Source organism: Hydrogenophaga aromaticivorans, from assembly GCF_013387465.1.
In the GTDB taxonomy this organism is placed as follows: Bacteria; Pseudomonadota; Gammaproteobacteria; order Burkholderiales; family Burkholderiaceae_C; genus Hydrogenophaga; species Hydrogenophaga aromaticivorans.
The window spans coordinates 708838-765784 of record NZ_VYGV01000016.1 but is presented as its reverse complement, the minus strand read 5'-3'; the positions used below and the strand labels follow the sequence as shown (position 1 = coordinate 765784).

The window sequence follows — 56947 nt, the reverse complement described above, 5'->3', positions numbered from 1 at the left end:
TGTCGCCGGGGGCCGCGACCGGCTCCATGACCAAACGCGCACCGGCCGGCACGGCCAGCACGTCGCCGGGACCGAGGAACCGGTCGCCCTGCTCGTTCAGGGCGCCCTCGTAGGGGCCACCCAGGGTCACCCAGACCTGGCCGCAGAAGATGCGCAGCACGGCGGTTTTCTTCGGGCTCAGGCTCATGGCGTGGCCGGGGTGCAGTCGCCAGCTGCCGATGGCGGCGCAGCGGGCGGAAAGAGAAGCAGCGGGGTGTGACATACGGTTCTCCAGTGGCATCAACACGGGTGCCATCTTCCCGCCGCGACGTCCAGCCGTCCAATGAAATGGGGGTAAGCTATTGATTCCGTTATCGCATCAATCCAGAGGACCCGGCCATGTCGCTTCCCGCCAGCCATCCCCGCACCCGCCCGATCTCGGCCGGCCACCTGCGCGCCTTTGACGCCGTGGCGCGGCACCTGAACTTCCGCGCCGCCGCCGAGGAGCTTTCGCTCACGCAGAGTGCGGTCAGCCGGCAGATCCAGGCGCTGGAAGACGAGGTCGGCACCGCGCTCTTCCTGCGCCACACGCGCGCGGTGGAACTCACCAGCGCGGGCTCGCAACTGCTGCGCGCCGCGGGCATGGCGCTGGAGCGCATTGATGCGGCGGTGCGGCAGATCCGCCAGAGCGCCGGGCGCAAGAGCGTGGCCATCACCACCTGGGCGTCGTTCGCTTCGATGTGGCTGATCCCGCGGCTCGAGGCCTTCCAGCGCGAGCACCCGGACATCGACATCCGCATCGACGCGTCCGACGTGGCGGTGGACCTGAGCACCGCCGATGTGGACCTGGCGTTGCGCTACGCGGTGCCGCAGGCCATGCCGGCCGGTGCGATCCGCCTGTTTGGCGAGCAGCTCACGCCCGTGGCCAGCCCCTGGCTGTTGAAGGAACACCGCATCAAACGGCTGGAGGACCTGGCCCAGGTCACGCTGATCGAAGCCGGCGACGCGCACCGCACGCGCCATCTGGAATGGCTGACCTGGCAGCGCTGGCTGGACACCTTCGCCGGCGCCACAGCGCCCGCCGCGACCGGCAAGGGCCAGCCGGGAGGGCCGTCCCGCGCGGTCAAGAGCAAGCTCACACCGCAACGCTGGCTGTACTTCAACTACGCGCACCAGATCGTGCAGGCCGCGCTCACCGGCCAGGGCGTGGCGCTGGCGCGGCTGCCGCTGGTGGCCGAGAGCCTGGCCAGCGGCGACCTGGTGGAGCCGCTGCCGCAGATGCGCATGGACTCGCCCCTGGTCTACTGGCTGGTGGTGGCGCCGCGCAGCGTGGTGCGCCCGGAGGTGAAAGCCTTCTGCGACTGGCTGCAGGTGCAGGCCGCAGAAACGCGCCAGGCGATCGGCGACGTGCCGGACCCCGATACCGTGGACCATATAGATTGACCCCCCTGCGCCGCTGCGCGGCTTCCCCCCAGGGGGACCACGCCCTTGGACCGGCGGAGCCGGATCTTCGGCGTGTGCTGGTAGCGGCCCCCTCGCCTGCACCGTTTGTGGTGCCATGAGGCCCTCTCTCTTTCAGGCAGACTTCGTGCCTTTTTCTTCATCTTCATGAGCACGCCCTCCCAACACGCCGCCGGCAACCTGCGCAGCATCGTCAACATGCTGCTGGCGGTGATGTTTTTTGCGCTCATGGACGCGGTGCTCAAGACGCTGTCGGGCCACTACCCGCCGCTGCAGATCGCCTGCCTGCGCGGGGCGACCGCCCTGCCGCTGGTGCTGGCCTGGATCCAGTGGCGCCGCGGCTGGCACACGCTGCGTCAGCTGCGATGGTCGCTGCACATCCTGCGCGGCTGCCTCGGTATCACCATGCTGGCGCTGTTCACCCGCGGCGTGAGCGAACTGCCGCTGTCGGCCACCTACACGCTGTTCTTCATCGCGCCGATGCTGATCACCGCGCTGTCGGTGCCGGTGCTGAAGGAGCGCGTGCCCAAGGCGCACTGGTGGGCGATTGCCGCCGGCTTCGGCGGCGTGCTGGTCGCCCTGCGGCCCAGCGGTGAAGAGCTGCAGGCCGGCTTCGTGACCGTGGGGGGACTGGCCGTGCTCGCCGCCGCGCTGTGTTACGCCGTGGCGGCGGTGGCGGGCCGGCTGGTGAGCCGCACCGACAGCAGCGAAAGCATGATCCTCACCATGATGGTGTTCATGACCGTGGGCGGTGGCCTGCTCGCCGCGCCGCACTGGGTGCCGGTGTCGCTCGAACATGCCGGCCTGCTGCTGGCGCTGGCGGTCACCGGCTTCCTGGGCCAGCTGACCATCAACGAGGCCTTCCGCCACGGTCAGGCTTCGGCCGTGGCACCGTTCGAATACACCGCCCTGGCCTGGGGCGTGGGGCTGGACTGGCTGGTGTGGCAGACGCTGCCGGCCTCGCACACCTGGCTGGGCGCGGCCATCATCGTGGGCAGCGGCCTGTATCTGGTGCGGCGCGAAAAGCGCATCAGCGAAGTGCACGCCAACGCCGAGCACCCCTGATCACGAAAGGCCAGTGCGACTTCTCCGGAGCACGTGCCCTCATCCAGGGCACCCGTGAAGCGGGCTTCGCCCGGCCACAAGGTGTGTCCCCCTCGAAGCGCCGAAGGCGCGCCACTGAGGGGGCTGAGGACCGCGGCTCCCAAGCCTGCCTGCGCAGGCTTGGACGGGACGAAGAGGCATCGGCTCTGACGATGCCGCGGCCTGCAAGGCGGGCGTCAGCCGCGCAAGGGGTGAACCACACCCGTATCGGACAAGATGGCGTCCAGCGGCACGTCGTGGATCTCCGGCATCAGGTCGGGCACGTAGGCGAAGTCGTAACCCAGACCGACGGTAAAAGGTTTGGGCTGCAGGCTGGCGAGCGTGCGGTCGTAGAAACCACCGCCGTAGCCGAGCCGGTAACCGCCCGGACCAAAGCCCACACAGGGCACGAAGATCAGCGTGGGCACCACGATCTCGGTGTCTTTCGGCTTCGGAATGCCGTAGGCGTCTTCTTCCATCGGGCAGCCCGGGTACCAGGTGTAGAAGGTGAGCGTCTTGTCCACCTTGTTCACCACCGGCAGGCCGATGCGGCGGTGTTTCTGGGCGCCCTGCGCGTCCTCCTCCAGACCCGCTTCCTGCCAGCGGAACAGCGCGGGCAGCGGATCGAACTCACCCTTGATCGGCCAGTAGGCGCCGATGATGGCGTCGGGCCGCTCGATCAACCAGACGCGCATGACCCGCTGCAGCAGGTCGTTGCGCCAGGCGCGATCGGCCAGATTCTGCCGTTTGTCGATCAGGCGTTTTCGCCAGGCGGCTTTGCTGCCCTCCACAGGCTGGACAAGGTTTTCTGAGGCACTCGGAAGTTCTTTGTTGTCCATAATCGACGCATGAAACTGGGAAGCATGAAACAGGGTCTTGTGATCATTATGGCCGCGCTGCTGCTGCAGGGTGCGGCCTGGGCACAAGGCAGCGCCGATGCAACCCTGCTGGCCATGCGCGACGCCTTCCGGCGCAACAACACCAGCGAGCTCGACGCGCTGCTGCCGGAGGTCCGTGGTCATGCGCTGGAACCGCTGGCCCGCTACTGGACCATCCAGTCCCGTTTGGAGACCAGCGCTCCGCAAGACATCCGCAACGCCCTGGCGCAGATGGCCGGCACCTACTGGGAAGACCGCCTGCGCAACGACTGGCTGCTGCATCTCGGCAAAACCCGCGACTGGACGAACTTCGAAGCCGAGCTGCCGCACTACCGCATGAACGACGACCCGCAGGTCCAGTGTTATGCGCTCATGCTCGATGCCGCGGCCCGGCGCAGGCCCGCCGACGAAGCGGCGCGTCAGACCGCGTTGCGCTGGCATGCCCAGCCCGACGCCGACGACGGTTGCGCCATTGCGGCCCAGGCCTTTCTGAACAGCGGTCACCTCGCACCCGAAGTGGCCTGGCAGCGTGCCCGCCTGGCGCTCGACGCCAACAAGCCGCGCGCAGCGATCCAGGCGGTCGCCCTGCTCGATCCGGAGTGGGTGCCCATTCTGGAATCCATCATCCGGAACCCGGCCGCCTACCTCGACGACAAGTTCACCGCCATCCGGCCCCGCACCAAGGAACTGGTGACCCTCGCCGCGATCCGGCTGGCCGCCAACGATCCCGCCGCGGCCGCGGAGGCGATGCACCTCAAACGCTGGGTGGCCCAGCTCAACCAGGAGGAGCGCAGCTGGGCCTGGGGTGTGATCGGCCGCCGGGCGGCCCGGAAGCTGCAGCCCGAAGCGCTGGCGTATTTTGTCAACGGGCAAGACCAGCACATGCACGACGAGCACCTGGCCTGGAAAGCGCGCGCGGGCCTGCGCGCGGGCGCCTGGGGCCATGTGCGCGACGCCATCGCGGCCATGAGCGAGGCCCGGCGCCAGCAGCCGGTCTGGGTGTACTGGCGGGCCCGGGCGATCCTGGCGCTGCGCGAGCCCGACGCCATCGCCGCCACGGCGCAGGCGCGGGAACTGTTGGGCAGCATCGCCTCGACGCGCGGCTTTCACGAACAGCTGGCGCTCGAAGCGCTGGGCCGCTCCGTGGTGGTGCCGCCGCCCCCGGCGCCCGTGACCGAAACGGAGATGGCCGCCGCGATGCAAAACCCCGGCCTGCAGCGCGCGCTCACCGCCATGCGCCTGGGCCTGCGCAGCGAAGGCGTGCGCGAGTGGAACTACAGCGTGGGCCTGCACACGCCGGGCGGCATGGGCGAACGCGAGTTGCTGGCCGCGGCCCGCCTCGCCTGCCAGAACGGCGTCTGGGACCGCTGCATCAACACCAGCCTGCGCACCGCCCTGGCCGAAGACCATGTCCAGCGCTTTCCCATGCCGTTCCAGCGCGAGGTGGTGCAGCGGGCCAACAGCATCGGACTGGACCCGGCCTACGTCTACGGCCTGATCCGGCAGGAGAGCCGCTTCGTGACCGACGCGCGTTCCGGAGTCGGTGCCTCGGGCCTGATGCAGGTGATGCCCGCCACGGCGCGCTGGACCGCCCGCAAGATCGGCCTGACCGATTTCCGACCGCACCACATCACCGACCGCGACACCAACATCGCCATCGGAACGGCCTACCTGAAGTTTGCGCTCGATGACTTTGAAGGCTCGCTGCCCCTGGCCGCCGCGGCCTACAACGCCGGGCCCGGCCGCTCGCGCACCTGGCGCGAAGGCCCGGTGCTCGACGGCGACATCTGGACCGAAAACATCCCGTTCGACGAAACGCGCGACTACGTGCAGAAGGTGCTCGCCAACACCACGACCTACGCAGCGATCCTCACCGGTCAACCCCAATCGCTGCGCTCGCGCCTGGGGACCGTCGGTCCGCGCGCGACCGCCGCCCCTGTCAACACCGATCTGCCCTGAACCGACCGAGATCCCCCTTTTGAAAAACGCCCTCATCCTTGGAGGCACCGGCTTTGTCGGTCGTCACGTCTGCGAAAAACTGCAGCGCGAGGGCTGGCACATCACGGTGCCCACGCGGCGTGCGATCAACGCCAGCGCCGTCCAGCACCTGCCGGGCCTGACCGTGATCGAAGCGGATGTGCACGACGAGGCGGTACTGACACGCCTGCTGCCCGGCCACGACGTGGTGGTCAACCTCGTGGCCATCCTGCACGGCAGCGAAGCCGCCTTTGAACGCACCCACGTCGAGCTGCCCGCCAAGCTGGCCCGAGCCTGCGTGGCCAGCGGCGTGCGCCGCGTGGTGCATGTGAGCGCCCTGGGCGTGAGCGCGGAAAGCCCTTCGCGGTACCAGCGCAGCAAAGCCCGCGGCGAAGCCTTGCTGCGCGCCGCCGATCTCGACCTGAGCGTCCTGCGCCCGAGCGTGATCTTCGGTGCGGGCGACCGCTTCCTCAACCTGTTTGCGCAGTTGCAGGCGGTGTTTCCCGTGATGCCGCTGGCGGGCGCCCAAGCGCGCTTCCAGCCCGTGTGGGTGGAAGATGTGGCCAGCGCCGTGGTCGCCTGCGCAAAAGACAGCGGCCTGCCCCGCAGCAGCGTGGGCCAGACCTATGAATGCGCCGGGCCCGACGTGCTCACGCTGGCCGATCTGGTCCGCCTGGCGGGCCGTTTCGGCAGCCGCCAGCGCCCCATTCTCCCGCTGCCCATGGCGATCGGCCGGCTGCAGGCGCTGATGATGGAACTGGCCCCGGGCGAACCGCTGATGAGCCGCGACAACCTGGACGCCATGTCGGTCGACAACGTGGCCAGCGGCCAGTTCCCCGGCCTGGTGGACCTGGGCATCCGGCCCGCCGCCGTGGCGGCGGTGGCGCCCACCTACCTGGGCGGTCACAACAGCCGCAGCCGGCTGCTGGCCCTGCGTCGCCGCTGAGCGGCCACAACAAAAAAACCGCAAGGGTCTTGCAACCCTTGCGGTCGATCGACTGGCCTCTCAGACCAGGATCAGAACTTGGAGCCCTGTCAGAACTCGCCCTTGGAGGCGCGCTGCATCATTTCCCAGATGGTGTCGCGCACGGCCTGGGCTTCTTCCTTCAGCGGGGAAGGCAGCTTGCGGCCCATCTTGACCATCATGTCCATGTTCAGGGTGTAGAGCCAGAGGCTGCCGTCGTCGTGTTCGACCACACTGACGCGGCAAGGCAGGTAGGCCGACATGTGCGGGCTGAAGTCCACCATCTTGCGGGCGGTGGCCGGGCTGCAGTACGAATACACCGTCAGCAGCTTCTCTTTCTTGCCGGAACGGGCTTCCAGTTCCTTGGACAACGGCAGAACGCCCACATCGCGCATGTTGCGTTCCACGGCCACGATCTTCAGGATTTCCTCGACGTCTTTTGCGCTCACGCCGGCCTTGACTTTCGCTTCCCAGGTCGTGGCCACGGCAATGTCGCCTTCGGCTTCCACCCAGCGGTCCCACATGCGCGAAGCCTCGGAGCCGGCGCCGTCTTCGAGTTTCCCCAGGGTGGAGATGGTGCCGCAGCCGGTGGTGGCGAGCAGGGTGATGCCCATGGCCAGGGCGATGGAAAAACGCTTCCAGATTTGCATGTGAGGATCCTCTTGTGTTGATGGGTGCAGGGCTGGTGCTTGATATTTATCAACACACCACGGAACGAAAGTTAGCCGGACGGGTCCGTTTCGTCATCGGTGACTACCCTAGGGGGTAGGGTAATCAGGTGGATTACCACGGCATCAGGGATGACCAGCGGTCCCGGTGTGTGTTTTTTTGGCAAACTCTCACCAACACCACATTCCGAGGAAACACCATGGCAACCGCCAAATCGAAGCCTGCAACCAGCAGCACCCCCGCGCCCTCGTCCGCCTCGGTCTACCGGTCGGAGCACCAGCGTGACGTGATCAACCGCCTCAAACGCATCGAGGGCCAGGTGCGCGGCCTGATCGACATGGTGGAGAAGGGCCGCCCCTGTGAAGACGTGGCACAGCAGATGTCCGCTGCGCGCAAGGCCATGGACAAGGCCTTCTACCGCATGATGGCCTGCTCGGTCATGGAGGCGGTATCCGTCTCCGAATCCGAGGACGTCACCATGCGCGAGGTCGAGCGCTCGACCCGCATCCTGGAAAAATACGCCTGATTTGACCCACCCCCGCCGCGCTGCGCGCGACCCCCTCAAGGGGGCGATGCGAGTGGCCCGGCGAAGCCGGCTCCACCGCATCCTGGTTGGGGGCACTTCTCGCCGGTGGCTGCCGATGGTTCTCAAACTGAACCGATGCGTGCGAATCAATCCGGCGACCCTTTGGCATCAATCGGCGGCTGCCGGCCACTTACCATGAGGCCTCACACACGGAGATCTTCATGGCACTGCAGCTGTACATCGGCAACAAGAACTACTCGTCCTGGTCCATGCGCCCCTGGGTGCTGATGACGCAGGCGGGCATCCCGTTCGAGGAAATCATGGTCCGGTTCGACTCGTTCGAGTCCGACTCGGCCTTCAAAAAAGCCCTGCGCGGCCTCAACCCCGTGGGCAAGGTGCCCGTGCTGGTGGACGAGGGCTTCGCGGTCTGGGACACGCTGGCGATCGGCGAGTACCTGGCCGAGCGCTTCCCCGACAAACGACTCTGGCCCGTGGACGCCCGGGACCGTGCCCGCGCGCGCAGCGTCTGCGCCGAGATGCACAGCGGCTTTGGCGCGCTGCGCAGCCATTGCCCCATGAACATCGAGGCGGCGCTGACCGACACCGGCCGCCTGATCTGGCGCGACCAGGCGGCGGTGCGTGCCGACATGGCACGGCTGTGCGGCCTGTGGGGCGAGCTGCTGGCGGCCCAGCCCGAAAAAATGCCCGATGGCAGCGCGCCCCTGCTGTTCGGCCATTTCAGCATCGCCGACGCCTACTTCGCCCCGGTGTGCATGCGCATCAAGACCTATGGCCTGCCGCTGCCCGCCGACCTGCAGGCCTACGTGGAACGTGTGGCCGCCCTGCCCGGGGTGAAGGCCTGGATCGACGGTGCGCTGGCCGAACACGATTTCCTCGATTTCGAAGAACCCTACCGCCTGGGGCGCTGAGCGCTTCCCCCTAAACTTCGCCCATGGACATTTACCTCGTGGGCGGTGCGGTGCGTGACGCCTTGATGGCGCGCGACGCTGACGCAGCCGCTTCGTCGCATGTGGACCGCGACTGGGTGGTCGTCGGCGCCACACCCGAAGCCATGGCCGCGCAGGGTTTCCTGCCCGTCGGGCGCGACTTCCCGGTGTTCCTGCACCCGCAGACGCGCGAGGAATACGCGCTCGCCCGCACCGAGCGCAAGACCGCGCCCGGCTACCACGGCTTTCACTTCCACACCGATCCGGGTGTCACGCTCGAAGACGATCTGGCCCGGCGCGACCTCACCATCAACGCCATGGCCGTCGCGGCCACCGATGCCGAAGACCCCGCCAGCGCCCGGCTAATCGACCCGCATGGCGGACTGCGCGACCTGCGCGAGCGGGTGCTGCGCCACGTCACCGGGGCCTTCGGCGAAGACCCGGTGCGCATCCTGCGGCTCGCGCGCTTCGCGGCCCGCTTCCCCGACTTTTCGGTGGCCCCCGAAACCCGGGCGCTGATGCGCCAGATGGTGGAACACGGCGAAGTGGACCACCTGGTGGCCGAGCGCGTCTGGCAGGAACTCTCACGCGGCCTCATGGAGCAACGGCCCAGCCGCATGTTCGAGGTGCTGCGTGATTGCGGCGCGCTGCAGCGCCTGTTGCCCGAAGTGGACCGGCTCTGGGGCGTGCCGCAGCGCGCCGACCACCACCCCGAGATCGACACCGGCGTGCACCTGATGATGGTGCTCGACATGAGCGCGTTGCTCGGTGCTTCGCTGCCGGTGCGCTTTGCCTGCCTGTGCCACGACCTCGGCAAGGGCACCACGCCCGCCGACGTGCTGCCGCGCCACATCGGCCATGAGGAGCGCAGCGCGCGGCTGCTGCGCGGCCTGTGCGAGCGCTGGCGCGTGCCCGTGGAATGCCGCGAGCTCGCCGACGTGGTCGCCCGCGAACACGGCAACCTCCACCGCAGCGCCGGCCTCGGCGCGGCGGCCCTGGTCCGCCTGCTCGAACGCTGCGATGCCTTCCGCAAGCCGGCCCGCTTTCTCGACATCGTGCTGGCGTGCGAATGCGATGCGCGGGGCCGGCTCGGCCACGCCGGCGACGCCTACCTGCAGCGAGAACGCCTGCTCCCGGCACTGCAGGCGGCCCGCTCGGTGGTCACGGCCGACATTGCCGCGCAGGCCCAGGCCCGGGGCTTGAAGGGCCCGGACGTGGGGACCCTGATCCACCGCGCCCGCGTCACCGAAGTGGCGAAGGCCTTGGGCGAAGGCGCCCTGGACCGCACCCCCTGAAAAAGCCCAGCCGGTGTGTCAAGCCGGCTCGAAGTCCCGCACCCGGCGGGTCGGACAAACCCCCGACGTGTGACAAGCGGCACCGGGTCTGTTACGGTCAGAGGCTGATGAGCACATTACCTAGCCTGCTGGTGGGGCCATGCGCCCTGTTTCTTGATTTCGACGGCACGCTGGCCGAACTCGCACCCCGGCCCGACGAGGTGGTGGTTCCGCGCGAACTCGTGGCGCTGCTGGAACGGCTGCACACCCAGCTGGACGGCGCGCTGGCACTGGTCACCGGCCGCGCGCAGGCGGACATCGACCCCTTTCTTGCCCCCCTGCTGCTGCCGGCGGCGTTCGAACACGGCGCCGTGCGCCGGTCGCGCCTGGGCACCACGTCCACCGACCAACGCCCCGATCTCGGCCCCGTGCTGGCCGCCGCGCAGGCGCTGGCGGCCCACCATCCGGGCCTGCTCGTGGAACACAAGAAGACCGCCGTCGCCCTGCACTTCCGGCTGGCGCCCGAGCTGGACGCCGAATGCACCGCGGTCATGACGGCTGCCATCCGGCACGACCCCGATCTGCAGCTGCTGCGCGGCAAGGCCGTGGTGGAGGTCAAGTCCGCCCATGTGGGCAAGGGCCTGGCCATCGCCGCCTTCATGGCCGAGCCCCCGTTCAAAGGACGCCAGCCGGTGTTTGCCGGTGATGACGTGACCGACGAGTCCGGCTTCGACGTGGTTCAGCGACTCGGCGGTGCGGGCATCAAGGTGGGCGAGGGCCCGAGCTGCGCCACCCACCGCATCGCCCACCCGCAGGCCCTGCACCAATGGCTGCGCAACGCCACCCAAAACACCCCTGACACCACACCGTGATGAACCCACCCACCACCACCGAACACCCCGCCCACACCGGATTTGCCGCGCCCGCGGCCCCCTCCCTGTCGCTCGGCGTGGTGGGCAATTGCGCCTTCAGCGCCCTGATCGATCCGCACGGGCGCGTGGTCTGGAGCTGCCTGCCCCGCTTTGACGGCGATCCGGTGTTTCACGCGCTGCTCGGCGGCGAAGACGGTGCGGGCGCGTTCGCGATCGAAATCGAACACCTGGACAAAGCCCGGCAGTACTACGACCCCAACACCGCCGTGCTGCACACCGAGCTCTGGGACACCCAGGGTCAGGGCATTCTCATCACCGACTTTGCGCCCCGCTTCCCTTCGCGCGGCCGCTTTTTCCGCCCCACCATGCTGGTGCGCCGCGTGCGCCCGCTCCAGGGCGCGCCGCGTGTGCGCGTGTCGCTCACACCACGCTTCAACTGGGGCGCCGAGATGCCCACCATCACCTCGGGCAGCAACCACATCCGCTACGTCGGTGAGCAGCAGACCCTGCGGCTGCACACCGACGCCTCGGTGTCCCATGTGCTGAGCCAGCAGCCCTTCCTGCTCACACGCGAACTCAACTTCCTGCTGGGTCCCGACGAAACCCTGGAGGGCGGCGTGGGCGAGACGGCGCGGCATTTCGAACAGGAGACCCTGACCTACTGGCGCGGATGGAGCCAGCGCCTGGCGCTGCCGCTGGAGTGGCAGGAGGCGGTGATCCGCGCCGCCATCACACTCAAGCTCTCGATGTTCGAGGACACCGGCGCCATCGTTGCGGCCATGACCACCAGCATCCCCGAAGCACCGGGCACGCAGCGCAACTGGGACTACCGCTATTGCTGGCTGCGCGACGCCTTCTTCGTCGTGCGCGCGCTCAACAGCCTGGCCGAAGTCGGCACCATGGAGGACTACCTGCGCTGGCTGTCCAACGCCGTGGTCGGCTCCAACGGCGGCCACGTGCAGCCGCTGTTCGGCATCGGGCTGGAGCGCGATCTGCCCGAGCGCATCTGCAAGAACCTGCCGGGTTACCGCGGCATGGGACCGGTGCGCGTGGGCAACCAGGCGCACGAACATTTCCAGCACGACGTCTACGGCAACATCGTGCTCGGTGCGGCCCAGGCCTTTCACGACCGGCGCCTGCTCAACCCGGCGGGGCTGGCCGAGTTCAAGCAGCTCGAAGCCGCGGGTGAAAAGGCCGTGCTCATCTTCGACCAGCCCGATGCAGGCATGTGGGAGCTGCGCACCCGCGCCCGCGTGCACACCTCGTCGGCCCTGATGTGCTGGGCCGCCTGCGACCGGCTGGCCAAGATCGCCTTGACCCTGCAGCAGGGCGAACGGGCCGCCTACTGGCAACAACACGCCCGCGCCATGCGCGAGCGCATCCTGCGCGAGTCCTGGAGTGAAGAGCGCCAGGCCTTCGCCGCGGCCTTTGGTGCCCACGACCTCGACGCCAGCGTGCTGCTGATGGCGGAGGTGGGCTTCATCGACCCGATGGACCCGCGCTTCATCGCCACCCTCGATGCACTGGAAAAAAACCTGTGCGACGGCCCCTACATGCGCCGCTACGACGCCGCCGACGATTTCGGCAAACCCGAGGTGGCCTTCAACATCTGCACCTTCTGGCGCATCGACGCCCTGGCGCGCGTCGGCCGTGTCGACGAAGCCCGCGCCATCTTTGAAACCATGCTGCGCGCACGCAACCCGCTGGGCATGCTCTCCGAAGACACCCACGCCACCACCGGCGAGATGTGGGGCAACTACCCGCAAACCTATTCGATGGTGGGCATCATCAACGCGGCCGTCCGCCTCTCGGCGGCCTGGGACACGGTGATTTAAATGAGCCGCCTCGTCGTTGTCTCCAACCGACTCGCCGATCCGCGCAAGACCGCCTCGGGCGGGCTGGCCGTGGCACTGGGCCAGGCGCTGCAGGCCTCGGGCGGACTCTGGTTCGGCTGGAGCGGCAAGGTGGTGGAAGACGGCACGCCCGGCGAAGGCGATGTGCACCTGCAGACCGCCGGCCCGGTGCAGCTGGCCACGGTGGACCTGAGCCGCGAAGACCACGACAGTTATTACCTGGGCTACAGCAACGGCGTGCTCTGGCCGGTGTTCCATTACCGGCTCGACCTGGCCGATTTCGACGCCGGGTTCATCGGCGGCTACCGGCGGGTCAACCAGATGTTTGCGCACAAGCTGGCGGCGCTCCTGCGGCCCGACGACGTGATCTGGGTGCACGACTACCACCTGATTCCGCTGGCCGCCGAGCTGCGCAACATGGGCTGCCAGCAGCGCATGGGGTTTTTCCTGCACATTCCCCTGCCGCCGCCCCTGATCCTGGCCGCCGTGCCGGAACACGAATGGTTGATGCGTTCGCTGTTCGCCTACGACCTGGTGGGCTTCCAGAGCGAGGCCGACGTGGCCCATTTTTCGCGCTACGTGGGCACCGAAACCTCGGCCGACATCCTGGGCGAACATGAGTTCCGGGCCTTCGGCAAGACCCTGCAGGTGCAGGCGTTCCCGATCGGCATCGACGTGGATGAGTTCACGGCCCTCGGTCGGGGCCAGGAAGCCATCGACATGTACGAGCAGATGCGCGACGAATATTCACGCCGGCGCCTGTTGCTGGGCGTGGAGCGCATGGACTACTCCAAGGGCCTGCCGCAGCGCATCAAGGCCTTTCGCCAGTTGCTGCAGAACTACCCGGAAAACCTCGGCAGCGCCACGCTGATCCAGATCGCGGCGCCCAGCCGCGAGTCGGTCGATGCCTACGCCGCGCTGCGCCAGGAGCTGGAGAGCCTGTGTGGTTCGGTCAATGGCGACTTCGGTGAACTCGACTGGATGCCGGTGCGCTACATCCACCGCAGCGTGGCGCGCAAGCGCCTGCCCGGCCTGTACCGCGCGGCCAGCGTGGCGCTGGTGACGCCACTGCGCGACGGCATGAACCTGGTGGCCAAGGAGTTCATCGCCGCGCAGGACCCCGAGGATCCCGGCGTGCTGGTGCTGTCGCGCTTTGCCGGCGCGGCGGAGCAGATGCGCGACGCCCTGCTGGTGAACCCCTACGACACCACCCGCACGGCCGAGACCATGCAGCGTGCGCTGCAGATGCCGCTGGAAGAACGCCAGCGGCGCCACCGGGCCTTGCTGCAGCAGATCCGCGAGCAGGACGTGCACTGGTGGCGCCAGCGCTTCCTGAACGCACTCAACGCCGTGTGAAGTGAACACCCCCGCAGCGCTTCGCGCTACCCCCTCAAAGGGGGCGGCACTGGCCGTCCGGCAAACCGGCCCGGCGGTGCCCTGGTTGACTCCGTGGGGCCTTTTTCACAACCCTTCTGGAGGAACACCCATGAACGGCAACATCCTGGACCTCGCCACCCGCTGGTGGATCGGCCTCGGCAGCGCCGCCACCACCCTGCTGCGCGTGACCCTCATCCTCATCGCCGCCTGGCTGCTGATCGCCGTCCTGCAGCGCGCCATACGGACGCTGCGCGAACGCATCGCCAGCCGCATGGACGACCGAGAGTCCACCAAACGCGCCGAAACCCTGGGCCGCGTTTTCCGCTACCTGGTCGGGGTGGTGGTGAGCCTGATCGCCGGCATGCTGGTGCTTTCCGAAGTGGGGGTGTCGGTCGCGCCCATCCTGGGTGCGGCGGGCGTGGTCGGTCTGGCGGTGGGCTTTGGCGCCCAGAGTCTGGTCAAGGATTTTTTCACCGGCTTCTTCATCCTGCTGGAAAACCAGATCCGGCAAGGCGACGTGGTCAAGCTGGGCGAACACGCCGGCCTGGTGGAGGAGATCACGCTGCGCTACGTGCAGCTGCGCGACTACGACGGCAACGTGCACTACGTGCCCAACGGCCACATCAGCACCGTGATCAACATGACGCGCGGCTTCAGCAACGCGGTGATGGACATCGGCGTGGCCTACCGCGAGAACGTGGACGAGGTGATGCGGGTCATGGCCGACGTGGCCCGGGCCATGCGCACCGACCCGATCCTCGGCGCCAGCATCACCGACGACCTGGAGATCGCCGGGGTCGAGTCCTGGGCCGAATCGGCGGTGGTGATCCGCTGCCGTTTTCGTTGCCTGCCGCTGGAACAGTGGAACGTGAAGCGCGAATACCTGCGCCGCCTGAAGGCCGCCTTCGATGCCGCCGGCATCGAGATCCCCTACCCGCACCTCACCGTGTACGCAGGCCAGGACCCGACGGGCAAGGCCCCCGCGTTTCAGGTGCGTCCGCTCGAAGCGGCCTGAACGTCCGCGCGCCAGGCGGGGCGGCTAAACTGACCGCATGGCCCACCTGCTGATTGTTGAAGACGACGAACTGCTGCGCGATGCGCTCGGCGCCCAGCTCGGGCAGGCGGGACACCGCATCACCACCGCGGCCGACGGCGCCGAGGCACTGGAGCTGCTGGCCCTGCAGGGTTTCGACGGCGTGGTGCTCGACCTCGGCCTGCCGCTGGTCGACGGCCTGACCGTGCTGCGCCGCCTGCGCCAGCGCCTGCCCGCCCTGCCGGTGCTGATCCTCACCGCGCGCGACGGCGTCGAAGACCGCGTCGAAGGCCTGAACGCGGGCGCCGACGACTACCTCACCAAACCCTTCAACCGCGACGAACTGCTGGCCCGCCTGCAGGCCCTGCTGCGCCGCGCCAGCCTGCCCGCGTTCGGCGTCAACACCGCACCCGCGCCGTCCGTGCCGACGGCCGGCAACCTGCGGCTGGACCCGCAGTTGCCGCGCGCCTGGCTGGGCAACGAAGCCATCGACCTGACGCAGCGCGAATGGGTGTTGCTCGACCTGCTGGTGCGCCACAGCGGCCAGGTGGTGAGCCGCGAAGACGTGCTCGCCGCCTGGCAGTCCGAGCCGGCCGAGACGGGTGGCGTGGCCTCGAACGCGCTGGAGGTCTATGTGCACCGCCTGCGCCGCAAGCTCAGCGGCTCGACGCTGAACATCCGCAACATCCGCGGTCTGGGCTACCTGCTGGAGTCGGCCGGCGCGCCATGATCGCTCCGTCGCGCCTGTCCCTGCGCCGCCAGTTGCTGTTGTGGCTGTTGCTGCCGCAGCTGGTGCTCTGGGCCGGCGGCGGTTTGCTGGCCTACCGCTTCGCCCTGTCTTACGTCGAGAAGGGCATCGACCAATCGCTCACGCAATCGGTGCGGGCGCTGGCGCGCCAGGTCAAGCCTGTCGGTTCGGGCCTGCTGATCGACTTCCCCAAGGCCGCGCAAGACGTGCTGGAGCAGGACCCTGACGACCGCATCAGCTACATGGTGTCGTCGCCGCCGGGCCAGTTCCTGCTCGGCAACCAGCGTCTGCCACCGCCGCCCCACCCGCCGCTGGTGGCCGGCGACCCGGTGTTCTACGGCAGCATGCTCGACGGCCGGCCACTGCGCATCGTGGCGCTGGACGTGAGCTATGGCGAGGCCAGCGCGCCGCAGATCCTGCGCGTGCAGGTCGGCAAGGGCCTGGCGGTGCAGCAGCGCATCGCGCGCGAGCTCGTGGCCGACATGCTGGTGCCGCTGCTGGCGCTGGGCGTGTTGCTGAGCCTGCTGGTGTATGGCGGCATCCGGCGCGGCCTGGCCCCACTGACCCGCCTGACGGCGCAGCTGGAAAACCGCTCGGTCAACGCGCTCTCGCCCATCGGCATGACGCAGGCGCCGAGCGAGGTGCACGCGCTGGTGCTGGCCATCAACGGCCTGCTGGGCGAGGTGGCGCGCAGTGTGCAGCAGGAGAAACGTTTCATCAACGACGCCGCCCACCAGCTGCGCACGCCGCTGGCCGGGCTGATCAGCCAGGTGGAACTGGCCCAGCGCCAGACCAGCGAGGCGGGCGTGGCCGAGCGCCTGTCCAAGGTGCGCACCGGCGCCGAGCGCAGCGCCCACCTGGTGCACCAGCTGCTGACCCTGGCCCGCACCGAAACCCAGGCCCGCCGCGAACCGCTGGACCTGGCCACGCTGGCGCGCGAAGTGGCGCGCGAATGGACGCCACGCGCGCTCGCCGCCGGCATGGACCTGGGCTACGAGGGCGAAGACCACCTGACCATTCAGGGCGATGCCCTGCAACTGCGCGAAGCCCTGAGCAACCTGATCGACAACGCGTTGCGCTACACCCCGCGCGGCAGCAGCATCACCCTGCGCGTGAGCCAGGGCAGCGACGGCGCGCACCTTGCGGTGGACGACAACGGACCGGGCCTGAACCCCGACGACATGGCGCACGTGTTCCAGCGCTTCTGGCGCGGCAGCCAGCAACCCGGCGGCTGCGGCCTGGGCCTGGCCATCGTGCAAGAGATCGCCCGCCGCCACGGCGGTGAAGCCACGGTGACGCAGTTGCAGCCGCAGGGACTGAGGATTCGGTTGCGGCTGGTGTGAGCGGCTGAGAACGGCACCGGGAGGGGAGAGCCCTCACCCCTGCCCTCTCCCAGAGGGAGAGGGAGGAAGGCACGCAAGCCTGAAAGGGAGTCCGCGCCCGATCCCGATTTCGATTTCGCTCCCTCCCCCAACGCCGTGTGGCCGGGCTGAGCAGCGCAGGGGCGCCCGGAAAAGGGGCGCGCATGTTTGAGCGCAGCGAGTTTGCGCGCACCCCGGGCGAACCGAGCAGCGCAAGGAAGCCCGCAGGGCCCCGGACTTCGGCTCGCCTTTTCTTTGCTTACTTTCTTTTGGCGAAGCAAAAGAAAGTGAGTCGGCCGCCGGGCCGAGCCCCGGCCAAACCCCTCAGAGGAAGAAGAGGTCAGGGCGCGTGATGCCCATCCATCTCCTTGAGACGCACACCCGAGCTGTGGTCAAACCAGTTGTTGTGCCGCCCGCTCACCGTCATGCCCGCCGTGTCTCCCACCTGGATCTTGGTGTTCGCCGGTGCCCGCACCGTCATCAGCCCCACGGCGGTCTTGATCACCACATAGGTGTCGGCACCGGTCGGTTCCACTAGAACCACCTGGCCGCGCCAGGGCGCGTCGTCGCTCAGGTGGATGTGTTCGGGCCGCTGGCCCAGCGTCACCTGCTGCACGTCCGGGCAAGGCAGGTCCAGCGAGCCGCCTTCGAACACGAACTTGCCACTGTCGCCCGAGCGCTCCACCTGGCCGGGAATGAAGTTCATGGTGGGCGAGCCGATGAAGCCCGCCACATAGGTGTTGCTCGGGCGGCGGTAGATCTCGTCGGGTGTGTCGATCTGCTGCAGGATGCCGTCCTTCATCACCGCGATGCGGCTGCCCAGCGTCATGGCCTCGATCTGGTCGTGCGTCACGTACACCGTGGTGATGCCGCTCAGGTGGTGCAGGCGCTTGATCTCGGCGCGCATTTCCACGCGCAGCTTGGCGTCCAGGTTGGACAGCGGCTCGTCAAACAAAAACAGCTGCGGGTCGCGCGCCAGGGCCCGGCCCATGGCCACGCGCTGGCGCTGGCCGCCCGAGAGCTGGGCCGGGCGGCGGTCCAGCAGGTGCTGGATCTGCAGCATGCCCGCCACCTCGTGGATGCGCTTGTCGCGATCGGCCTTGGGCACCTTGCGCATCTCCAGCGCGAAGCCGATGTTGTCGGCCACCGTCATGGTCGGGTAGAGCGCGTAGCTCTGGAACACCATGGCGATGTCGCGCTGGGCGGGCGGCATGCCGATCACGTTCTTGCCCGCGATGTGCAGCTCGCCTTCGGTCGGTTCTTCGAGCCCCGCAATGATGTTGAGCAGGGTGGACTTGCCGCAGCCCGAGGGGCCGACCAGGATCAGGAACTCGCCCGGCTCGACGTCGATGTCGATGCGCTTGAGCACCTCGACCGCCTTGTCGCCTTTGCCAAACGCCTTGCGGATGCCCTTGATGTGCAGAGAAGAAGCCATTGTTTTTATCCTTTCACGGCGCCAGCCGTGAGGCCTTTGAGGAAATACTGACCTGCCAGCACATACACCAGCATGGTGGGCAGACCGGCGATGATGGCCGCGGCCATGTCCACGTTGTAGTTCTTGACGCTGCTGGTGGTGTTGGCCATGTTGTTCAATCCCACGGTGATGGGTTTGCTGTCGGCGCCGCTGAAGGCCACACCGAACAGGAAGTCGTTCCAGATGTTGGTGAACTGCCAGATCAGCGTGACCATCATGATGGGCGTGGACATGGGCAGCACGATGCGCCAGAAGATGCGCCAGAAGCCCGCGCCGTCGATGCGCGCGGCGTTCACCAGCTCGCGCGGCACGGCGGTGTAGTAGTTGCGGAAGAACAGCGTGGTCCCGGCCATGCCGGCCAGGCAGTGCACCAGCACCAGCCCGGCGATCGAACTGGACAGGCCCAGGTAACCCAGCACCTGGCTCATGGGCAGCAGCACCACCTGGAACGGCATGAACACGCCGAACAGCAGGAAACCGAACAGCACCTCGGATCCGCGGAATTTCCACATGCTCAGCACGTAGCCGTTGACCGCGCCCCAGGCGGTGGAGATCAGCACCGCGGGCACGGCCATGAACACCGAGTTCCAGAAATACGGCTGCAATCCCCGGCAATCGACACCGGTGCAGGCGCTGTTCCAGGCCAGGTGCCAGGCATCCGGGTTCAGACTCTGTGGCAGGCTCAGCAGGTTGCCGCTGCGGATCTCGGCGGCGTCCTTGAACGAGGTGACCAGCATCACGTACATCGGCGCGAGGAAGAACAGCGCGGCCACCAGCAGCACGCCATAGACCACGACGCGCCCGAAAGAGAAGGGTTTAGCGGTCATGAGGTTTCGCCCTGAGTTCGCTGTAGAGGTACGGCACCACGATCGCCGCCACGGTGGCCAGCATCATGGTCGCGCTGGCCGCACCCAGACCGATCTGGCCGCGCGTGAAGCTCATGGTGTACATGAAGGTGGCGGGCACGTCGGTGGCGAAACCGGGGCCACCGGCGGTGAGCGCCATCACCAGGTCGAAGCTCTTGATCGACAGGTGCGAGAGCACCAGGATGGTGGAAAACACCACCGGGCGCAGGATGGGCAGGATGATGCGCCAGTAGATCAGCGGCAGCGAGGCACCGTCGATCTGCGCGGCCTTGATGATGCTGTCGTCGATGCCGCGCAGGCCGGCGAGGAACAGCGCCATCGCAAACCCGGCCGACTGCCAGATGCCCGCGATCACCACGCAGTAGATCGCAAATTCGGACTGCACCAGCCAATCGAAACTGAAGCTGGCCCAGCCCAGGTCGTGCATGAGTTTTTCCAGCCCGAGGCTGGGGTTGAGAATCCATTTCCAGGCGGTGCCGGTCACGATGAACGACAAGGCCATGGGGTAGAGGAACACGGTGCGCAACACGCCTTCGGCACGCACTTTCTGGTCCAGAAAGATGGCCAGCACCATGCCCAGCGCCATCGAGCCGCCCACGTACAGCAGGCTGAAGATGCCCAGGTTCTTCAAGGCCACGGTCCAGCGGTCCATGTCCCAGAGTTGCCGGTACTGCGCAAGTCCCACGAACTCGTCGTAGTTGGGCAGCATGCGCGAGCCGGTGACGGACAGCACGCCGTTCCAGATCATGAAGCCGTAGATGAACGCAAAACCGAACACGAAGGCCGGAGCGATCACCAGCTTGGGCAGCAGGTTTTCAAAAGATTTCATGGGGTGCATTCAAAGACAACCCCATCCGCAGGGGATGGGGTTGTGGGCACGCGGCGGGTGAACGCTTATTTGGTCGCAGCGGCTTTGGCGATGTTCTTCACACCGTCGGCCACCGAGATCTTGTCGTCGTTCCAGAACTGGCTGACGGCGTCCTTGATGGCGCCTTCGGCCGCGGGGCTGACGGCCATGCCGTGGGCGATTGAGGGCACCAGACCACCGGCCTTGGCGGTGGCCACGAAGTCCGCGGCCGAGAGCTTGGCGCAATCGTCGAACTTGCTCATGTCGTGGCCCAGACGCACCGGGATGGAACCCTTGTTCTGGTTGAACACTTCCTGGAACTCGGGGCTCAGGATGGCGGAGGCCAGGTCGGCCTGGCCCTTCTGCGCGGCCTCGTCCTTCAGCTTGAACATGATGAAGGAGTCCACGTTGAAGGTGTAGGCGTTGGCGGTGCCCGGCGCAGCCGCGCACAGGAAACCTTCGCCCGGCTTCTGGCCCGCGGCGGTGAACTCGCCCTTGGCCCAGTCGCCCATGAACTGGAAGCCAGCCTTGCCCTGGATCACCATGGCGGTGGTCATGTTCCAGTCGCGGCCCGAGGAAGCGTCGTCCACATAGCCCTTGAGCTTGCGGAAGGTCGTCACGGCCTTGGTCATGGTCGGGCTGGTGAGCGCCGCCGGGTCGAGCTTGACGAGTGCCTTGTCGTAAAACTCGGCACCGCCCACACCCAGCACCACCGACTCGAACACGGTGAAGTCCTGCCAGTTCTGGCCACCGTGGGCCAGCGCGATGTTGCCGGACTTCTTGATCTTGTCGGCCGCGACGAAGAACTCGTCCCAGGTCTTGGGCATGCCCGCGACGCCAGCCTTCTTCAGCACTTCGGGGTTGGCCCACATCCAGTTGACGCGGTGCACATTGACCGGTGCGGCCACGTAGTGACCATCGGCCTTCATCACGTCGGCCACCACCTTGGGCAGCAGCTCGTCCCACTTCTCGGGGCCGGCCACGTTGTCGATGTTGGCCAGCATGCCTTCCTTGGCCCATTCCTGGATCGCCGGACCCTTGACCTGCGCTGCCGTGGGCGGGTTGCCCGAAACGGCGCGGCTCTTGAGCACGGTCATGGCGTTTTCACCGCCACCACCGGCCACGGCGAAATCCTTCCACTCGTAGCCCTTGGCTTCGAGCATGCCCTTGAGCTCGGCGGCCGACTTGGCCTCGCCGCCCGAAGTCCAGTAGTGCAGCACTTCCACCGCGGTCTTGGCGGGTGCGGGCGCAGCGGCCGGCGCCGGCGTGGCGGCGACTGGAGCAGCCTCTTCTTTTTTGCCGCAGGCGGTGGCGAGCAGGGCAGCGACCAGCGCGGCACCAAAGGTGTAAGTGAACTTCATGGGTTGTCTCCGTTGGATGGCCTGCGGCCCGGTTGTGGTTGGCCCGGCGCGGGCTGCACCGAGGATGTTAATTTTTCATTAATTAATTAACACCAGCCATCCGTGGAAACCCCTAGGAGTGTGCTCAGTGGCTGTCCAGTGCACGCGCCGCACCCAGCAAGGCGGGCGATTGTTTCGAAGTGATCACCCACACGGGGATGTCGGCCAGCAGGCCGTGGAACCGGCCCTTGGACTCGAATCGCGTCCGGAACGGTGAACTTTCGAACCAGGCGCCCAGCCGCGGCACGATGCCGCCGCCGATGTAGACCCCGCCGCGCGCACCGAGCGTGAGCGCCAGGTTGCCGGCCACCGAGCCCAGCATGGCGCAAAAGAGGTTCAGTGCTTCCAGCGCCTGCGGGTTTCCGGCGTTCAGGGCCGCCTCGCTCACGTCGGCCGCACTGGCCGCGCCACCCGGCACCACGCCATCGGCCTCGCAGAGCAGGCCGTAGGTGTCCAGGATGCCTTGGCCGCTGCACACGCGCTCGGCCGAACAACGGCCGTAGCGGCGCGCCAGGCCGTCCATCACCAGGCGTTCGCGCGCCGTCACGGCCGGCAGCGTGACGTGCCCGCCCTCGCCTTCCAGCGGTACCCAGCCCGCCAGGCCGTTGGGCAGCAGGCCCGACACCCCCAGCCCCGTGCCGGCGCCGACCAGACCGATGGCGGCACCGGGCATGGCCGCGCCACCGCCGACCTGGCGCAGCTCCTGCGCCGGCAGATCCGGCAACGCCAGCGCCAGCGCGGTGAAGTCGTTGAGCAGGCGCAGTGTGTTGAAGCCGAACTCGGCCTTCACCGCCGACTGCGAAAACGACCAGTGGTGGTTGGTCATGCGGATCTGGTCACCGGTGATCGGGTTGGCGATGGCGATCGCCACCGCGTCCGGCGTGCCGTGGCCGAGGTCGTTCAGGTAGACGCGGATCGCGTCCTGCAGGGTGGCGTATTCGGCGCAGGGCAATACGCGCACGTCGGTGATCGGTTCACCGGGGCCGTATTGCCAGGCGAAGCGGGCGTTGGTGCCGCCCACGTCGGCGAGCAGTCGGGCGCGGAGGAGTCCGCTGGTCGGGTTTGGCATGTGATCGGTTCCACAAAGTCGGCCCGGAACAGTACCCCATGACGGCCCCGGTGCGAAGTGGTCCGGATTATGCCGGACATGTAACTCAGTTACATGAATGTCAGAGTGGGTGGAACGGCTTTGCCGCCGCGGCCGTCGCTCCAGCGTTCAGACGCGCTGCGAACGCGCCCAGCGCACGATGTCGGCAGCCCCCATGGCGCCGGGCTGGCGCGCGACCTCGCGGCCGTTCACGAACAGCGCCAGCGTCGGGATGCTGCGGATGTTGAAGCGTGCGGCGAGGGCCTGCGCCTCTTCGGTGTTGACCTTGGCCAGGCGCATGCCCGGCTCCAGCTGCTGCGCGGCCTGCTCGAATGCCGGCGCCATCGCGCGGCAGGGGCCGCACCAGGGTGCCCAGAAATCGACCAGCACCGGCACCTGCGAGCGCGCAATGTGTTTTTCAAACGCTGCTTCGTCCAGCGGCACCGGGTGGCCGGTGAACAGGGGCTGGTGGCATTTGCCGCAATCGGGCGCGGCCGAGAGGTCGGCGCTGGCGATGCGGTTGGTGGTGTGGCAGTGGGGGCAGACGATGTGCAGGGATGCTGTGGACATGCGAAGGGCTCCAGTCGGTCGGGATGCCTGACAGATGGATGCGGCTGCGCCCATTTCAAGACACCCCAAGGGGTATACCGTCGCTCAGATGAGCTGGCCGATCAGGCTGGCCACGAAGCTCAGCAGGATGGTGGTGGTGATCGGCAGGAACCACTCGCGGCCAAAAGCCCTGAAATGCAGGTCACCCGGCAGTTTGCCGAAACCCAGCTTCTGCAGCAGCGGCGTGAACCAGCTGATCAGCAGCAGCGCCAGGAAGATGACGATCATCCAGCGGATCATGGCGACGTCCTGTTCATAAACGGTGTGTGCGGTCGCCGGAGGCGAAACCCATGGGAACCCAGCCTTCCGCGCTTTCTGCGGGCGCCAGCGCGATCACCTTGAACAGCTCGCCCATCTCGTGTTCGTTCACCAGCTTGCCGAGCATCGCGTTCTCGCGCGGGCCGGCGTCTTTCGCAACGTCCAGCAGGCCCGCGTTGATCAGGAAGCGGCCTTGCGAGGTGTAACCCAGCACGCTCATGCCGGCGTCCTGCGCGGCGAGCGCGATGCCGGTGAAGTTGACGTGCGCGGTGATGTCCTTTTCACCCACGTCGGCCAGCGGGTCGTCGTCGCTCCGGTGCGCCCGGTGACAGATCAGCGTGCCCATGTGGCGCTGCGGGTGGTAGTACTCGGCCTCCGGGAAGCCGTAGTCGATGAAAAACGCCGCACCGCGTTGCAGCCGGTCGGCCAGCGTGCGGATGAAGGCTTCGGCCTGCGGGTGGATTTCGGTCAGGTAGTTGTGCGGGCCTTCGATGGCCAGCGGCGGGCGCAGGTCGGTGGGCCGCTCGGCCCAGGCCAGCGCACCGACTTCGGACAGCACCACACCACGCTCGTGCCAGCGGCCATCGGCCTGCCCGCCGATGCGCACCAGCAGTTGCACCGGCATCGCGTCCAGCACCTCGTTGCCCAGCACCACGCCTTCAAACCGCTCGGGAAGCTGATCGATCCACCGCACACGGTCCGCATGCTTCGCCAGTGTGGCGCGCTGCCGCTCGCGCAGGCTGCCCGAGAGATCCACGATGGTGTAACGGCGCGGTGCCTGGCCCAGGGCAGCCAGCGCGTCCAGCACCTGCAGCGCCAGCGCGCCGGTGCCGGCGCCGAATTCCCACACCTCATCGGTGCCGGTGGCGACCAACGCCTGCGCCACCTGTCGCGCCAGCGTGTGGCCGAACAGCGGACTCAGTTCGGGTGCGGTCACGAAGTCGCTGCCCTGCCCGGCCACGCCTTCGGGCATCTGGCCGAACTTGGGCTTCTGGTTGGCGTAATAGCCCAGTCCCGGCTCGTACAGCGCCATGGCCATGAATCGGTCGAACGGCAGCCAGCCGCCCGACGCGTGGATGACCTCGCGCAGGCGCGCCAACAGGGCGCTCGTTAAACTTGACGGTTCGCTCACAGATTCGGTTTTCACCCCGCCATTGTCCGCCATGCCCAGCGCCACGCCCTCTTCGCCACCCGCCCCGCGCACCGTGCTGATCACGGGCGCGGGCAAGCGCCTGGGCCGCGAGATCGCGCTCACACTGGCACGCGGTGGCTGGAACGTGGCGGTGCACCACCGCCGGTCGGTGGCCGAAGCGCAGCAGACCGCAGCCGACTGCGACGCGCTCAGCGGCCGCGCCGGCAGTGCCGCGCCCTTCTGCGCCGACCTCGGCGACGAGACCAGCGTGCGCTCGCTGCTGCCCGCCGTCGTGGCGCACTTCGGCCAGGTCGATGCGGTGGTCAACAACGCCTCGCTGTTCGAACACGACAGCGCGCAGAGCTTTGGCTTCGCCGCGATGGACCAGCACCTGCACACCAACACCGGCGCCGCGATCCTGCTCGCGCAGGCGCTGCACGCCCACCTGCAGGACAGCGGGCGCGATGGCGCGGTGGTCAACCTGCTGGACCAGAAACTCTGGAACCAGAACCCCGATTTTTTCAGCTACACGCTGTCCAAGGCCGCGCTCGAAGCCGCCAACACCATGCTCGCCATGGCGCTGGCGCCGCGCGTGCGTGTGGTCGGCGTGGCGCCCGGGCTCACGCTCACGAGCCATCTCTTGAGCGACGAGAAGTTCCAGGCGCTGCACCGGCAGTCGCCGCTGGGCCGCTCGTCCACCCCCGAAGACGTGGCCGCAACCGTGGCCTTTGCGCTGGCCAACCGTTCCATCACCGGCACCACGCTGCTGGTCGACGGCGGCCAGCACCTGATGCGCTTCGAACGCGATTTTTCGCTGATGTAAACCGGCCGCCCTGGCCCAGACCCATGACCACACCCTACGCGCCGCAGGCCGGCACCCAGATCCTGGCCCTCACCGGCCTGCGCTTCGACGCCAACCTCGGCATCCTGGACCACGAGAAGACCAGCCCGCAGCCGATCCAGGTGGACGCCGAACTCAACCAGGGCACCCAGCCGCTGCTGCCGCACGACGACGACATCAACCACGTGCTCGACTACCGCAAGGTGCGCCAGATCATCATCGACGAGTGCACCGCCGAACACGTGAACCTGCTGGAGAGCCTGATCGGCAAGCTCACGCGCCGGCTCATGCAGCTGCCGGGCGTGATCGGCGTGCGCGTGAAGATCGCCAAGCTCGAAATTTTTGAGGACTGCGAGGTCGCCATCCGCATGGAAAGCGGTCAATGGTGACCAGCGACGGAGAGCCATGAAAAAGGGCCCCTTGCGGGGCCCTTTGGCTTCAGGAAGCCGGAACCGGCATCACTTGAAGTTGTACTGGACGCCAACGCCCAGGTACACCAGCTCTTTCCAGGAGCGGGCTTCGTCAGAGCTCTTCTTCACGAACATGTCCAGGTCGCTGCGCAGCGACAGGTTCTGGCTCAGGGCGTGCGTCAGGCCCAGACCCAGGGTCGGGCGGGTCTGAGAGCCTGCGACATCACCCGTGTGCTTCACGCTGGCGATACCGGCTTTGCCGAACAGGCGGGTGGCTTCGCTCAGGTTCTGGCCCACCGTGGCGCGCAGGCCCAGTGCACGGACCTTGGACTCGACGCCGTTCTCGAAGACATGGCCGCTGCCGAACTGGGCAAAGGCTTCAGCGCCCCAGAGCTTGTTGAACTGGTAACCCACGCCGCCCTGCAGGGCCAGTTTGGTGTCGTGGTCGTTGAACTGGGCGAAGCCGTCGATCGGGCCATTGCCGATGAGGTCGCGCTGGGCACCCAGGGTACCGAACACATACGGAAACGACACGGCTTCGGCGGCCTTCAGCACGGGTGCGGGTGCGGGAGCTGGCACGGGTGCCGGGGCAGCCACGACCGGTGCGGGTGCCGGGGCCGGAGCGGCCACAGGGACCGGGGCCACAGCCACCGGCGTCGGACGCGGCAGCAGGTCGGAGAAGTGGTTGTCGCACTGGCGCATGGTCACGCGGACAACGTTGCCATCCTTGTTCTTGTAGGCGTTGATTTCCAACGTCGGGCTGAAGGGGATCCATTTGCCCTGCAGCGCCTTGCTCACGCCGCCGCGACCGCGGGCCGTGGCCACGCCCTTGTCGCAGGCACCCTTGCTGTAGCTGGGGCTCAGGTCCTTGAGCAGCATCGGAGCCACCGAGACCTCACCGGCCTGCAGCTTCGGCTTCTGCTGGGTCTGGGGCTTGTAGAACTTGGCCTTGCCGCTCTCGATCGCGGCGTCACACGCCTCGGGAGTGGCGTAACCGACGTTGCCGTCACGGTCGGTGGTCATGCTGGCGGACTGCGCGGCGGCAATAGAGGCGAAGGAAACCAGCATGGAAGCCAGGGCAACCCGATGAAAAGCAAAAGACATACAAGAGACTCCAAATAAAATCGTCGATTCGCTGCCCGATGCCGTGGCAACGGGAATAGCACACCCAGTGTGCCTTTTGAATGATGTTGATCCGTGACCAACCCACATATCCGAGGTTTGACACCCCCCGGATTGTGCGTTGCAGCATACATCAATGTTTCCCCTGTTGCTTTTGACGCAACACCTGACCGCAAAGCCCGAGACCCAGCGCCATGAACCCCGAAAAACTCGCCCACGAAAACCACAAGCTGGAAAAGCGTCTTTGCCGCGAGGTCGGCCGCGCCATCGTGGACTTCAACATGATCGAAGCCGGCGACCGGGTGATGGTCTGCGTCTCGGGGGGCAAGGACAGTTATGGCCTGCTCGACATCCTGATGAAGCTGCAGGCGCGTGCGCCCATCGACTTCGAGATCATCGCGGTCAACCTCGACCAGAAACAGCCCGGCTTCCCCGACCACATCCTGCCCGAGTACCTGGGCAGGCTCGGCGTGAAGCACCACATCGAAACGCAGGACACCTACTCCATCGTCAAGAAGGTGATCCCCGAAGGCAAGACCATGTGCAGCCTGTGCAGCCGACTGCGCCGCGGTATCCTGTACCGCGTGGCCAAGGAGCTGGGCGCGACCAAGATCGCGCTGGGCCACCACCGCGACGACATGCTGCAGACGCTGTTCCTCAACATGTTCTTCGGCGGCAAGCTCAAGGGCATGCCGGCCAAGCTGGTGAGCGACAACGGCGAGTTCATGGTGATCCGCCCGCTGGCCTACGTGCCGGAGAAAGACCTGATCCGCTGGGCCGAGGTCAGGCAATTTCCCATCATTCCCTGCACGCTCTGCGGCAGCCAGGAAAACCTGCAGCGCAAGCAGGTGGGCAACCTGCTGCGCGACTGGGACAAGAAGTTTCCTGGCCGGCTGGAGAACATGCTCACCGCGCTGCAGAACGTGGTGCCCAGCCATTTGATGGACCGCAAGCTGTTCCCGTTCGAGTCCATCGAAGTCACTGGCGAGGCCGATGAAGACGGCGACAAGGCGTTTGACGAAGAACCCTTGCCGGAGCCCGTTCCGCCCACGACCGACGACGAAACCGGGAACGAAGTGCCGGCCCGCGCGGTCATACCGATCGCCGCGCACTGAGACCGCGGGTCCGCCCCGCGCGGACGCGGCGCAATCCACTGCACAGGAGACGTGTCCATGCACCCCAACCACACTTCAGACCCACAGCGCGTTGCCGTGCGCTGGCGCGGCCTGCTGGCGGCCCTGAGCGTTCTGGTGCTGGGCGGCTGCGCCAGCGTCTACCGGGTGGACAACGCGGTGGAGAGTTTCCCCCGCTGGAACGATGTCGCTGGCGGAACCCGTTTGGCCGTTGCAGCGCCGCAGCGACCACAAACCTACCGCTTTGACCGACTGCCGTCCCAAACCGAAGGCCACCAGGCAGCCGGACAGGACCGGCTGGAAGAACTGGCCCGCACCGCATTGGGCAAGGTCGGCTGGCATCAGGCCGATGGCGGTGCGCCCCCGTCCTGGACGGTACAGGTCAGCGCCAGTTCGTTGCGACTGCCACACGCGCCCTGGGAAGACCCGTGGGACCACCACTGGGGTGCATTCGGCATGTTTGGCCGTGGTCACGTGATCACCGGCAGCGGTCAGATCATCTGGTCGCCGATGTTTTTGCACACGGACTGGCCGTACTACCAGCGCAAGGTGTCTTTGCTGATCCGTCACGCCGGTAGCCAGCAGGTGGTCTATGAAACGCACGCCGCGCACGAGGGCCGCTGGAACAGCACCCCCGAACTCTGGAGCGCCATGCTCGACGCGGCCCTGCAGGGTTTCCCCACGCCACCAGCCGGCGTGCGACAGGTCAACATCGACGTTCCGCGCTGAAGAACGAGGCCCCCGAGGGGAGCGATTCAAGCCTGGGGCGGCCCCCCTGGTGAGTGTTGTTGCACGCTAGCGCGCTTCAGGCCTCCAGCAACTGCCGGATGGCCGCGCCCAGCGCTTCCATGCTGTCCTGTTTGCCCAGCACCTCGTTCACGCCCGCCGCCGCGGCCTCGGCCAGCAATTCGTCGCTGACATGCCCTGAAACGATGGCGATGCGCAGGCCCGGGCGCAGGCGGCGGATGGCCCGCGCCACCTCCACGCCCGACAGGCCGGGCATGTTCTGGTCGGTCACCACGAGATCGACCGGCTCGTCGTGGGCGCGCAGCCAGGCCAGCGCGGTTTCGCCCGACTCGAAGGTGCTGACCCGAAAGCCCTGCTTGCGCAACAACCGCCCGACGAGAAACACCATGGCCTCGTAGTCGTCGATGTAAACCACGTGACGCCCGCTGGCCTCGGACACCGGCGCTTCGGGAGCGGGCGCCCGTTCGGGCTGCAGCGTCCCGGTCTCCCCGGCCAGCGGCAGGTAGATGTCAAAGCGCGTGCCGGCGCCGGGCCGGCTGTGCACCGCGATCGCGCCCCGGTGCGCCTTGACAATGCCGTGCACCACCGCCAGGCCCAGCCCCGTGCCGGCCCCCGGCGGCTTGGTAGTGAAAAAGGGTTCGAACAGGCGCCGCCGGGTCTCGGCGCTCATGCCCGGCCCGTCGTCGGTGACGCTCAGACACGCATAGGCCCCCGGCGGCAGATCCCCCAGCTGCAGCGCCTGCGCCGCGTCCACCTGTCGGGCTTCCAGCGCCACGAAGATGTCGCCAGGGCGGCCTTCGAGCGCCTGCCAGGCGTTGGTGCAGAGGTTGATCAGCACCTGCTGCACCTGCGTGGCATCTGCCAGCACCACGAGCGATGCCTCGGGCAGTCGCGTGTCCATGCGCACGCCGGCGGGCAGCAACGAGCGCAGCAGGCCCAGCGCTTCCAGCAGCAGCGGTGTGAGCGGTTGCAGCTGCATGGCCTGGGTCTGGCGCCGGCTGAAGGTGAGGATCTGCTGCACCAGCTGGCGCGCGCGGATCGCGGCGCGGCTGATTTCCTGCAGGCTTTCCTGCGCCAGGTGATCGGGCCCCACGTCTTCGCGCGCCAGGGCCAGGTTGCCCAGAATCGCCGCAAGCAGGTTGTTGAAATCGTGTGCAACACCACCGGCCAGCGTGCCGATCGCTTCCATCTTCTGCGATTCACGCAGCTGCGCTTCGAGCAGGCGCTGCTGCGCCTCGGCCTGCTTGAGTTCGGTGATGTCGGTGTGCGTGCCCACCATGCGCAGCGGCGCTCCCGCCGCGTCGCGCGCGATCACCATGCCGCGCGACAGCACCCATTTCCAGCCGCCGTCCTTGCAGCGCACGCGGTGTTCGTTGCGATACACCGGTGTGCGGCCATCGAAGTGCGCCTGCCGGTCGGCCAGCATCTGCGCCACGTCGTCGGGGTGGGTCCGGCTGTCCAGCGCCTCGGCCAGGTGGGTGATCTCGCCTTCGGCGAAGCCGAACATGGCCAGGATGCGGCTGGAGAAAAACTCTTCCCCGGTCGCGATGTTCCAGTCCCAGACCCCGTCGCCTGCGCTTTCCAGCGCCAGCTTCCAGAGCGCTTCGTTCTCACGCAAGGCCGCTTCGGCGGCCTTGCGTTCGGTGATGTCGAGCAAGACGCCCACCCGCAGGAAACCGTCGGCATCGGAAGACACGGTGCAGGATCGGCGAAACACCCACTTGATCTGCCCATCGGGTAACACGATGCGGAACTCGCCCCCGAGCTCGACGGGCCCCTGGCTGATCTTCTGCATGTCCTCTTCGATCCGCGACGCATCCTCGGGATGCCGGTGGCGCGCGATCAGCATCGGGTCGCGTATCAGATCCTCCGGACCAAAACCGTAGATGTCGCGAACGCCCGAACTCACAAAACGGTAGCTGCGCTGCCCGGCGGGTGTCACATGCACCACGAAGACCATGCCCGGTATCTGCGAGGTGATCAGGCGCAGCTGTTCCTCGCTCTGGCGCAGTGCCAGCTGGGCAAGCGTGCCTTCGGTGATGTCTTCGACCGTACCTTCGTAGTACAGCAGCTGCCCACCGGCATCGCGAACCGCGTGGGCGTTTTCGCTGATCCACAGGTGCTGGCCCCCCTGGTGGCGCGACACCTCGGACACGAATCCCTGCACGAAGCCGTCACGCTCCAGCCGGCGGTGAAACTCGCCGCGCCGCCCCGGCACCACATACCAGTCGGAGGAGATGCGGTTGACGTTCTCCAGCATCGCTGCTTCGGAAGCGTAGCCATTGAGCTTCACCAGCGCCGGGTTGGCGCGCAGCATCACACCGTCGGACGAACTGCGGTAGGCACCGATGGGCAGGAAGTTGAACAGCGTGGAGAAATCCCCGAGCGGCGCTGAGGGAGACGGCATCATGCGGCGATTGTGTCGCAAAGCACCCGATGCCCCGCACGAGCCGGGGCATCTTCCGTGCGGTTTTGCAGACCGGGGCCAACCCGGTACAGTGCGCCCTGTTGACCGCCCCAACCGAACAGGACCCCCATTTGAAAGTCACCCGCATCCTGGCCGTGCGCCACGGTGAAACCGCCTGGAACCGCGACACCCGCATCCAGGGCCACACCGACATCGACCTGAACGAACACGGCCGCTGGCAGGCGGCCCAGCTCGCGCAGGCGCTGGCCGACGAACCCATCGACGCGTTCTACGCCAGCGATCTCAGCCGGGCGCTGGAAACCGCGCAGGCCGTCGCGCGCCGGCACGACAAGCCGGTGCACACGCACACCGGCCTGCGCGAGCGCTGCTTCGGCCGCTTCGAGGGCCACACATGGGCCGAGCTCGAAGCCCGCTACCCGGAAGAATCCACCGCCTGGCGCAAACGCGTGCCCGACTTCGCGCCGCCCGGCGGCGAGTCGCTGCTGCAGCTGCAGGACCGCGTGGTGCGCGCGGTGAACGAGCTGGCCGCGCGCCACCCCGGCGAGCAGATCCTCGTGGCGGTGCATGGCGGCGTGCTCGACATCCTCTACCGCGCCGCCACCCGGCTGGAACTGCAGGCACCGCGCAGCTGGGAACTGACCAACACCGCCATCAACCGCCTGCTCTGGACGCCCGAGGGCCTGGGTCTGGTGGGCTGGGCCGACACCGGGCACCTGACCACCGGCAACGGCGCGCTCGATGAACAGACGGCTTGAGCAGGCCCAGGCCTGCGTGGGCCAGGGTGTGGCGGCCATCGACACGCCGGCGCTGGTGATCGACCTCGATGCGATGGAGCGCAACCTGGCGCGCATGGCGGCCTTCGCGGTCGGGCGCGGCCTGCGCCTGCGGCCACACGCCAAGATGCACAAGAGCGCCGAACTCGCGAAGCGGCAGGTGGCGCACGGCGCCGTGGGCGTGTGCGTGCAGAAGACCGACGAGGCGCTGGCCCTGGCCCACGCCGGCGTGCACGACATCTTCATCAGCAACGAGGTGATCGCGCCGGCCAAGCTGGCGCGGCTGGCGGCGGCGCTGCGCGACCTGCCCACGCGCTTTGCCATCGCGGTGGACAGCGCCCTGGGCATCACGCGCCTGGCGCAGGCGCTCGATGCGGCGGGCGTGCATGCGCCGAACGCCATCGACGTGTTCATCGAAATCGACGTCGGCCAGGGCCGCTGCGGTGTCGCGCCGGGCGAGGCCGCGGTGCCGCTGGCGCGGCAGATCGCGCAGCACCCCGCCCTGCGTTTCGCCGGTCTGCAGGCCTACCACGGCAGCGCCCAGCACCAGCGCACGCCGGCCGAACGCCGCATCGCCATCGAGGGCGCCACGCAGGCGGTGGTCCGCAGCCGCGATGCACTGGCCGCGGCGGGCTTCAGCGTGCCGCTGGTCACGGGCGCGGGCACCGGCAGCTTCGTGCTGGAAGCCGCCAGCGGCGTCTGGGGCGAGCTGCAGGCCGGGTCCTACCTGTTCATGGATGCCGACTACGCGGGCAACCAGAACGAAGCGGACGCCCCGATGTTTGAACACGCGCTGTTCGTCAAGAGCCAGGTCATGAGCCGCCGCGAAAACCACGCCGTCTGCGACGCCGGCCACAAGAGCCACGCCATCGACAGCGGCCTGCCAGCGGTCGCCTGGCCCACCGGCCTGGTGTTCGCCAACGGTGGCGACGAACACGGCATCCTGCGCGCCGCCGCGCCCGGCACAGCCCTGCCCGAACTGGGCGAAACCGTGTGGCTGATCCCGGGCCACTGCGACCCCACGGTGAACCTGCACGACTTTGCGTTCGGTGTGGTCGGCGGCCTGGCGGCCGGGCGGGTGGAACGCCTGATCAGGGTTGACGCCAGAGCAGCCCTGGGCTGAATCCCACCAGAATGGCGGGCATGTCGCCCAGCCAGATCATCGTCCTCGCCACCCCGGTCTTTCTGGCCCTCATCGCCCTCGAATGGATGGTCGGCCTGCGCCGTGGCCGCAACACCTACCGCTTCGACGACGCCCTGAACAGCATCTCGCTGGGCATGCTGAGCCAGGCCAGCGTGGTGTTTGTGCCGCTGCTGAAGATCGGCATCTACACGGCAGTGTTCAGCAGCCTGTCTCTTGTCCCGGACACCGGCTTCTGGACCACCCTGCCCGGCTGGCTGCTGGCGCTGCTGTTCTACGACTTTCTCTACTACTGGAACCACCGCCTCGGCCACACGGTGGGCATCTTCTGGGCCGCGCACGTGGTGCACCACCAGAGCCAGGACTACAACCTCTCGACCGCCCTCCGACAGCCGAGCAGCTACCCGCTGCTCGGCTGGGTGTTCTACCTGCCGATGGCGCTGGCCGGTGTGCCGCCGCTGGTGTTCGCCGTGGTCGCGCTCATCGACCTGCTCTACCAGTTCTGGATCCACACCGGGCAGATCGGCAGCCTGGGCTGGTTCGACCGCTGGTTCGCCTCACCGTCCAACCACCGCGTGCACCACGCGGTGAACGACCGCTACGTGGACAAAAACTACGGCGGCATCCTGATGTTGTGGGACCACCTCTTCGGCAGCTTCGAACCCGAAGACCCGCGCGAGCCCTGCGTCTACGGCACGCGCAGCCCGCTCAACAGCTGGGACCCGCTGTGGGCCAATGCCGAGGTGTACACCGCGCTGGCCCGCGACAGCTGGCACACCCGGCATTGGGCCGACAAGCTGCGCGTGTGGTTGAAACCACCGGGCTGGCGGCCGTCCGACGTGGCGGCTGCATTCCCCAAACCGCCCTTTGACATCACCACCGTCAAGACCTACGCACCGCCCGTCACCCGCCCGGTGAAGGTCTTCGCGGCGTGGCAGTTCGTGGCCTTGCTGGGCGGCGTGGCGGCCTTTCTCTGGCGCGCCGACACCGCCGCGCTGTCGCACAACCTGGCGTGGTTCAGCGCCCTGTTCTCCGGCCTGTGGGCCGTGGGCGCGTTGCTGCAGGGGCGCATCAGCCGGGGCGAGGTGTTGCTGATCGAATGCGCCGCGCTGTCGATGGCCAGCGCCGCCACCGGCTGGACGGCGGCGCACCTCGTCTTCAAGCCACTGACCATGGTCGTGGCCCTGGCGGTGGTGATCGTGGCAAAACGCGCCCGCGCCCACGGTGTGCGCGGCGCGCCCTGGCTGCTCGCAGCCCTCGCCGCGTCGCTCGCGGGCGATGTGTTCCTCATGCTCGACGGCCTGTTCATCCCCGGGTTGGCGGCCTTCCTGCTGGCGCACATCGCCTACATCGCGCTGTTCCGCCAGGGCGTGCCCTGGCTGGCGAACCGGTCCGCCGCGTGGGGCGTGGCCGCGGTCGGGCTGGGTATGTACACCGTGCTCTGGTTCGGCGGCCTGCCACCCGGCCTGCGCGGGCCCGTGGCCGCCTATGTGCTGGCGATCGGCCTGATGGCGGCGCAGGCCCTGGGCCGCGCCAGCGTGCAGCGCGACGGCCCGTCCTTGGTGGTGGCCGTGGGCGCCGCGTGTTTCATGCTCAGCGACGCGCTGCTGGCGATCAACCGTTTCGTGAGCCCGCTGCCGATGTCGGCCTTCTGGGTGCTGGGCAGCTACTACGCGGCACAGTGCCTGATTGTGATGGGTGTGCTGCGCGGCGCCGCCATCGCCTTGAAGGCCAATCGGTATCCGCTACTCAGGGCACCGGAGCGACACCCCGACGCATGAAATGGTGCCGCCCAGGGCACCGCCGGGCCGGCTTTGCCGGACGGCCAGTGCCGCCCTCTGGAGGGGGTCGCGCGAAGCGCTGCGGGGGTGCGTCTATTCAAGGCGCGTAGACCCGGGCCTCCAGGCCCAGCGCCCGCACCTTCTGCGCAGCCGCCTCGGCATCTTCGCGACGGTCGAACGGCCCCACCCGCACGCGGGTGAGCGGCCCCCGCGCCGACTCGACCGGGTCGTCCAGCACCGGCAGGCCCGCTCCGGACAGCCGTTCCTTCGCCCGTTCGGCGTTGGCCGCCACGGAAAACAAGCCGACGTTGACCCCGAAACCCCGGACCCGGGGGCGAACGCCCGACAGATCGGGATCGGGCAGAACCCGCTCCGCAGCCGGCTCGACCGCAGGGCTTTCGATCACGGGCACCAGCTTGTCCACCACCGGCGACGCGGCGGTCTGCTCGGGCGCTGGCGCTGGCGCGGGCATGGCGACCGGGCTGATGGACGGCGGCGGTGTCGACCGAAGCAAGGCTGCGCTGGCTGGCTCGTCGGGCTCCGCCGTCCCGCGCAACAGCTGTCCGGCCCCCCAGACCAGCAGCACCACCGAGAGCGCCGCCAGCGCCGACAACACATACCCCCGCGGACGCCACACAAACACCGAACGCTCCAGGTGTTCCAGGGCCTCTTTGAAGGTGTCGGCATCCTCCACGGCGGCCACCGTGCGCTGGCGCAAGCCGCCGTGCAGCCAGGCCACACCCCACAGCCCGGGCACGGCGCACCACAGCACAGCGACCGCCACCGCCATCCCGAAACGCACGCCCATCGGCACACCGTCCGCGCGCGCCCACAACCAGCCCAGCGCACCCGCCCCGGCGACCGTCAGGATGGACTGGACCAGCACGGCGTCCCACAGGCGCCAGTACACCAGCCAGGCCAGGTTGCCCAGCGCCGCGCGCGGGCTCCAGACCAGCCCCGAGCGCCCCCGTTCTTCGAATCGCGCCAGGATGGGCAGGTAGACACGGGCTGCAGACGGGCCCAGCGCGGCACGCAACAACGCTTCGGTGCCGGACGGCATCCCGTTGGCGTGGTCCACCCCGGCTGGCACGTCAGCTCGCGTCCGGGAACAGGTGATCGCCCGACTGCGGCGGCGCCACACCCAGGTGCCGGTAGGCCGCCAGCGTGGCGATGCGCCCGCGCGGCGTGCGCTGCAGAAACCCCTGCTGGATCAGGTAGGGCTCGATCACGTCTTCGATGGTGTCGCGCTCTTCGCCGATGCTGGCGGCGATGTTGTCCAGCCCCACCGGCCCGCCGTCGAAGCGGTGGATCACGGCTTCGAGCAGCTTGCGGTCCATCAGGTCGAAGCCTTGCGGATCGACGTCGAGCATGGCCAGCGCGCGGTTGGCCATGTCCAACGTGATGGTGCCGCGGCCCTTGACCTCGGCGTAGTCGCGCACGCGGCGCAGCAGCCGGTTGGCAATGCGCGGCGTGCCGCGCGAACGGCGCGCGATCTCGAAGCCACCCTCGGGATCCATCGGTGCGTTCAGCAGGCCCGCGCTGCGCTTGACGATGCGCCCCAGCTCCTCGGCGGTGTAGAACTCCAGCCGCGCCACGATGCCGAAGCGGTCGCGCAGCGGGTTGGTCAGCATGCCGGCGCGCGTGGTGGCGCCGACGAGCGTGAACGGTTGCAGGTCCAGTTTGATGCTGCGCGCCGCCGGACCCTCGCCGATCATGATGTCGATCTGGTAGTCCTCCAGCGCGGGGTAGAGGATTTCCTCGACGACCGGGCTGAGCCGGTGGATCTCGTCGATGAACAGCACGTCGTTGGCCTCGAGGTTGGTCAGCAGCGCCGCCAGGTCCTTGGGTTTTTCCAGCACCGGCCCGCTGGTCTGGCGCAGGTTCACGCCCAGCTCCTGCGCGATGATGTGGCTGAGCGTCGTCTTGCCCAACCCCGGCGGGCCGAACAGCAGCACGTGGTCCAGCGCCTCGTTGCGTTTTTTGGCCGCGCCGATGAAGATTTCCAGTTGCTCACGCACCTTCTGCTGGCCCACGTATTCGTCCAGCAGCTTGGGCCGCAGCGCGCGCTCGATCGCCTCTTCCTTCGGCGAAGCCGGGGCGGCGGAGACCACGCGCGGCGTGGGAGCGAAATCGTCGGTCTGGATGGTCACGGCGGGGCGGCGATGGGGTGGCGGGGCAACGGCCATTGACTATACAGGCCAGCCCGGCTGGCTCAAGTCAAGCCGCGGCGCGGCCGATACAGCGGGGAACGCTCCCAACGCCTGCGGCCCGGTCACCCCGGTCCACCCTGCCATGCCCCACCGTCCCGCACCCGCCACCGCCTTGCGCGCCCTGCTCGCCGCCCTCTGCGCCTGCGGCGCTGCAAGCGTGTTCGCCGCCGACCCGGCCCCGTCGCACGCCCCCGCCAGCACCCCACCGGTGGTGCCGGCCCACGCCGCACCGCCGGCATCCGGCAACCCCCAGGCGGTGATCGACCGGATCAAGGCGGCCATCGAAAGCCGGCAGGGTCCCAACAAGGTGCACGTCATCGTCGGTGAATCAGCGGGTCCGCCGCCACACGCCGCTGCGGCAGACAGCGCAACGGCCCATGCCCAGCCCCGCAAGCCCCGCCCGCACAAGGCGCCAGCGCCATCGGGCCATGCACCGGCCGCCGGCGGACACGAGGTCCACTGGAGCTACGCGGGCCCACAAGGCCCCGAACACTGGGCCGAGATGAAGCCCGAATTCGGCGCCTGCGCCACGGGCCAGCGCCAGTCACCGGTGCACATCGACGAGGCCGGCACCCTGCAAGGTCCCGCCGAACCGCTGCTCTTCAACCACCAGCCCAGCGGCGGCAGCGTGATCAACAACGGCCACACCATCCAGGTCGACCTGGATGGTGGCAACACGCTGACCGTGCGCGGCTCCACCTACCGGCTGCTGCAGTTCCACTTCCACCACCCGGCGGAGGAGAAGGTGAACCACAAGGGTTTTGCCATGGTCGCGCACCTGGTGCACCAGAACGACCAGGGCCGGGTCGCCGTGGTGGCGGTGCTGATCGACCCGGGCGCCGCCAACGATCTGGTGCACAAGGTCTGGACCCACATGCCGCTGGACACCGGCGACCGCGTGCCCCTGCCCGCCGGTCTGATCGACATGAAAGACCTGCTGCCGCAGGACCAGCGCTACTACCAGTTCATGGGTTCACTCACCACACCGCCCTGCACCGAAGGTGTGTTGTGGATGGTGCTCAAGCAACCCGTGACCGTGAGCCGCGATCAATTGAAGCTGTTCGCCCGGCTGTTCCCGATGAACGCCCGGCCGGTACAGGCGCTCAACGGGCGGGTGGTGCGGGACGCTCAGTAAAGTTGTTCCCCCCAAAGCGTCCCTCGCCTTGCCGCCGACCGGGACCGCTGCTGCTGTGCGGGCCTGCTTCACCAGCGGCCTCAGCGCATCATTGCATGCCGCTGCCCACCCTCGGCGCCGAGCAGTGTGGCCGCCTCTTGCGCCGACACCAAAGCAACGGCACCGCCCCGGTAGATCTGCTGGTGCAGCGCTGGAATCGTGTTCAGGACATGCGCGTCGCGGAAATACACGACCACGTACGCATCGGGATGCCCCTTCAGCCAGGCCAGCTGCTGCGCCGGGTCGTCACCCAGCTCGACCAGGGGCGCCTCCAGACGCCCCAGGAACTGGTATTGCGCGTGGTAGCCCTGCAGATTCACCACCGTCGCGCCCTGTTGCTGGACCTTGCGAATCGCCTGCGCCATGGGCTTGATGTCGTACAGCGGTTCGATGGCGGGCTGTGCCGAGATCAGCGTGAGGGAAAGCGCAAGGGCGCTCAGGAGCGCGAGCGCAACGGATGGCTGACATCCGCGCCGCACCGCCTGCCAGGCGACCAGCGCAGCCACGCAGATCAGTACCCCCGGCCAGACCAGCGGCAGAGCCGCCAACCCGTCCAACCGTGCCCTGAAAACGCCAGCGCCGGCCAGCGCCAGCAGCACGCCCAGGAGCGCGACCAACAGCACAGGCAGCACCACCCGGCGCGCCGGTCGCGCGACCAGACCCCGCGCGGCCAGCATGGCGAACGCCGGAAACAGCGGAATCAGGTAATGCTGCTGCTTGCCACTGACGAGGGAAAAGGCGATGAGCACCGGCAGCAGCCAGGCCAGACAAAAACGTGCGCCGCGGTCCAGCCCTTCGCGCTTCAGGCCGGCCAGCGCGCGCCACAGGTCGGGCCAGACGAACCAGGGGAACAGCAGCAGCGGCAACATCGGCAGGTACCACCAAATGGGCTGCTTGTGCGCGAAAGACGCGACCATGCGGTTGGCGGTCTGGCCCCAGAAAATGGCGTTGCGGTAGGCCTTCCCGCCCGACAGGCCCGCCGGAATGGCCCAAGCCAGTGCGATGACCGCACCCAACAGCAGCGCCAGCACCACACCACCGAACCAGCGCCGCCGGGTCAGACCGGGGTTCCACCACGGCGCCAACAGCGTGATGGGCAAGAGGTGCAGCAGGATCACCGGCCCCTTGGTCAGCGCCCCCATCCCGATCGCCACCCCCAGCCCGGCAAAGCCCCAGCGCCGGCCATCGGCCGCCGCCAGCACGCCGTGCATGCCCACCAGCACCCAGAACGCCAGCAGCACATCGAACATGGTGGTGGTGGAGAACAGCATCCACCACAAGCTGGTGGTCAGCATCAGTGCAGACAAGCCGGCTGTGGCGGGCTGCTGTGGCCACAGCCGGCGCGCCAGCAGGAACACCAGACCCGATGCCCCGGCCGAGAACAGGGGAGCCACCAGGCGTGGCCACCATTCGTTGATGCCAAACAACGCCCAGCCGACGTGGAACATCCAGAAGAAGAACGGGGGTTTGTGGCTGTAAGGCTCGCCATTCTTGAACGGCACCAGGAAATCGCCGCGCAGCCACATCTCCCACGCCGCACCCACGTAGCGCGTCTCATCAATCGGGGTCAGGGTCCTCGTCAACAGGACCACGGCAGCGAGGACCGCCAGCACCAGCCAGCTCAGCCACAGCAGACGCCGGCCGGACGCCTCAGAATCCCAGAACTGGTTCATGAGGTTCCGTTTCGTTCTCGCCCAACAGCGCCAACGAATCGGTATTGGCCTGTTCATTCTTGGCGCAAACCACCAAAGACAGTCTGCAGTGAAACGCGCAGTTGGGCATGAATCCAGTCTACTGATTCAAGCTTAAACAACCTTAAGGCGAGGCCGAACAAACCAACGAATTGCGCCGACGGCCCACCGGGCATCGTGGTGGTTTTTTTATCCCGCCTGTTGCACCGGGGGTATGAAACCGTCCCTCACTTCGCCAGCGCCTTCAGCGCCAGCTTGATGCCTTCGCTCACCCCCACATCCGCCGGCAGGGCTTTCAGCGCGGCCGCCGCGTCCTTCTCGTTGTAGCCCAGCGCCATCAGCGCCTGCTGGATGTCGCTCTGCGCGTCGCTGCGCGCCAGGCCGGCACCGGGCAGGTTGAGGTCGGCGCCGAGCTTGCCCTTGAGTTCGAGCAGCAGGCGCTCGGCGGTCTTCTTGCCGATGCCCGGCACCTTGACGATGCGGCCGGCTTCCTGGGCGGTCACGGCCTGCGCCAGTTCGGCCACCGAGAGGCCCGAGAGCACCGAAAGCGCCGTGCGCGGGCCGATGCCGCTGATCTTGACCAGCTGGCGGAACGCCTCGCGCTCCGCAGCGCTGCCAAAGCCGTAGAGCAGTTGTGCGTCTTCGCGCACCACGAAGTGCGTGAGCAGCGCCACTTTTTCGCCCAGCGAGGGCAGGTTGTAGAAGGTGCTCATCGGCACGTCCACCTCGTAGCCGACGCCGTGGCAGTCGATCAGGATCTGGGGCGGATTTTTCTCCAGCAGCGTGCCGGTCAATTTGCCTATCATTGGGGTTTCTTTCACAGATGGTCGTTCGCCGGGCCGCCCCAAGAACGACCGCCCCCCTCGGGGGGCCTGGCGCAGCCAGGTCAGGGGGCTCACATTATTCTGGATTATCGGTTTGATCCTCCGCCACACCTTCTCCCCGCCCGACAACCTGCGCATGGGTCACCTCTGCGGGCCCATGGACAGCCACATCCGCAGCATCGAGGCGGGCCTGCAGGTCAAGGTGGCGCACCGCTTCGAGCAGTTCCGCATCGAAGGCCCCAAGGCCAAGGCCAACCAGGCGCTGGAGACCCTGCAGGCGCTGTACGAGATGGCGAAGAAGCCGATCCCGGCCGAAACCGTGCAGCTGATGCTGAGCGGCGACACGGCGCTGGCCGAGCCGGGCGACGGCGCGCTGGCGATGCAGACGCGGCGCGGCGAGGTGCGCGGGCGCACGCCGGCCCAGACGCGCTACCTGGAAAACATGGCCACGCACGACATCACCTTCGGCATCGGCCCGGCCGGCACCGGCAAGACCTACCTCGCCGTGGCCTGCGCCGTGGACGCGCTGGAGCGCAGCGCGGTACAGCGCATCGTGCTCACCCGCCCGGCGGTGGAAGCGGGCGAAAAACTCGGCTTCCTGCCCGGCGATCTGGGCCAGAAGGTGGACCCGTACCTGCGCCCGCTGTACGACGCGCTGCACGACCTGATGGGCTTCGACAAGGTGCAGAAGGCCTTCGAACGCCAGCAGATCGAGATCGCGCCGCTGGCCTTCATGCGCGGGCGCACGCTCAACCACGCTTTCGTGATCCTGGACGAGGCGCAGAACACCACCGTCGAGCAGATGAAGATGTTCCTCACCCGCATCGGTTTCGGCAGCAAGGCCGTGGTCACCGGCGACGTGAGCCAGATCGACCTGCCGCGCACCGAGCTCAGTGGCCTGATCGACGCCGAGCGCGTGCTCAAGCGCGTGCAGGGCATCGCCATCACGCGCCTGAGCAGCGCCGACGTGGTGCGGCACCCGCTGGTGGCGCGCATCGTGGACGCCTACGACGCGCGCAGCAGCGAGGCCGACGATCGGCTGCCGCCGCTGCCCAAACGCGTGCGCCGCAAAGCCACCTGATCACACCATGACCCTGCCCTCATTGAGTCTCTCCCTGCAGTTCGGCGCGCTGGCCGATGCCGCCCTCCACCGCGCCGCGCTGCCGCGCCACACCGTCGCCCGCTGTATCCGCCACGCGCTGGAGACCGACGCGGAAATCACCGTGCGCATCGTGGATGCCGAAGAAGGCCAGGCCCTGAACCGCGACTACCGCGGCAAGGACTACGCCACCAACGTGCTGACCTTCGACTACGCAACCGACCCCCTGGTGATGGCCGATCTGGTGCTCTGCGCGCCGGTCGTGGCACGCGAGGCCGCCGAGCTGAAGAAACCGCTGGCCGAACACTACGCCCACCTGCTGGTGCACGGCACCCTGCACGCGCAGGGCTGGGACCACGAGACCAGCGAGGCCGACGCCGAAGCGATGGAGGCGCGCGAGACGGCGATCCTGGCCGGGCTGGGGCAGCCGAACCCTTACGCGGCCTGAACCACGCGCAGCCCCTGGGCCTCGATCTCCACCAGCAACTCGCTGCGGCAGACGTCGGCCTGCAGGTACAGGGTTTCAGCGCTGGCCACGCGCCCGGCCATCTCGGCCCTCACCGCGCCCAGGTCGGCCGCGTGGCGGATGTAGACCCGGTAGCTCAGATCGGCGAGCGCAAAGGCCCCCCGGGGACTGAGGCGCTGCGCCTCGGCCAGCACGGCCTCGATGTTGTCCAGGCTCTCGCGGGTCTGTGCGGCCACGTCGCCCAGGTGCACGCTCTGGTGCCCGACGATGCTCGCCGTGCCGGAAATGAACAGCAGTTCCTGTCCCGGCGGATAGACCAGGGCGGCGCGTGAAAAAGTCGGGCTGCGCGGTCCGTACTCGCCGGGATACAGAAAGGCGCTGACCTGGCGCGGGTTCTCCACCGGCACGGCCGGCGTGGACCCGGCCAGAAAAGCGACCGACAGCGGGCCGGAGCGCACCCCCAGTGCACAGGCCGCCGGCACCCGGCCCACCACGCAGCGCGACGCGCCCTCGAACGCCTGGGCGCGGCCCAGGTTGAACTGCCGGTAACGCTCCAGGCCCTGTTGGTCCTGGTTGATGTCGGCCATGTAGTTCCAGAGCCGCCACAGGTGCGGCAGGCCCTGGGCATCGAGCAGGCGAAAGAGGCGGGCATACGCGGCTTCGCTGGCGGCCTGCAGCCCGACGTCCGGGCCCTCGTCGATCTCGATCACGCCAAACAGCTGATCGCCCTGGCGCCGCCAGCGGATGCCCTCGCTCTCGCCCGCCAGCGGCGGACTGTCCACCAGCCAGGCCTCGTGCCACGGTGTGCTGCCCGCGCCCAGCAGGGGCGCGCGCAGCGGCTGCAGCGGCCAGGCCGGCGTTGCGCCGTTCCAGGGCTCCCCCACCAGGCTCTCGCCCAGCACGTGACCGGCAGCGACGGGGTTCGCGGAAGAATGAAAAATCAGGGCCATGCCACTCAGCTCATGTTCAAGGGAATGGTCACCGGGCCGTCGTTGACCAGGTGCACCTGCATGTCGGCGCCAAAGCGCCCGGTCTGCACCACCGGGTGCTGCGCCCGAGCCGCTTCGACAAAGCGGTCGTACAGCGCTTCGCCCAGACCCGGCGGCGCGGCAGCGGAGAAACCGGGCCGGTTGCCACTCTTCGTGTCGGCCGCCAGGGTGAACTGGCTCACGACCAGCAGGCCACCGCCCACGTCCTGCACGCTGCGGTTCATCTTGCCGGCTTCGTCGCTGAAGATGCGCAGCTTCAGGATCTTGGCCAGCAGCTTCTGGCCCACGGCCTCGGTGTCGTCCGGTTCGGCGCACACCAGCACCAGCAGGCCGGCGCCGATCTGGCCCACGGTTTCACCCGCAATCACCACGCGGGCTTCGCTCACGCGCTGCAACAGGGCGATCAAATCAGATCCTTGGGGTCGTCGAAGTGGGCTTCCACATCGCTGGGCAACAACTGGATCGACGCGCGCAAGCCGGGCACGGCGCTCATCAGCGCTTGTTCGACGCTGGCGCGAACGGCTGCAGACCGCCCCAGCGACCAGCTCGCGGGCATGTGCATGTGCATGTCCACAAAGCGGCGCTGGCCGGCCTTGCGGGTACTGACATGGTCGAAACGGATGATGGACGCTTCGTCGCGCTGGCTCGCGAAACCATCGAGCGTCTGCTGAATGGTGGCCATGACCTCGGGCTCCACCGCTTCGTCCATCAGCCCCTGCGACGAACGCCACATCAGATGAAAGCCCTCCTTCAGGATGTTCAGCGCCACGCCGATGGCGACCACCGGATCGAGCCAGAGCCAGCCGGTGAAGTGCACCAGCGCGATGCCGACCACCACGCCGGCCGAGGTCCAGACGTCGGTGATCAGGTGTTTGGCATCGGCTTCCAGTGCGATGGACCGGTGCTGTTTGGCCGCGCGGAACATCACCCAGGCCAGCAGCCCGTTGAGCGCCGAACTGGCCACCGACAGCGCCAGACCCCAGCCCACCTGCTCGATGGGTTGCGGGTCGAGCAATCGGTGCACCGCCGTCCAGACGATGCCCAGCGCCGCCACAATGATCAGGATGCCCTCGAAGCCGGACGAAAAATACTCGGCCTTGTGGTGACCATAAGGGTGCTCTTCATCGGCCGGGCGGGCGGCGATGGTCACCATCACGAGGCCGAAAATGGCGCTCGCCAGGTTCACCAGCGACTCCATCGCATCCGACAGCAGCCCCACCGAATCGGTGACCACCCAGGCCAGGGTCTTGAGCGTGATGGTGACGAGTGCGACCACCACGGACGCCATGAGCAGGCGCCGGGGGGTGAGAAATCGGGAGTCCAGAATCATCCGCCCATTGTCGCCGAGGCTCACGGGCGTTCCGAGCCTCCCAAGAGCAGACCCCAACGGCCTCAGGATGTAACCAGCGGGTTCCCGTTCGGTGCCAGAATGCCCCAACAGCGTGCCTCCCATGAACCCACCACCCACCTCCCCCACCCCTCCCGGCGCGCTCACCAGTTTCTGGATCGGCGAGACCGACGCCTGGCTGCTGGCCGAAGGCAAACACCTGCGGCCCTGGCAGAAGCTCGGCGCCCACACCACCGAGATGGACGGCGTGGCGGGCACGGCGTTCGCGGTCTGGGCGCCCCATGCGCGCCACGTGGGCCTGACCGGTGACTTCAACGGCTGGCAGCCCCAGCCCATGCGGTTTCGCCCCGAGTGCGGCGTGTGGGAGCTGTTCGTGCCCGGTGCCGGCGTGGGCGCCTGGTACAAGTTCGATGTGCAGGGCGCCGACGGCCGGCACGTGATGAAGACCGACCCCTACGCGCGTGAAACCGAGCTGCCCCCGGGCAACGCCGCGCGCGTGTGCGAACCGCTGCGGGCCGCACCGGCGCCGGCCGCGACCCACACCCGCCCCGCCACGCCCATGGCCATCTATGAAGTGCACCCCGGTTCGTGGAAGCGCCCCGAGGGGCCACACACCCTGCCGACCTGGGACGATCTCGCCACCCACCTCGTGCCCTACGCCGCCGGCCTGGGCTTCACCCACCTGGAACTGCTGCCGGTCAGCGAACACCCGTTCTACGCCTCCTGGGGCTACCAGCCCACCGGCCTGTATTCGCCCACCGCGCGCCACGGCTCGCCCGAAGCCTTTCGCCGCTTCGTGGACGCGGCCCACGCCGCCGGCCTGAAGATCATCCTGGACTGGGTGCCGGCCCACTTCCCCGCCGACGAACACGCGCTGGCGCGCTTCGACGGCACCGCGCTGTACGAGCACGCCGACCCGCGCGAGGGATTCCACCGCGACTGGAACACGCTCATCTACAACTTCGGCCGCTTCGAGGTGCGCAACTTCCTGGTCGGCAACGCGCTGTTCTGGGTCGAGCAGTACGGCATCGACGGCCTGCGCGTGGACGCGGTCGCCTCCATGCTCTACCGCGACTACAGCCGCCCGGCCGGCGAGTGGATTCCCAACCGCGACGGCGGACGCGAGAACTACGAGGCCATCGCCTTCCTGCGCGAGGTGCACGAGGTGCTGCAGCGCGAAGCGCCGCAGGCCACCACCATCGCCGAAGAATCCACCGCCTTCCCGCGCGTGACCGGCGCCGTGGCCGAGGGCGGCCTGGGCTTCGACCACAAATGGAACATGGGCTGGATGCACGACACCCTGGCCTATTTTTCGATGGACCCGGTGCACCGCCGCTGGCACCACAACAAGCTCACCTTCGCGATGATGTACGCCTGGAGCGAAGACTATTGCCTGCCGCTCTCGCACGACGAGGTGGTGCACGGCAAGGGCTCGCTGCTGGGCAAGATGGCCGGTGACCGCTGGCAGCAGCTCGCCAACCTGCGCGCCCTCTACGCCTGGATGTACGCCCACCCCGGCAAGAAGCTGCTCTTCATGGGCGCCGAACTGGCCCAGCCGACTGAGTGGGACCACGACAGCGAACTGCCCTGGCACCTGCTGGGCGACCCGGCCCACGCCGGCGTGCAGCGCCTGGTGGGCGACCTCAACCAGGCTTACCGCGCACAACCGGCGCTGCACGCGCGCGACACCGACCCGCACAGCTTCCAGTGGCTGGTGGTGGACGATGCCGAACACTCGGTGCTCGCCTTCACGCGCTATGGCCAGCAGCTGGAGGACACCGTGGTGGTGATCGCCAACCTCACGCCCATGGTGCGCCACGGCTACCGCGTGGGTCTGCCCCACGCCGGTCGCTGGCAAGAGCGGCTCAACACCGATTCGACCCACTACGGCGGCAGCAACGTGGGCAACCACGGCAACGTGCTGGCCGAAGACGTGCCCCTGCACGGCCAGCACTGGTCGGCGGCGTTCACGCTGCCGCCACTGGCGGTGTTGTGGCTGAAGCCTGAGTCCACGAGAACATGAGCCCGGCTCACCTCGCCCCGGCGTTGGGTGCGCACCTGCACGAGCAAAACGGGCAAAGCGGTGTGCAGTTTGCCGTCTGGGCACCGCAGGCCGAAGGCCTTGAGGTGTGCCTGTTTGACAGCGCCCCCGGCCCCGAGACACAGCGCATCGTGCTGGCCCATGTCGGCAACGGCATCTGGCAGGCCTTCGTGCCGGGCCTGAGCGCCGGCCAGCTGTATGGCCTGCGTGCGCACGGCCCCTGGGCGCCGGAAGCGGGCCACCGCTTCAACCCGGCCCGCCTGCTGCTCGACCCCTGGGCCCTGGCCCTGGTGGGCGGTACCGAACGGCTGGCGCTGCAGGCTGGTCACACGGTGGCCGACCCGCTGAAACCCGACCAGCCCTGGGCAGAGCACCGGCCGGCCCCGCAGGACAACGCCGCGGCCATGCCGAAATGTGTGGTGCTGGATGCCCAGGCCGAACTCGAGGCGGGCCACGCCATCGCGCCGCGCCCGGTGATCGCCGGTGAGCGGGTGTTCATTTACGAAGCCCACGTGAAGGCACTGACCCGGCTGCACCCCGAAGTGCCCGAGGCGCAGCGCGGCAGCTACGCCGCCCTCGCCCACCCGGCCGTGACCGCCCACCTGCAGCGCCTGGGCATCACCACCGTCTGCCTGCTGCCGGTGCACCAGCACATCAGCGAGCGCCACCTGCTGGCGCGCGGCCTGGTCAACCACTGGGGTTACAACACGCTCAACGCCTTTGCGCCCGAACCCGGCTACGCGGCCGCCACCGGCGGCACGGATCCGGCCAACCCCGAGCAAGCCGCTGCCGTGCGCGCCGAGTTCCGCTTCATGGTGGACGCGCTGCACCGCGCCGGCATCGAGGTCGTGCTCGACGTGGTGTTCAACCACACCGCCGAGAGCGACCTCGACGGCCCCACGCTCAGCTGGCGCGGCCTGGGCCAGAACGCCTGGTACGTCATGGGCGAACACGGCCTGCCGCACAACTTCAGCGGCTGCGGCAACAGCCTCAACGTGAGCGAGCCGCGCGTGCTGCAGTGGGTGATGGACAGCCTGCGCTGGTGGGTCCAGGCCTATGGCGTGGACGGGTTCCGCTTCGACTTGGCTGTTTCGCTGGGTCGCGTCGCCGCACTCGACCACGCCTTCCATCCGCACGCACCCCTGCTCAATGCCATGGCGCAAGACCCGGTGCTGCGCCACGTGCGCCTGATCGCCGAGCCCTGGGACATCGGCCCCAACGGCTACCACTGCGGCGGTTTCGCACCCGGCTGGCTGGAGTGGAACGACCGCTTCCGCGACGGCGTGCGCGCCTTCTGGCTCGGCCACCACGCCTCGCTCGGCGAACTCGCCAGCCGTGTCTGCGCCAGCAGCGACCTGTTCAACCACCAGGGCCGGCTGCCCGCGGCCAGCGTGAACCTGCTGACCGCGCACGACGGCTACACCCTGGCCGACCTCACCGCCTATGCGCACAAACACAACGCCGCCAACGGTGAAGACAACCGCGATGGCCACAGCCACAACCTGAGCGCCAACGCCGGCGTGGAAGGCCCCAGCGACGACCCGCTGGTGCAGCACCGGCGCGGCCTCTGGCGCCGCGCCCTGCTGGCCACTTTGTTCTGCGCCCAGGGCACGCCGCAGCTGCTGGCCGGCGACGAACTCGGCCACAGCCAGCAAGGCAACAACAACAGCTACTGCCAGGACAACCCCATCACCTGGCTCGATTGGCCGCAGGCCGACGGCGAGCTGCCCGGCTTCGTGGCCGGCCTCGCCGCGCTGCGCCGCCTGCACCCGGGCTTGCGCCATGCGCGCTGGTTCAGCGGCCAGCCCACGGTGAAAGGCGGCCCGGCCGACATCCACTGGCTGCACGGTGACGGCCAGGCCATGCACGCCGAGGCCTGGCACAACAGCCAGCATTGCACCCTGGGCGCGGTGATCACCGTGGGAGAGGCTGGCCAGCCACCCGCCGAACGCCTGCTGATGGTCTGGCACGCCGGTCGCGGCCACACCACGCTGGCACTGCCACCCGGCACCTGGTCGCTGCGGCTGGACAGCGCCCGCGCCTTCGTGGCGCTGAATGAAGCCGCAGGCGAGCCCGTGACCGGCCGGCTGCACTGTGCCGAGGCCCGGATTTGTGTGCTGGTCCAGAGTTTGCAAGGCTGATGCCCCACACCCGCACCACGCCATGAACCACCACCCCAGCGACCTGCTCACGCGCCGCACCAGCGGCGTGCTGCTGCACATCACCAGCCTGCCCGGCCCCCACGGCTCGGGCGACCTGGGCCCTGCCGCGCGCCACTTCGTCGACTGGCTCGCTTCGGCCGGCCAGTCGATCTGGCAGATCCTGCCGCTCTCGCCGGCCGGCCCGGGCAACTCGCCCTACCAGAGCGTCTCGGCCTTCGCCGGCAGTCCGCTGATGGTGGACCTGGACGACCTCGTGCACCTGGGCTGGCTGCCCTGGATGGCGCGCAAGGGCTTTGACCACCACCATTGCGATTTCGAGCGCGTCGCGCCCTACCGCATGGCCTGCCTGCGCAAGGCCTGGGACGGCTTCAGCCAGCGCGCCACCGATGTCTGCCGCGAGGCCCTGGCCGCGTTCTGCGCCGAACAGGCCCACTGGCTTGACGACTACGCCCTGTTCATGGTGCTCGACGAGCGCCACGGCGGCCCCTGGTCGCTCTGGCCGGAGCCGCTGGCGCGGCGCGAGAGCGCTGCGCTGGACGCGGTGCGCGAGCAGTCGGTGCACGCGCTGGGTTTCTGGCGCTTCGTGCAGTGGCGCTTCTGGGTCCAGTGGCAGAACCTGCGCAGCTACGCGCGCGAACGCGGTGTGCAGATGGTGGGCGACGCGCCGATCTTCGTCGCGCACCACAGCGCCGACGTCTGGGCCCACGCCGACCAGTTCCTGCTCGACGAGCAGATGGAACCCGCCGTGGTGGCCGGTGTGCCGCCCGACTATTTCAGCGCCACCGGCCAGCGCTGGGGCAACCCGCTCTACAACTGGGAAGCCATGGCGCACCGCGGTTACCGCTGGTGGAAAGACCGGCTGGCCCACCTTTTCCAGCAGGTCGACGTGGTGCGGCTGGACCACTTCCGCGGCTTCGAGGCGCATTGGGAAATCCCGGCCAGCGAACCCACCGCCGTGGCCGGTCAGTGGCAGCCCGGCCCGGGGCTGGCATTCTTCAAGGCCATCGAAGACGAGCTGGGCCAACTGCCCATCATTGCCGAAGACCTGGGACTGATCACGCCCGAAGTGACCGCGCTGCGCGAGGCCTGCGGTTTCCCGGGCATGCGCATCCTGCAGTTCGCCTTTGGCAGCGGCCCGGCCAACCCCTACCTGCCGCACAACCTGGAGCGCCAGACCGTGGCCTACACCGGCACGCACGACAACGAAACCACCGTGGGCTGGTGGAACAGCGCGATGGCGGGTGAAAAGACCTCGGCGCGGGCTTATCTGGGCTACTGTGTGGACACCGAGCCCAACTGGACCCTGATCAACGCCTTGTCGATGTCGGTCGCCAACACCCTGGTGGTGCCGTTCCAGGACGTGCTGGGCCTGGACACCCGGCACCGCATGAACACGCCTGGCCTGGCCACCGGCTGCTGGGAGTGGCGCTTCGACTGGAGCCAGGTGAACCACGAACCCGCCGAACGCCTGGCGGCCATGACGAAAGCTCACGGACGCTGGCCCCACCCCTGAATTCCCCGCCTTTCAACACGACAGGAGACACGCATGGAAAAGCCCAACCCCCAGCAACTGGCCAAACGCACCATCGCCCTCGTGCTCGCCGGCGGACGAGGTTCGCGCCTGCACGCGCTGACCGACCGCCGCGCCAAGCCCGCGGTGTACTTCGGCGGCAAGTTCCGCATCATCGACTTCGCACTCTCCAACTGCCTGAACTCGGGCGTGCGCCGCATCGGCGTGGTGACGCAATACAAGTCGCACAGCCTGTTGCGCCACCTGCAGCGCGGCTGGAGCTTCCTGCGCAACGAGTTCAACGAATTCATCGATCTGCTGCCCGCGCAACAGCGCATGGGCGACGAAAGCTGGTACCTGGGCACGGCCGACGCGGTCTACCAGAACCTGGACATCCTGCGCGCCCACAAGCCCGAGTACATCCTGGTGCTCGCCGGCGACCACATCTACAAGATGGACTACTCGGGCCTGATCGCCGACCACGTGGCGCAGGGCAAAAAATGCACCGTCGGCTGCATCGAGGTGCCGCGTGCCGAGGCCAGCGCCTTTGGCGTGATGGCCATCGACACCGAGCGGCGCATCATCGGTTTTCTGGAAAAGCCGGCCGACCCACCCGCCATGCCGGGCAAGCCCGATGTGGCGCTGGCCAGCATGGGCATCTATGTGTTCGACGCGCAGCACCTCTTTGAAGCCCTCGAAAAGGACGCGGCCACGCCCGGCTCCAGCCGCGATTTCGGCAAGGACCTGATCCCGGCCATGGTGGCCGCAGGCGATGCGGTGGCCCACCCCTTCGGCATGTCCTGCGTCAAGAGCTCACCCGAAGCCCCCGCCTACTGGCGCGACGTCGGCACGGTGGACGCCTACTGGGCCGCCAACATCGACCTCACCGGCACCCTGCCCGAACTCGACATGTACGACCGCGAATGGCCGATCTGGACCTACCAGGAGCAGCTCGCCCCCGCCAAGTTCGTGTTCGACGACGACGACGGTCGCCGCGGCATGGCGGTGGACTCGCTGGTCTCCGGCGGCTGCATCATTTCGGGCGCCTCGGTGCGCCGTTCGGTGCTGTTCTCCAAGGTGCGGCTGCACTCCTTCGCCACGATCGAAGAATCCGTGCTGCTGCCCGAGGTGGACGTGGGCCGCCACTGCCAGTTGCGCAAGGTGGTGATCGACAACGGCTGCGTCATCCCCGACGGCATGCAGATCGGCTTCGATGCGGCTGAAGACGCGCGCCGTTTCTTCCGCACCGACAGCGGCGTGGTGCTGGTCACGCGCGACATGCTTGAAGCCCTGAAATGAGTCTGCGCGTCCTTTACGTCTGTTCCGAGGTCTACCCGCTGCTCAAGACCGGCGGGCTGGCCGATGTGAGTGCGGGTCTGCCGCCGGCCCTGGCGGCCGCGGGTGCCGACGTGCGCCTGCTGCTGCCCGCCTTTCCGTCCATCGTGGCGGGTGTGACGCCGGAAGGCCCCGCCCTGCCGGTGCCCGCGGGCGGTGCGCCCGGCCTGCCCTGGGACCTGGGCCCTCGGGCCGACACCGCGGCCGGCCCCGAGCCCTGGCTGCGGGCCGGGCGCATGGGCGCACATGGCCAGCCGGTGCTGCTGCTGCACGCGCCCGGCCTGTTCGACCGCGGCGGCAACCCCTACCTCGACGCCAGCGGCCAGCCCTGGCCCGACAGCGCGCAGCAGTTCGCCTGGCTGGGCTGGGCTGCGGCCCTGCTCGGCACCGGTCTGGACCCCACCTGGTGCCCCGACGTGGTGCACGGCCACGACTGGCACACCGGCCTGGCCTTCGCCTACCTGCACCAGCTGCCCCCTTCCGGGCAGCGCCGACCCGCCACGGTCTTCACCATCCACAACCTGGCCTACCAGGGCGTGTTCGACGCGGCCCTGCGCGGTCCCCTGGGCCTGCCCGATGCGCTGTTCCACCTCGACGGGCTGGAATTCCACGGCCTCGTGTCCTTCATGAAAGCGGGCCTGTTGTACAGCGATGCCATCACCACGGTCAGCCCCACCTACGCCCGTGAAATCACCGGGCCCGAACAGGGTTGCGGACTCGACGGGGTGCTGCGCGCGCGTCAGGCGGTGCTGAGCGGCATCCTCAACGGCGTGGACGACGCGGTCTGGAACCCGGATGCCGACCCGCTGGTCAAACCCGGCTTCAGCGCCACACGCCTGGCCGGCAAAGCCAAAGCCAAGGCCCGGCTGCAAAAGACCCTCGGGCTGGAGAAACAGCCGGACGCCCTGCTGTTCGCCGTCGTCAGCCGCCTCACCGAACAGAAGGGCCTGCACCTGCTGCCGGCCGTGGTGGACGAGTTGGTGCAGCGCGGTGGCCAGCTCGCCGTGCTGGGCGCGGGCGATGCGGCCATCGAAGCCGCGCTGCAGAACTGCGCAGAACGCCACCCGGGGCAGGTGGCCCTGCGCGTGGGCTACGACGAGGCGCTGGCGCACGGCATCATCGCCGGCGCCGACGTGATCCTGCTGCCCTCGCGCTTCGAACCCTGCGGCCTGACCCAACTCTACGGCCTGCGCTACGGCACGCTGCCACTGGTGCGCGCCGTGGGCGGCCTGGCCGACACCGTGACCGACTGCAGCCTCGAAAACCTGGACGACGGCAGCGCCAGCGGCTTCGTGTTCCACGAGCTGACCGTGGCCGATCTGTCGTCCGCGCTGCGGCGCGCCTTTGCCCTGCAGCGCCGTCCGGCCGACTGGCTGGCCGTGCAGCGCCACGCCATGGCGCTGCGCTTCGACTGGGCCCGCGCCGCCCGCGACTACCTGCGGGTCTACGAAACCGCGCTGGCCCCCACCACCGATGGCACGCGTTCTGCTTGAACCCGAAACGCCACACCTTCCGCTCGCTCCCGACCTGCCGACACCACCGCCATGCCCAACGCCCTGCTCACACCCACCCACGGCACAGCCACTGCGCCGTTCGAATACGACCACCTGGACAACACCGTCGACGCGCTGCGCAAGTCGATCGCCAACCGGCTGGTCTACGCGGTCGGCAAAGACCTGCGCTCGGCCACCCGGCGCGACTGGCTGTTCGCGCTGTTCCACGCCGTGCGCGACCGCACCATGGACCGCTGGCGCGAGACCCTGGCCACGGCGCAGGACAGCGACGCCAAGCGCGTGTATTACCTCTCGCTGGAGTTTCTGACCGGCCGTGCGCTGACCAACGCGCTGCTCGCGGTCGGCATCTACGACGCCGCCAAGGAAGCCTGCACCCAGCTCGGCGCCGACTTCGACGCGCTGATCGACCTCGAAACCGATGCCGGCCTCGGCAACGGCGGCCTGGGCCGGCTCGCGGCCTGTTTCCTCGATTCCATGGCCACCGTGGGCCTGCCCGGCATGGGCTACGGCATCCGCTACGACTACGGCATGTTCGCGCAGCGCATCGTCGACGGCCGCCAGGTCGAAGAGCCCGACTACTGGCTGGTCAACGGCAACCCCTGGGAATTCATGCGGCCCGAGTTCAGCTATCCGGTGCAGTTCGGTGGCCGGCTGGTGCAGGAAGGTGACCACGTGCGCTGGGTCGACACCGACGACGTGATCGCCACCGCCTACGACAGCGGCGTGCCCGGCCACGAGCTCAGCAGCGTGTCGACCCTGCGCCTGTGGACCGCGCGCGCCACCAGCGGCATCAACCTCGACGCCTTCAACAAGGGCGACTACATGCGCGCCGTCGAGGCCAAGAACGAGTCGGAAAACGTCTCGCGCGTGCTCTACCCCGACGACTCCACCGAACACGGCAAGGAACTGCGACTGCGCCAGGAATACTTCTTCGTCAGCGCCTCGCTGCAGGACATCGTTCGCCGCTACCTCAAGAGCCACGGCAGCTTCGACCAGCTGGCCGACAAGGTGGCCATCCACCTCAACGACACGCACCCGGCGCTGGCCGTTCCCGAGCTCATGCGCATCCTGGTGGATGAACACCGGCTCGAATGGGACGCCGCGTGGGACCTGTGCCAGCGCATCTTCAGCTACACCAACCACACGCTGATGCAGGAAGCGCTGGAGACCTGGCCGGTGGACCTGATGGGGCGCCTGCTGCCGCGCCACCTGCGCATCATCTACGACCTCAACGCGCGTTTCCTGGCCGAGGTGCACGACCGTTTCCCCAACGACAACGACTTGTTGCGCCGCGTCTCGCTGATCGACGAACGCGGGCAGCGCCGCGTGCGCATGGCGTCGCTCTCGGTGCTGGCCAGCCACAAGGTCAACGGCGTGTCGGCACTGCACAGCAACCTGATGGTGGAGACCATCTTTGCCGACTTCGCCAAGATCTGGCCCGAACGCTTCTGCAACAAGACCAACGGCATCACGCCGCGGCGCTGGCTCTCGCAGGCCAACCGCCCGCTGTCGGCGCTGATCGACGCGCGCATCGGCAGCACCTGGCGGCGCAACCTCGACGAGCTCAGCGCGCTGCGCGAACTCGCGGCCGACCCCGAGTTCAACAGCGCCTTCCGCCTCGCCAAGGCGCAGAACAAGAAGCGCCTGGCCGAACGCATCGCGCAGGAAACCGGCGTGATCGTCAACCCCGAGAGCCTGTTCGACGTGCAGATCAAGCGCATGCACGAATACAAGCGCCAGCTGCTCAACGTGCTGCACGTGGTCACGCGCTACCAGCAGATCCTCGCACACCCGAACGCCAACTGGGTGCCACGCACGGTGATCTTTGGTGGCAAGGCCGCGTCGGCCTACTACATGGCCAAGCTGGTGATCAAGCTCATCAACGACGTGGCGCGCACGGTCAACAACGACAAGCGCATCGGCGACAAGCTCAAGGTGGTGTTCATGCCGAACTACCGCGTGTCGCTGGCCGAGGTCATCATCCCGGCGGCCGACCTGTCCGAGCAGATCTCCACCGCCGGCACCGAAGCCTCGGGTACCGGCAACATGAAGTTCGCGCTCAACGGTGCGCTGACCATCGGCACCTGGGACGGCGCCAACATCGAGATCGCCGAGAACGTGGGCCTGGACCACATCTTCATCTTCGGCCTGCGCACCGAGCAGGTCGCCGCCTTGCGCGCCAGCGGCTACAACCCGCGCCGCTACTACGACCACAACTACGACCTGAAGACCGCCATCGACCGCATCGCCGAAGGCGCCTTCAGTCCGGAAGAGCCCGGCCGTTTCCACGACATCACGCGCACGCTGCTCGAATCCGATTACTACCTGCTGCTGGCCGACTACGGCGACTACCTGGCGGCGCAGGGCAAGGTGGACGAGCTCTACCGCCGCCCCACCGAGTGGACGCGCCACGCGATCATGAACGTGGCCGGCATGGGCACCTTCTCGTCGGACCGAACGATCCGCGAGTACGCCGACCAGATCTGGAACGTGAAGCCGCTGTTTGAGTAAATCGCCTTGCGGTCCGCGCCCAAGTCGGCACGGATCGGGGCTGCGCCGCTGCGGGGGCGGTGCGCGTGCCAGAATCTGCCGCATGGGTGAATCGTGGCGTGGTAGGCGGTGGTGGTGGCTGGGCGGCACGCTGTTGGCAGCGGCCGGCGCGGTGCTGATTGCGCGCCAGTCCATCGACACGCAACGTGCTCTGTTCGAAACAGACGCCCGCATCGTTCACCGGCTGCTGAGCCAGCAGGCGGTCCAGCACGACGCCATCCTCGACACCCTGGCCCTGCTGCAACCCGGCCCATCGGCGCCGGGCACAACAGCCAACGAGCAGCGCCTGCCCGCACTCTATCCACACATCCTCGCGGTGCAGCGCCGCGACCGTGACCAGGCCTGGCCCGACGGCGCACTGACCGCTGCGGAAACCACCTCGCAGCGCGACCGTCGGGCCGTGATCGCGGCGGCCAGCGATGGGGACCCCGACCGCTACCGGCTGGTATTGGCGGCCGAACCCACCAGCTACGCGTTGACCCTCTCGGTGCGTGGCATGGTGCCCTGGACCGAATGGCCCATGCAACCCGACAACAGCCCGGTGCGGATCTCGCTCGCGCTGGGGGAACAGCGCGTGGACCTGCAGGCCGGGGACACCGCCGCGCTCGACGCCGGACAAGGCTGGCGTTTCAGCTTCCACAAGCCCCTGGCCGCGGCGAGCCAGCCGTTCGAGGTCGTGGCCGAACGGCAACTGGGCTGGTCGCAACTGCCCTGGGTCCGCATGGCGGGCTGGACCGCCGCGGTGGCCGCCGTGCTCGCCCTGGTGGCCCAGGTGCAAGGCCTGCGCACCGCACGCCGCCGCGCCGAGGCGTTGCTGCGCCTGGGCCAGGTTGCGCGCCTCAACACCCTGGGCGAACTCGCCGCCGGCATGGCGCACGAACTCAATCAGCCGCTCACCGCAGTGCTGGCCAACACGCAGGCCGCACAGCGCCTGCTGGCCGACGATCCTCCCGAACTGGACACCGCGCGCGGCGCGATGGCGC

At 68.2% G+C, this 56947-nt stretch carries 50 protein-coding genes (1 of these 50 cut by a window edge); 30 read left to right on the top strand and 20 right to left on the bottom strand.

All coding sequences use genetic code 11. The annotated features are described in order from the left end of the window. On the bottom strand, nt 1–262 hold the 5' portion of the coding sequence (locus F3K02_RS20715; protein ID WP_177137498.1) for a DUF2917 domain-containing protein. The gene continues 218 nt to the left of window position 1, outside the view; the window shows 262 of its 480 coding nt (coding positions 1–262); its start codon is at nt 260–262; its stop codon lies beyond the left edge, outside the window. A gap of 116 nt (nt 263–378) precedes the next feature. Here F3K02_RS20715 and F3K02_RS20710 point away from each other — a divergent pair, with 116 nt between their 5' ends. Both F3K02_RS20710 and F3K02_RS20705 read left to right on the top strand, forming a co-directional pair. Continuing rightward, nucleotides 379–1422, top strand: a complete 1044-nt coding sequence (locus F3K02_RS20710; protein WP_177137497.1) for a LysR substrate-binding domain-containing protein — start codon at nt 379–381, stop codon at nt 1420–1422. A 165-nt stretch (nt 1423–1587) separates the two neighbouring features. Next, on the top strand, nt 1588–2505 hold the full coding sequence (locus tag F3K02_RS20705) for a DMT family transporter (RefSeq protein ID WP_177137496.1): 918 nt from the start codon (nt 1588–1590) through the stop codon (nt 2503–2505). A 215-nt stretch (nt 2506–2720) separates the two neighbouring features. On the opposite strand, the gene F3K02_RS20700 is transcribed toward F3K02_RS20705, so the two are convergent. Continuing rightward, complete coding sequence (locus F3K02_RS20700) at nt 2721–3362, bottom strand: 5-formyltetrahydrofolate cyclo-ligase (protein WP_177137495.1); 642 nt, start codon at nt 3360–3362, stop codon at nt 2721–2723. 24 nt (nt 3363–3386) lie between these two features. Between F3K02_RS20700 and F3K02_RS20695 the strand changes: the two genes are divergently transcribed. Together F3K02_RS20695 and F3K02_RS20690 are read left to right on the top strand one after the other, a co-directional pair. Further along, a complete protein-coding gene (locus tag F3K02_RS20695; protein WP_246309611.1) occupies nt 3387–5360 on the top strand; it encodes a lytic transglycosylase domain-containing protein in 1974 nt (657 codons plus the stop codon). 19 nt (nt 5361–5379) lie between these two features. Continuing rightward, nucleotides 5380–6324, top strand: a complete 945-nt coding sequence (locus tag F3K02_RS20690; protein ID WP_177137493.1) for a complex I NDUFA9 subunit family protein — start codon at nt 5380–5382, stop codon at nt 6322–6324. 89 nt (nt 6325–6413) lie between these two features. On the opposite strand, the gene F3K02_RS20685 is transcribed toward F3K02_RS20690, so the two are convergent. Next, nucleotides 6414–6992, bottom strand: a complete 579-nt coding sequence (locus F3K02_RS20685) for a DUF302 domain-containing protein (RefSeq protein ID WP_177137492.1) — start codon at nt 6990–6992, stop codon at nt 6414–6416. 218 nt (nt 6993–7210) lie between these two features. On the opposite strand from F3K02_RS20685, the gene F3K02_RS20680 reads away from it, so the two are divergent. From F3K02_RS20680 to F3K02_RS20640, 9 genes are all read left to right on the top strand, one after another. Beyond that, on the top strand, nt 7211–7537 hold the full coding sequence (locus F3K02_RS20680) for a metal-sensitive transcriptional regulator (RefSeq protein WP_177137491.1): 327 nt from the start codon (nt 7211–7213) through the stop codon (nt 7535–7537). 221 nt (nt 7538–7758) lie between these two features. Then, nucleotides 7759–8466: a glutathione S-transferase family protein gene (locus F3K02_RS20675; protein WP_177137490.1), complete on the top strand. Its 708-nt coding sequence runs from the start codon at nt 7759–7761 to the stop codon at nt 8464–8466. Between the two features lie 23 nt (nt 8467–8489). After that, the gene (locus F3K02_RS20670; RefSeq protein WP_177137489.1) at nt 8490–9779 is read left to right on the top strand and encodes a multifunctional CCA addition/repair protein; all 1290 of its coding nucleotides are present in this window, start codon (nt 8490–8492) and stop codon (nt 9777–9779) included. 107 nt (nt 9780–9886) lie between these two features. Beyond that, nucleotides 9887–10630: a trehalose-phosphatase gene (otsB, locus tag F3K02_RS20665; RefSeq protein ID WP_177137488.1), complete on the top strand. Its 744-nt coding sequence runs from the start codon at nt 9887–9889 to the stop codon at nt 10628–10630. Continuing rightward, nucleotides 10630–12465 carry a glycoside hydrolase family 15 protein gene (locus tag F3K02_RS20660; protein WP_177137487.1) on the top strand — a complete coding sequence of 612 codons (1836 nt, stop codon included), beginning with the start codon at nt 10630–10632 and terminating at the stop codon, nt 12463–12465. The genes otsB and F3K02_RS20660 overlap by 1 nt, the downstream gene beginning before the upstream one ends. Then, nucleotides 12466–13839, top strand: a complete 1374-nt coding sequence (otsA, locus tag F3K02_RS20655) for an alpha,alpha-trehalose-phosphate synthase (UDP-forming) (protein WP_177137486.1) — start codon at nt 12466–12468, stop codon at nt 13837–13839. A gap of 130 nt (nt 13840–13969) precedes the next feature. Further along, nucleotides 13970–14875 carry a mechanosensitive ion channel family protein gene (locus F3K02_RS20650; RefSeq protein ID WP_177137485.1) on the top strand — a complete coding sequence of 302 codons (906 nt, stop codon included), beginning with the start codon at nt 13970–13972 and terminating at the stop codon, nt 14873–14875. 37 nt (nt 14876–14912) lie between these two features. Next, nucleotides 14913–15623, top strand: coding sequence for a response regulator transcription factor (locus F3K02_RS20645; RefSeq protein WP_177137484.1), 711 nt, complete (start codon nt 14913–14915; stop codon nt 15621–15623). Further along, nucleotides 15620–16984, top strand: coding sequence for a sensor histidine kinase (locus F3K02_RS20640; RefSeq protein WP_177137483.1), 1365 nt, complete (start codon nt 15620–15622; stop codon nt 16982–16984). The genes F3K02_RS20645 and F3K02_RS20640 overlap by 4 nt, the downstream gene beginning before the upstream one ends. A gap of 358 nt (nt 16985–17342) precedes the next feature. On the opposite strand, the gene F3K02_RS20635 is transcribed toward F3K02_RS20640, so the two are convergent. From F3K02_RS20635 to F3K02_RS20600, 8 genes are all read right to left on the bottom strand, one after another. After that, complete coding sequence (locus tag F3K02_RS20635) at nt 17343–18437, bottom strand: ABC transporter ATP-binding protein (protein WP_177137482.1); 1095 nt, start codon at nt 18435–18437, stop codon at nt 17343–17345. A gap of 5 nt (nt 18438–18442) precedes the next feature. Continuing rightward, complete coding sequence (locus tag F3K02_RS20630; RefSeq protein WP_177137481.1) at nt 18443–19303, bottom strand: carbohydrate ABC transporter permease; 861 nt, start codon at nt 19301–19303, stop codon at nt 18443–18445. Next, on the bottom strand, nt 19293–20180 hold the full coding sequence (locus F3K02_RS20625) for a carbohydrate ABC transporter permease (protein WP_425485628.1): 888 nt from the start codon (nt 20178–20180) through the stop codon (nt 19293–19295). The genes F3K02_RS20630 and F3K02_RS20625 overlap by 11 nt, the downstream gene beginning before the upstream one ends. A gap of 56 nt (nt 20181–20236) precedes the next feature. Next, nucleotides 20237–21550: an ABC transporter substrate-binding protein gene (locus tag F3K02_RS20620; RefSeq protein WP_177137479.1), complete on the bottom strand. Its 1314-nt coding sequence runs from the start codon at nt 21548–21550 to the stop codon at nt 20237–20239. Between the two features lie 124 nt (nt 21551–21674). Beyond that, entirely contained in the window at nt 21675–22658 is a 984-nt protein-coding gene (locus F3K02_RS20615; protein WP_177137478.1) for a glucokinase, read from the bottom strand. Between the two features lie 147 nt (nt 22659–22805). After that, nucleotides 22806–23246: a thioredoxin TrxC gene (trxC, locus tag F3K02_RS20610; protein WP_177137477.1), complete on the bottom strand. Its 441-nt coding sequence runs from the start codon at nt 23244–23246 to the stop codon at nt 22806–22808. An 84-nt stretch (nt 23247–23330) separates the two neighbouring features. Next, nucleotides 23331–23525 carry a DUF2905 domain-containing protein gene (locus F3K02_RS20605; RefSeq protein WP_177137476.1) on the bottom strand — a complete coding sequence of 65 codons (195 nt, stop codon included), beginning with the start codon at nt 23523–23525 and terminating at the stop codon, nt 23331–23333. Between the two features lie 13 nt (nt 23526–23538). After that, a complete protein-coding gene (locus F3K02_RS20600; protein WP_177137475.1) occupies nt 23539–24708 on the bottom strand; it encodes a class I SAM-dependent methyltransferase in 1170 nt (389 codons plus the stop codon). Here F3K02_RS20600 and F3K02_RS20595 point away from each other — a divergent pair. Then, the gene (locus F3K02_RS20595; protein WP_177137474.1) at nt 24707–25498 is read left to right on the top strand and encodes an SDR family oxidoreductase; all 792 of its coding nucleotides are present in this window, start codon (nt 24707–24709) and stop codon (nt 25496–25498) included. The two genes, F3K02_RS20600 and F3K02_RS20595, sit on opposite strands and share 2 nt — an antisense overlap. Before the next feature lie 23 nt (nt 25499–25521). Beyond that, the gene (locus tag F3K02_RS20590; protein ID WP_177137473.1) at nt 25522–25905 is read left to right on the top strand and encodes a dihydroneopterin aldolase; all 384 of its coding nucleotides are present in this window, start codon (nt 25522–25524) and stop codon (nt 25903–25905) included. 69 nt (nt 25906–25974) lie between these two features. Here F3K02_RS20590 and F3K02_RS20585 read toward each other — a convergent pair whose 3' ends face one another. After that, nucleotides 25975–27030 (bottom strand): outer membrane protein, encoded by a 1056-nt coding sequence (locus tag F3K02_RS20585; RefSeq protein WP_177137472.1) that lies wholly within the window; start codon nt 27028–27030, stop codon nt 25975–25977. A 212-nt stretch (nt 27031–27242) separates the two neighbouring features. Here F3K02_RS20585 and ttcA point away from each other — a divergent pair, with 212 nt between their 5' ends. After that, entirely contained in the window at nt 27243–28163 is a 921-nt protein-coding gene (gene ttcA / locus F3K02_RS20580; RefSeq protein ID WP_177137471.1) for a tRNA 2-thiocytidine(32) synthetase TtcA, read from the top strand. Between the two features lie 57 nt (nt 28164–28220). Beyond that, nucleotides 28221–28910: a hypothetical protein gene (locus tag F3K02_RS20575; RefSeq protein ID WP_177137470.1), complete on the top strand. Its 690-nt coding sequence runs from the start codon at nt 28221–28223 to the stop codon at nt 28908–28910. Nucleotides 28911–28986: 76 nt separating this feature from the next. On the opposite strand, the gene F3K02_RS20570 is transcribed toward F3K02_RS20575, so the two are convergent. Further along, on the bottom strand, nt 28987–31338 hold the full coding sequence (locus F3K02_RS20570; RefSeq protein WP_177137469.1) for a hybrid sensor histidine kinase/response regulator: 2352 nt from the start codon (nt 31336–31338) through the stop codon (nt 28987–28989). 128 nt (nt 31339–31466) lie between these two features. Between F3K02_RS20570 and F3K02_RS20565 the strand changes: the two genes are divergently transcribed. The 3 genes from F3K02_RS20565 to F3K02_RS20555 are packed head-to-tail and all read left to right on the top strand — an operon-like array spanning nt 31467 to nt 35051. After that, entirely contained in the window at nt 31467–32111 is a 645-nt protein-coding gene (locus tag F3K02_RS20565) for a histidine phosphatase family protein (protein ID WP_177137468.1), read from the top strand. After that, on the top strand, nt 32095–33252 hold the full coding sequence (locus F3K02_RS20560; protein ID WP_177137467.1) for a DSD1 family PLP-dependent enzyme: 1158 nt from the start codon (nt 32095–32097) through the stop codon (nt 33250–33252). The genes F3K02_RS20565 and F3K02_RS20560 overlap by 17 nt, the downstream gene beginning before the upstream one ends. 20 nt (nt 33253–33272) lie before the next feature. Beyond that, entirely contained in the window at nt 33273–35051 is a 1779-nt protein-coding gene (locus tag F3K02_RS20555; protein ID WP_177137466.1) for a lysoplasmalogenase family protein, read from the top strand. 97 nt (nt 35052–35148) lie between these two features. Here F3K02_RS20555 and F3K02_RS27910 read toward each other — a convergent pair whose 3' ends face one another. Together F3K02_RS27910 and ruvB are read right to left on the bottom strand one after the other, a co-directional pair. Beyond that, nucleotides 35149–36141 (bottom strand): SPOR domain-containing protein, encoded by a 993-nt coding sequence (locus F3K02_RS27910; protein ID WP_218179500.1) that lies wholly within the window; start codon nt 36139–36141, stop codon nt 35149–35151. A gap of 1 nt (nt 36142) precedes the next feature. Further along, nucleotides 36143–37201, bottom strand: coding sequence for a Holliday junction branch migration DNA helicase RuvB (ruvB, locus tag F3K02_RS20545; protein ID WP_177137464.1), 1059 nt, complete (start codon nt 37199–37201; stop codon nt 36143–36145). 142 nt (nt 37202–37343) lie between these two features. Here ruvB and F3K02_RS20540 point away from each other — a divergent pair, with 142 nt between their 5' ends. Continuing rightward, nucleotides 37344–38396 (top strand): carbonic anhydrase, encoded by a 1053-nt coding sequence (locus tag F3K02_RS20540; protein WP_177137463.1) that lies wholly within the window; start codon nt 37344–37346, stop codon nt 38394–38396. An 80-nt stretch (nt 38397–38476) separates the two neighbouring features. Here F3K02_RS20540 and F3K02_RS20535 read toward each other — a convergent pair whose 3' ends face one another. Both F3K02_RS20535 and ruvA read right to left on the bottom strand, forming a co-directional pair. Next, a complete protein-coding gene (locus F3K02_RS20535) occupies nt 38477–40108 on the bottom strand; it encodes an ArnT family glycosyltransferase (protein ID WP_177137462.1) in 1632 nt (543 codons plus the stop codon). A gap of 245 nt (nt 40109–40353) precedes the next feature. Then, nucleotides 40354–40932 (bottom strand): Holliday junction branch migration protein RuvA, encoded by a 579-nt coding sequence (ruvA, locus tag F3K02_RS20530; RefSeq protein WP_177137461.1) that lies wholly within the window; start codon nt 40930–40932, stop codon nt 40354–40356. A 112-nt stretch (nt 40933–41044) separates the two neighbouring features. Here ruvA and F3K02_RS20525 point away from each other — a divergent pair, with 112 nt between their 5' ends. Continuing rightward, nucleotides 41045–42031, top strand: coding sequence for a PhoH family protein (locus F3K02_RS20525; RefSeq protein WP_177137460.1), 987 nt, complete (start codon nt 41045–41047; stop codon nt 42029–42031). A 7-nt stretch (nt 42032–42038) separates the two neighbouring features. Then, nucleotides 42039–42497 carry an rRNA maturation RNase YbeY gene (ybeY, locus tag F3K02_RS20520; protein WP_177137459.1) on the top strand — a complete coding sequence of 153 codons (459 nt, stop codon included), beginning with the start codon at nt 42039–42041 and terminating at the stop codon, nt 42495–42497. Here the strand turns inward: ybeY and F3K02_RS20515 are convergent. The 3 genes from F3K02_RS20515 to F3K02_RS20505 are packed head-to-tail and all read right to left on the bottom strand — an operon-like array spanning nt 42485 to nt 44834. Next, a complete protein-coding gene (locus F3K02_RS20515; protein WP_177137458.1) occupies nt 42485–43465 on the bottom strand; it encodes a chorismate transformation FkbO/Hyg5 family protein in 981 nt (326 codons plus the stop codon). The two genes, ybeY and F3K02_RS20515, sit on opposite strands and share 13 nt — an antisense overlap. Before the next feature lie 5 nt (nt 43466–43470). Then, on the bottom strand, nt 43471–43911 hold the full coding sequence (gene dtd, locus F3K02_RS20510) for a D-aminoacyl-tRNA deacylase (RefSeq protein ID WP_177137457.1): 441 nt from the start codon (nt 43909–43911) through the stop codon (nt 43471–43473). Continuing rightward, complete coding sequence (locus F3K02_RS20505; RefSeq protein ID WP_177137456.1) at nt 43908–44834, bottom strand: cation diffusion facilitator family transporter; 927 nt, start codon at nt 44832–44834, stop codon at nt 43908–43910. The genes dtd and F3K02_RS20505 overlap by 4 nt, the downstream gene beginning before the upstream one ends. 121 nt (nt 44835–44955) lie before the next feature. On the opposite strand from F3K02_RS20505, the gene glgB reads away from it, so the two are divergent. The 7 genes from glgB to F3K02_RS27665 all read left to right on the top strand — a co-directional run. After that, a complete protein-coding gene (gene glgB / locus F3K02_RS20500) occupies nt 44956–46875 on the top strand; it encodes a 1,4-alpha-glucan branching protein GlgB (RefSeq protein ID WP_177137455.1) in 1920 nt (639 codons plus the stop codon). Beyond that, nucleotides 46872–49034: a glycogen debranching protein GlgX gene (glgX, locus tag F3K02_RS20495; RefSeq protein ID WP_177137454.1), complete on the top strand. Its 2163-nt coding sequence runs from the start codon at nt 46872–46874 to the stop codon at nt 49032–49034. The genes glgB and glgX overlap by 4 nt, the downstream gene beginning before the upstream one ends. 22 nt (nt 49035–49056) lie before the next feature. Then, complete coding sequence (malQ, locus tag F3K02_RS20490; RefSeq protein WP_246309609.1) at nt 49057–50568, top strand: 4-alpha-glucanotransferase; 1512 nt, start codon at nt 49057–49059, stop codon at nt 50566–50568. A gap of 33 nt (nt 50569–50601) precedes the next feature. Further along, a complete protein-coding gene (gene glgC / locus F3K02_RS20485; protein ID WP_177137453.1) occupies nt 50602–51864 on the top strand; it encodes a glucose-1-phosphate adenylyltransferase in 1263 nt (420 codons plus the stop codon). Nucleotides 51865–51866: 2 nt separating this feature from the next. Further along, nucleotides 51867–53393, top strand: coding sequence for a glycogen synthase GlgA (glgA, locus tag F3K02_RS20480; RefSeq protein ID WP_177137567.1), 1527 nt, complete (start codon nt 51867–51869; stop codon nt 53391–53393). A 51-nt stretch (nt 53394–53444) separates the two neighbouring features. Further along, on the top strand, nt 53445–55925 hold the full coding sequence (locus F3K02_RS20475; protein ID WP_177137452.1) for a glycogen/starch/alpha-glucan phosphorylase: 2481 nt from the start codon (nt 53445–53447) through the stop codon (nt 55923–55925). A gap of 82 nt (nt 55926–56007) precedes the next feature. Next, the coding region (locus F3K02_RS27665) for a histidine kinase dimerization/phospho-acceptor domain-containing protein (protein ID WP_281362847.1) at nt 56008–56947 on the top strand (940 nt) is incomplete at its 3' end.

Excerpts from the sequence above, each read along its gene's own strand:
- F3K02_RS20710 (WP_177137497.1), top strand. The coding sequence starts at position 379 with ATGTCGCTTCCCGCCAGCCATCCCCGCACCCGCCCGATCTCGGCCGGC.
- F3K02_RS20705 (WP_177137496.1), top strand. The coding sequence starts at position 1,588 with ATGAGCACGCCCTCCCAACACGCCGCCGGCAACCTGCGCAGCATCGTC.
- F3K02_RS20700 (WP_177137495.1), bottom strand. The coding sequence starts at position 3,362 with ATGGACAACAAAGAACTTCCGAGTGCCTCAGAAAACCTTGTCCAGCCT.
- F3K02_RS20695 (WP_246309611.1), top strand. The coding sequence starts at position 3,387 with ATGAAACAGGGTCTTGTGATCATTATGGCCGCGCTGCTGCTGCAGGGT.
- F3K02_RS20685 (WP_177137492.1), bottom strand. The coding sequence starts at position 6,992 with ATGCAAATCTGGAAGCGTTTTTCCATCGCCCTGGCCATGGGCATCACC.
- F3K02_RS20680 (WP_177137491.1), top strand. The coding sequence starts at position 7,211 with ATGGCAACCGCCAAATCGAAGCCTGCAACCAGCAGCACCCCCGCGCCC.
- F3K02_RS20675 (WP_177137490.1), top strand. The coding sequence starts at position 7,759 with ATGGCACTGCAGCTGTACATCGGCAACAAGAACTACTCGTCCTGGTCC.
- F3K02_RS20670 (WP_177137489.1), top strand. The coding sequence starts at position 8,490 with ATGGACATTTACCTCGTGGGCGGTGCGGTGCGTGACGCCTTGATGGCG.
- otsB (WP_177137488.1), top strand. The coding sequence starts at position 9,887 with ATGAGCACATTACCTAGCCTGCTGGTGGGGCCATGCGCCCTGTTTCTT.
- F3K02_RS20660 (WP_177137487.1), top strand. The coding sequence starts at position 10,630 with ATGAACCCACCCACCACCACCGAACACCCCGCCCACACCGGATTTGCC.
- otsA (WP_177137486.1), top strand. The coding sequence starts at position 12,466 with ATGAGCCGCCTCGTCGTTGTCTCCAACCGACTCGCCGATCCGCGCAAG.
- F3K02_RS20650 (WP_177137485.1), top strand. The coding sequence starts at position 13,970 with ATGAACGGCAACATCCTGGACCTCGCCACCCGCTGGTGGATCGGCCTC.
- F3K02_RS20645 (WP_177137484.1), top strand. The coding sequence starts at position 14,913 with ATGGCCCACCTGCTGATTGTTGAAGACGACGAACTGCTGCGCGATGCG.
- F3K02_RS20640 (WP_177137483.1), top strand. The coding sequence starts at position 15,620 with ATGATCGCTCCGTCGCGCCTGTCCCTGCGCCGCCAGTTGCTGTTGTGG.
- F3K02_RS20635 (WP_177137482.1), bottom strand. The coding sequence starts at position 18,437 with ATGGCTTCTTCTCTGCACATCAAGGGCATCCGCAAGGCGTTTGGCAAA.
- F3K02_RS20630 (WP_177137481.1), bottom strand. The coding sequence starts at position 19,303 with ATGACCGCTAAACCCTTCTCTTTCGGGCGCGTCGTGGTCTATGGCGTG.
- F3K02_RS20625 (WP_425485628.1), bottom strand. The coding sequence starts at position 20,180 with ATGCACCCCATGAAATCTTTTGAAAACCTGCTGCCCAAGCTGGTGATC.
- F3K02_RS20620 (WP_177137479.1), bottom strand. The coding sequence starts at position 21,550 with ATGAAGTTCACTTACACCTTTGGTGCCGCGCTGGTCGCTGCCCTGCTC.
- F3K02_RS20615 (WP_177137478.1), bottom strand. The coding sequence starts at position 22,658 with ATGCCAAACCCGACCAGCGGACTCCTCCGCGCCCGACTGCTCGCCGAC.
- trxC (WP_177137477.1), bottom strand. The coding sequence starts at position 23,246 with ATGTCCACAGCATCCCTGCACATCGTCTGCCCCCACTGCCACACCACC.
- F3K02_RS20605 (WP_177137476.1), bottom strand. The coding sequence starts at position 23,525 with ATGATCCGCTGGATGATCGTCATCTTCCTGGCGCTGCTGCTGATCAGC.
- F3K02_RS20595 (WP_177137474.1), top strand. The coding sequence starts at position 24,707 with ATGCCCAGCGCCACGCCCTCTTCGCCACCCGCCCCGCGCACCGTGCTG.
- F3K02_RS20600 (WP_177137475.1), bottom strand. The coding sequence starts at position 24,708 with ATGGCGGACAATGGCGGGGTGAAAACCGAATCTGTGAGCGAACCGTCA.
- F3K02_RS20590 (WP_177137473.1), top strand. The coding sequence starts at position 25,522 with ATGACCACACCCTACGCGCCGCAGGCCGGCACCCAGATCCTGGCCCTC.
- F3K02_RS20585 (WP_177137472.1), bottom strand. The coding sequence starts at position 27,030 with ATGTCTTTTGCTTTTCATCGGGTTGCCCTGGCTTCCATGCTGGTTTCC.
- ttcA (WP_177137471.1), top strand. The coding sequence starts at position 27,243 with ATGAACCCCGAAAAACTCGCCCACGAAAACCACAAGCTGGAAAAGCGT.
- F3K02_RS20575 (WP_177137470.1), top strand. The coding sequence starts at position 28,221 with ATGCACCCCAACCACACTTCAGACCCACAGCGCGTTGCCGTGCGCTGG.
- F3K02_RS20570 (WP_177137469.1), bottom strand. The coding sequence starts at position 31,338 with ATGATGCCGTCTCCCTCAGCGCCGCTCGGGGATTTCTCCACGCTGTTC.
- F3K02_RS20560 (WP_177137467.1), top strand. The coding sequence starts at position 32,095 with ATGAACAGACGGCTTGAGCAGGCCCAGGCCTGCGTGGGCCAGGGTGTG.
- F3K02_RS20555 (WP_177137466.1), top strand. The coding sequence starts at position 33,273 with ATGTCGCCCAGCCAGATCATCGTCCTCGCCACCCCGGTCTTTCTGGCC.
- F3K02_RS20540 (WP_177137463.1), top strand. The coding sequence starts at position 37,344 with ATGCCCCACCGTCCCGCACCCGCCACCGCCTTGCGCGCCCTGCTCGCC.
- F3K02_RS20535 (WP_177137462.1), bottom strand. The coding sequence starts at position 40,108 with ATGAACCAGTTCTGGGATTCTGAGGCGTCCGGCCGGCGTCTGCTGTGG.
- ruvA (WP_177137461.1), bottom strand. The coding sequence starts at position 40,932 with ATGATAGGCAAATTGACCGGCACGCTGCTGGAGAAAAATCCGCCCCAG.
- ybeY (WP_177137459.1), top strand. The coding sequence starts at position 42,039 with ATGACCCTGCCCTCATTGAGTCTCTCCCTGCAGTTCGGCGCGCTGGCC.
- F3K02_RS20515 (WP_177137458.1), bottom strand. The coding sequence starts at position 43,465 with ATGGCCCTGATTTTTCATTCTTCCGCGAACCCCGTCGCTGCCGGTCAC.
- F3K02_RS20505 (WP_177137456.1), bottom strand. The coding sequence starts at position 44,834 with ATGATTCTGGACTCCCGATTTCTCACCCCCCGGCGCCTGCTCATGGCG.
- glgB (WP_177137455.1), top strand. The coding sequence starts at position 44,956 with ATGAACCCACCACCCACCTCCCCCACCCCTCCCGGCGCGCTCACCAGT.
- glgX (WP_177137454.1), top strand. The coding sequence starts at position 46,872 with ATGAGCCCGGCTCACCTCGCCCCGGCGTTGGGTGCGCACCTGCACGAG.
- malQ (WP_246309609.1), top strand. The coding sequence starts at position 49,057 with ATGAACCACCACCCCAGCGACCTGCTCACGCGCCGCACCAGCGGCGTG.
- glgC (WP_177137453.1), top strand. The coding sequence starts at position 50,602 with ATGGAAAAGCCCAACCCCCAGCAACTGGCCAAACGCACCATCGCCCTC.
- F3K02_RS20475 (WP_177137452.1), top strand. The coding sequence starts at position 53,445 with ATGCCCAACGCCCTGCTCACACCCACCCACGGCACAGCCACTGCGCCG.